This is a genomic window from Halioxenophilus sp. WMMB6 (genome assembly GCF_033283405.1).
Taxonomy (GTDB): Bacteria; Pseudomonadota; Gammaproteobacteria; order Pseudomonadales; family Cellvibrionaceae; genus Halioxenophilus.
In genome coordinates this window covers 115,343-173,013 of sequence record NZ_JAWMQR010000003.1, presented here as the reverse complement: position 1 = coordinate 173,013, position 57,671 = coordinate 115,343, and the positions used below count along the sequence as shown (strand labels likewise).

The window sequence follows — 57,671 nt, the reverse complement described above, 5'->3', positions numbered from 1 at the left end:
GCTTAGCGCTAGACTTGCTAGAAGAATTTCGGGCGCCTTGGGCCGACCGGTTTGTATTAACTTTAATCAATCGCCGGCAGGTACAATTGAAAGATTTTAAACAGGAAGCAAGCGGGGCTTATCGTTTGAAAGATGATGCGAGGAAAACGTTTCTAGTAGCCTATCAAGAACGCAAACAAACCGAAATTATGCACCCATATTTACAGGAGCAAATTCCTATAGGTTTGTTACCCCACAGCCAAGCAATGTTACTCGCTAGGCACATCCGTGGTGACACCGAGTTTTATACCCCTTATTTATTGAAGTGAATCTATGTTGGTATTAATAACCTATGATGTGAGTGTGGTTACAGCTGGCGGGAGAAGGCGGCTGCGTAATATAGCAAAAACCTGTTTGGACTATGGTGTGCGCGTGCAAAATTCAGTATTTGAATGTGAGGTGGAGCCCGCCCAATTTACCCTGCTAAAAAATAAGCTAATGGAAATTTACGATGACCAAGAAGATAGTTTACGATTTTATTTTCTGGGTAAGCGCGGCCGACAACGAGTCGAGCATGTAGGTGCTAAGCCCATAGATGATCCACTACGTGACCCTCTTATTTTGTAATCCGCTAATGTCCGGTTCACATTGAAATGCCGGGTAGTTAGCGGGGCTGTAAGTGATTGATATATAAAATATTTTTTCTATTCCCTTCGCTAGTTTATCTAGGGTAATAAGTCTTTCCCCATCGGTTAGCGGAAGAAAACGACTTTCTTCTTGTTTTTTAACAACTTAGAATACACCGGTCGCGCTCATCACGAGCGCGTGGATTGAAACCATTAATTCAACAGTGTTTGGTGACTCTATTGCGTCGCGCTCATCACGAGCGCGTGGATTGAAACAAATCGTTTTATTGGGGCAACACACAATATCTTAAGTCGCGCTCATCACGAGCGCGTGGATTGAAACTAGCTTGATTGGCGCCGCCGCTGCTGAATTTTCGTCGCGCTCATCACGAGCGCGTGGATTGAAACACACATCTTCGTTTACTGTTCCGGCTGCTGAATAGTCGCGCTCATCACGAGCGCGTGGATTGAAACAACTTGCCCCTTGTGCTGCTCGATCATACCTGCAGGTCGCGCTCATCACGAGCGCGTGGATTGAAACCTGGCTTCTGGTTTTAATCTGGTGCGTTTCATAGGTCGCGCTCATCACGAGCGCGTGGATTGAAACTAAATCATCCATGATATTCGCGGCGCCAGCGGCAGTCGCGCTCATCACGAGCGCGTGGATTGAAACCAGTAATGCTGAAACCAATGAAGTTGGTGGTCGGGGTCGCGCTCATCACGAGCGCGTGGATTGAAACATGCCATGTAAACACCTTGCCTGATTAACTCAAGGTCGCGCTCATCACGAGCGCGTGGATTGAAACATGATTCACAAAGGCTGGACCATAACCCTTGGCAGTCGCGCTCATCACGAGCGCGTGGATTGAAACTGGGAGACGATCGGGATTATATACCCGACCGCCCAGTCGCGCTCATCACGAGCGCGTGGATTGAAACTGAATAGGGTGACGCTATGAACTGGGGCGACGTAGGTCGCGCTCATCACGAGCGCGTGGATTGAAACGAGAATCTTACGATAGATTCGACGGGCACCTCCGTCGCGCTCATCACGAGCGCGTGGATTGAAACTTGATAACAACGTGCAAGGGTCCATTCCACCAGTGTCGCGCTCATCACGAGCGCGTGGATTGAAACACTGCGAAATTTTGTGAGCTCGATGTTCGCCATGCGTCGCGCTCATCACGAGCGCGTGGATTGAAACATAGTAGGCAAAAATCGAAGCTGCTGAGTAGTGCGTCGCGCTCATCACGAGCGCGTGGATTGAAACCTTTCCACGCCGGCCTGGGTATATCTGGGAGTTCGTCGCGCTCATCACGAGCGCGTGGATTGAAACTGATCCACCAGACCTGGTATAAACCCGCTGAAAGTCGCGCTCATCACGAGCGCGTGGATTGAAACTCTTTTTTTTGGCTGTTACCAAGTGCAAACTTGGGTCGCGCTCATCACGAGCGCGTGGATTGAAACATCTTATTTGCGCACAAATATTGCCGCCATTACCAGGGCGAGAAAGTCGCGCTCATCACGAGCGCGTGGATTGAAACAATAGATACCGTTTGCAGAGACATATTCTAAACAGTCGCGCTCATCACGAGCGCGTGGATTGAAACTCTTTTATGGCTCTGACCATGTTTGCCTGGCCGCGTCGCGCTCATCACGAGCGCGTGGATTGAAACACTAAACGCCAGGGTGTAATCGTAAAACCCACCCGTCGCGCTCATCACGAGCGCGTGGATTGAAACTTTGTCATTGTGCCTACAGGAACTGTGGTAAACAGTCGCGCTCATCACGAGCGCGTGGATTGAAACTAATTTAACACTAATTGAATCATCACTAGCAGAAAGTCGCGCTCATCACGAGCGCGTGGATTGAAACCACTGTCATGCCAGTTTGAACATCCACTTTTTCCGTCGCGCTCATCACGAGCGCGTGGATTGAAACCACCATTTGAGATTTAATGTGCTGGGGGGTTTGGTCGCGCTCATCACGAGCGCGTGGATTGAAACTCATTATTCAGTACTCCAAAAAAATTGTTTTGTGTCGCGCTCATCACGAGCGCGTGGATTGAAACCGATCGCGAGCAGGAGTTCGACTTCTACGAATTGGTCGCGCTCATCACGAGCGCGTGGATTGAAACATAAGCGATTGATGGCCTGGTCCAGTCATAAAATGTCGCGCTCATCACGAGCGCGTGGATTGAAACAATTTGTTTGTAAGTTACGTTATTCGCCATGGTCGTCGCGCTCATCACGAGCGCGTGGATTGAAACCTCCACTACGACTGCCAGCTTACCGACTAGCGAGGTCGCGCTCATCACGAGCGCGTGGATTGAAACTCGAATAGCAGCCGCGTTACGGGCCTTACGGTCGGTCGCGCTCATCACGAGCGCGTGGATTGAAACCCTTTGCTTTTAAGTCGCTCACCAGCTGCCTAACGTCGCGCTCATCACGAGCGCGTGGATTGAAACGAAATGGTAAGCAGCAAAGGTTACCGGGTATCCAGTCGCGCTCATCACGAGCGCGTGGATTGAAACTGGAATATTGCGGCGTTGTTGGTTTTTCGCATTTGTCGCGCTCATCACGAGCGCGTGGATTGAAACGTCTCGTTCTTCAGTGTCGATGTAACCTAGGAATTGTCGCGCTCATCACGAGCGCGTGGATTGAAACCTAATCCTCATAATTACGAGCATTCTAGACAAGTGTCGCGCTCATCACGAGCGCGTGGATTGAAACCATGTTGGTGTCGGCAATAGTTTTTCCACCCGTGTCGCGCTCATCACGAGCGCGTGGATTGAAACCCACTTGTACGAAAACGTCAACGATGATATAACGGTCGCGCTCATCACGAGCGCGTGGATTGAAACAATTCTCTGACAACACCTTCTAATGCGAAATCCGTCGCGCTCATCACGAGCGCGTGGATTGAAACTCTAGATGCTGCTTACCTGGGCGACGATCCGTTTGTCGCGCTCATCACGAGCGCGTGGATTGAAACCGTCGGCGGCAAAATAATTGAAGGAGAAAAGGAGGTCGCGCTCATCACGAGCGCGTGGATTGAAACAGGCTATGCAAATTTGGTTCGCGGCGCTGCAACCGTCGCGCTCATCACGAGCGCGTGGATTGAAACACTCATTGTATATCCCTCAAGTGCATAGTATCGAGTCGCGCTCATCACGAGCGCGTGGATTGAAACTGTTTAACGCCAATACAGATAGGATAGATGATGGTCGCGCTCATCACGAGCGCGTGGATTGAAACTCAATCCATGCAGAATTTTCAAACGGCTCAAAGTGTCGCGCTCATCACGAGCGCGTGGATTGAAACGATTACTTACACAACAGCGCCGACCAGCGGAACAGTCGCGCTCATCACGAGCGCGTGGATTGAAACCATGCGGCGGTGGGGCCTTAATCCCGATGACCCAGTCGCGCTCATCACGAGCGCGTGGATTGAAACTGGAGTGGCCGGAGTCGGTGTTTCGCGTATCACCGTCGCGCTCATCACGAGCGCGTGGATTGAAACCCGATCGATAACCGCTCAGATAGATCCGTTATCTGTCGCGCTCATCACGAGCGCGTGGATTGAAACGCATATCGGCAGCTGATCTCAACCAATGCGGTGCGTCGCGCTCATCACGAGCGCGTGGATTGAAACATATTGCCGGCGTTGTAAGCGCCCCGGTAGCAGTGTCGCGCTCATCACGAGCGCGTGGATTGAAACATCTTTAGTGATCTTAAAGACACTACGCGCCTCAGTCGCGCTCATCACGAGCGCGTGGATTGAAACTTGCCATGGCTCCAACAATGGCAGAGGTGCTTAAGTCGCGCTCATCACGAGCGCGTGGATTGAAACTGACAAGCTTTGCCTCGTCCAGTGTCGGCGCTTGGTCGCGCTCATCACGAGCGCGTGGATTGAAACTAACCAACCGCCTTAGTTCTAAAATCCCATCTAGGTCGCGCTCATCACGAGCGCGTGGATTGAAACATCTAATGAAAGATGAGCGCTCTATCAAGGCTTTGTCGCGCTCATCACGAGCGCGTGGATTGAAACTGTTTAGGTATAGATCATAAACCCAATTAGCCCCGTCGCGCTCATCACGAGCGCGTGGATTGAAACCAGGGTCTTTGATAGACCCAAGCGCTATTTTCTGTCGCGCTCATCACGAGCGCGTGGATTGAAACGACACCATGGATGGTGAGACTTTGCGTATCGCTGAGTCGCGCTCATCACGAGCGCGTGGATTGAAACATGCCATGTACACACCTTGCCTAACTAAATCAAGGTCGCGCTCATCACGAGCGCGTGGATTGAAACAGGCTAGGAACTGGGCAGAAAAAGTTGTCGAACTGTCGCGCTCATCACGAGCGCGTGGATTGAAACCACTGTCATGCCAGTTTGAACATCCACTTTTTCCGTCGCGCTCATCACGAGCGCGTGGATTGAAACCGGATCCGTAGCGCGGAAGCCGTAGAGATTCAGGGTCGCGCTCATCACGAGCGCGTGGATTGAAACTCGATACGTCGCTGGCGTAGTCCTGCCTGCCGAAGTCGCGCTCATCACGAGCGCGTGGATTGAAACCAGCGCTCAAATCAACGCTTAGCCAGTCATTTTCGTCGCGCTCATCACGAGCGCGTGGATTGAAACACACCACTTCACTGGACTTCACACCAAATAATTTGTCGCGCTCATCACGAGCGCGTGGATTGAAACATCGGCAGATGCGAGTAACGCATACCACGGGAGGCGTCGCGCTCATCACGAGCGCGTGGATTGAAACGGGTAATTTCCGGGCCGGCTTTACGCAAAGCCAAGGTCGCGCTCATCACGAGCGCGTGGATTGAAACCGATTACGCCCACTGTGCGCGACGCAGTGGCCAGGTCGCGCTCATCACGAGCGCGTGGATTGAAACGTTAGACTGTAGAGATTTACCCACCCCCCCGGCCGTCGCGCTCATCACGAGCGCGTGGATTGAAACAGGTAGTTATCGTGTGCAAGTGAGGGTAGGCGGCGTCGCGCTCATCACGAGCGCGTGGATTGAAACCTTGCATGCCTACCCAACTATTCGATGGATTATGTCGCGCTCATCACGAGCGCGTGGATTGAAACTCGCTTGGGGGTGAAAAACGGTTAATAATATCTGGTCGCGCTCATCACGAGCGCGTGGATTGAAACACTGTAAAAGAACCAAAATTTGCCCTTGGCAAATGTCGCGCTCATCACGAGCGCGTGGATTGAAACCAGTCCGGCCAGGCACATCCTGAAGATGCCAAAGTCGCGCTCATCACGAGCGCGTGGATTGAAACTCTAAATCTCGGTTGTCGTACAGATTGGTGAAGGGTCGCGCTCATCACGAGCGCGTGGATTGAAACAGTATAAGTACAAAGTTAGTCCGATGACCGAAGGTCGCGCTCATCACGAGCGCGTGGATTGAAACAAATCCAACAGAGGGCTTTAACCCTATCTCTTTAGTCGCGCTCATCACGAGCGCGTGGATTGAAACACACCAGGGTTGGCATAAGCACTGGCCTGCGTGTGTCGCGCTCATCACGAGCGCGTGGATTGAAACAGGTAGTACCTGTTGCCATCAATGATCAGCTGTGTCGCGCTCATCACGAGCGCGTGGATTGAAACATCGATCCGCACGCCCAGGTAGGCGTTATCTCCGGTCGCGCTCATCACGAGCGCGTGGATTGAAACATAAGTGGAATAGGTCAGAGGTAAATGATTTAATGTCGCGCTCATCACGAGCGCGTGGATTGAAACCACGTCACGCCGCACCCCCCTGGACGACCTGGAAGGTCGCGCTCATCACGAGCGCGTGGATTGAAACATTGCCTCCTGAAACTTGGCCTCGTCATATCCTAGTCGCGCTCATCACGAGCGCGTGGATTGAAACCGAACCCGACGTTATTTTGGATGAGTATACCGGTGTCGCGCTCATCACGAGCGCGTGGATTGAAACAGTAGATTTGATCGAGTTAGGGACCCGGTTTGGCCGTCGCGCTCATCACGAGCGCGTGGATTGAAACCAAGCAGCCATGGTATCCCGGTCTCGCCCATAATGTCGCGCTCATCACGAGCGCGTGGATTGAAACATTGCAAACGCTGCAGTTGACTCCATGCTCGCGGTCGTCGCGCTCATCACGAGCGCGTGGATTGAAACCCACGGAATCGCCCAGCGTTACGACGAAAATAAGTCGCGCTCATCACGAGCGCGTGGATTGAAACCGAATGGAACAACTATTCCGGCGTGGTCTCAAAGTCGCGCTCATCACGAGCGCGTGGATTGAAACGATTTATGAAACTCCACAACACTAATTAATGTACGTCGCGCTCATCACGAGCGCGTGGATTGAAACCTGCGGAAAACTAACCATTGGGTTTGCGATATCGGTCGCGCTCATCACGAGCGCGTGGATTGAAACGTAACTACTTCAACTACAGAAAGGGGCTCTATACTGTCGCGCTCATCACGAGCGCGTGGATTGAAACCAGCTCAACATCGTTGGTAGTAACCGTGCCGGCGCGTCGAAGTTAATAAGACACCCGAAGTTAATAAGACACCCATGTTAGGCCCTGAACCTGATTGCCATAGGAGCTCTTCCTTGCTAAATTCGGGCTCGAAGCCCTTTATGCCCTAGGGGTGCCTCGACTGATCGAGTTAAATTATCGGGTCGGAGCCCCGCCCATGCTTGCTAACGATCTCTAAGATCTGTGCATAATCGGGCAAGGATTCCGATAATTAGTTATCGCTAATTATTGGCCGCGCTTTAAAGGAATAGAAATTGATGGGTGAGCTTGGTCATACAATGCCGTCAACTTGGACGCATTATTCATTCGCTTCGCCCACTACAAACGCGTCGGTTTCGGCCGGTGTTAATCAGCCCAAAATTAGAATCCATCAAGAATGAAAAATAAGTTTCTCTGTATCGCGTTGTTACTGTTGTTTTCCGATTTATGTAACGCTTCCGGATTGAATGTCACCTATGCCCCTTATGCAAAAGTGAACGGGGATAAAGATGAGGGAGGGTTATTTCCAGACAATTATGATGAATACAACCTGGATAGAGGTGTCGCGGCATCGGTTGAGTTAAATCTTGGTGAAGGCAACCATTGGTATGTTGAATATACCGTAACAGATGTTGATGAGTCCGAAGTGAAATTCCCGGAAGATCAATACTCATCCTTGGTAGTAGGCCTTAGACAAGAAGATCAGCATCAAATAAATAATACGCTTTCATCCTACGTTGGTATGTCGCTAGGTGTAGGCGCTGCAAGATTTAACCTGCAAAGTGAAAAATATCGTGCATTGGGTGAGATGAAAGTAGACGCTGGTGTAATAATTAACCAGTCAGTTGTGGTAGGGCCTGGGATAAAGTTCCAAATAGTAGGTTACCCAACTGAAACGATGGCCAAGGCTACGTTTGTCTATTTTAGGGTGGGCTACAAATTCTAATGCATGACAAAGCCAAGCCAATCGCAATGGCGAAGCAAACTACAGCCTGGTCTTCTTTCGTTGTTCTCCAGTCTGCCTGTGTTGGCGGTGTTAGGTGGCGTATTTTGCTCAGACTAATGTGCATGTTTCTGGTGCCGGCTGTGGCGACTATGCTTTTATCGAGCTGCGCTCGTCAAATCGCTATAGAGTCAAGTAGATTTTTAACAACAGATGAGATTTATGAAGACGATGTTGTGGTGCGCCCATATCCTGGGCTGCCTTATAAAAAGGCGCTTGGTCCGTTTCTTTCTGTAAGGTTTAGTTCCAACTCTGATTTGGAAGGTATGGCAAAAAAGTACACTCATCACCTTTACTTTCAAGTAGTACCATGTTCCCAAAACAAGCTTGGCTACGAACTGCTCTCTGGAGCTGTTTATAAATCATCTAGAATCTATGTCGCGTATATACCGATAAATACGGAATTAATGCTCCAAAATGTAAATGGCTACGGTGCATTAGATGCACAAAGCTATCTTCGAAAAGCTAGAGAAGAAGGCATCTGTTTTCATGTAGGCGGCGGTCAAATGTGGTTCGGTTCTTTGCGCTCAAATAATTTAAACTTACCTCTTTATCTTACCGAAGAAAATGAGCTTAAAAGTGAGTTTCACTGAAGTAACAGGTTGAAGTTAATAAGGCATCCACATAAAAATACATTAAACGAACCAAGCACATCGCAGTCCCAAGCAGAAAATTGCTGAACATTTCTCTACACAAGAGAAATGTTGGATGTTCTTTATCAGCATAATTGCAAAATTCGAAGATGTAATTGCCTAATATTGGATCGAAGGCAATAAGAAGGGGGAGGATTTGTCCTATTTATACAAGTTGCTATGGGTGTTGTAGATATTAATGTGATTATAAAAATTGAATGTGAGTGTGAATGGTGACCACAATATTCGTTCTTATGGTTCTGGTTTCGGTGATTAACAATACTGCTATATTGATCCTCCTGGAGAGAAATCACATTAACGTTTATCGAGAGATCGGCTCTCCATCTGCGTTCACATCTGGATTTAATGAAAGCTTTTCGATGACTCAATTTGTATCATTGTTGGGGTTTCTTAAGTTTGAGCTTGGCGGATTCCTGAAAGCCTTATGCTGGGTTCAAGCCCTGTTGTCTTGGGTGCTGATGATAAGCGTGTTAATTTTTTTGATAAATCTTGAATATTAATTTCACGAGAAATAAGGCTTATTATTGGCATATTGCTAATTGCCTTTGCTAATTTCCTACTTGTCCACCCTAAAAAATACTTCAGCGGCCCACCGGCGTCGTATAAAAAAGGGCGAGGTAATCCCCGCCCACATATAAACTCCCCCATTAATTAAAAAGCGTAACTCACACCCACTGCGACCTGGCTGCGACTGCTATCACCACTGAATGCACCGCTGTAATTGAGCTGGATATTGAACCCGCTGTCGTTAATAAAGGCTGCGCCCACCCCTAAGGTTACTTGGTCGGTATCGCGCTGGTAGCCTTGCTGTTGGAAACTCTGGGCATCAAAGCGGGCAGTGAGCTCCTCTTCTATGGCGCTAAAGTCGTGGCGCCAGCCAAGTTCGGCCGTGGGTGTTACCTGCCAGTGGTTATTTAAACGGTAAGGTTTGACCATCGCCGTTACTCCGGCATTGGCGGTTACCAGGGTGGTATCTTCATACTCTACCGCCAGGTTCATGCCGCCTTGCTCGGTAAATTCATCCAGCTCGAGGCTTTGCAGTTGCACACCAACCGCCGGCACCAAGGTTACCCACTCGTTTAACGCCAATTGGTAACCGGCACTGGCCGCAAAGCCAAACAGCGGGAGACCAGGGTCAAGCCTTACATTTGACACCCGCTGTCAAATGTAAGGTTCGATCCATAAATTGTTGCTAATTATTGGCCACGCTTTAAAGGAATAGAAATTGATGGGTGAGCTTGGTCATACAATGCCGTCAACTTGGACGCATTATTCGTTCGCTTCGCCCACTACAAACGCGTCGGTTTCGGCCGGCGTTAATCAGCCCAAAATTAGAATCCATCAAGAATGAAAAATAAGTTTCTCTGTATCGCGTTGTTACTGCTGTTTTCCGATTTATGTAACGCTTCCGGATTGAATGTCACCTATGCCCCTTATGCAAAAGTAAACGGGGATAAAGATGAGGGAGGGTTATTTCCAGACAATTATGATGAATACAACCTGGATAGGGGCGTCGCGGCATCGGTTGAGTTAAATCTTGGTGAAGGCAACCATTGGTATGTTGAATATACCGTAACAGATGTTGATGAGTCCGAAATGAAATTACCGGAAGATCAATACTCATCCTTGGTAGTCGGCCTTAGACAAGAAGATCAGCATCAAATAAATAATACGCTTTCATCCTACGTTGGTATGTCGCTCGGTGTAGGCGCTGCAAGATTTAACCTGCAAAGTGAGAAATATCGAGCATTGGGTGAAATGAAAGTAGATGCTGGTGTAATCATTAACCAGTCAGTTGTGATAGGGCCTGGTATAAAGTTCCAAATAGTGGGTTACCCAACTGAAACGATGGCTAAGGCTACATTTGTCTATTTTAGGGTGGGCTACAAATTCTAATGCATGACAAAGCCAAGCACTATGCTGCGGTAAACTACAGCTGGGGCTGGCTTCGTTGTGCTCCATTTGCCCGTGTTGGCGGTGCCGTAGTTAATAGGCCCCTTCTCGTTAAACGAACCAAAGGCTTACTGTTGGTGTCTTGATAGACGGTGCGATAGTGTTTTGGATCTGTTTGAAATCTTAATAATTTCTGAGGAGCTGAAATGACCTGCAAGGGGTTTTATCTGGCCTGGTAAAGCTGCGGTGAGGTGTTGTTCGGCTAGTAGAAGGTTTCCACATAGGTGGATGGCTGTGGTTGCCCATCCTTCATGGCGGGAATAAATTGGCTTTGCTCAATAACGCTGCGCACTCTCCGGGCACAAAAGTTGTTCTCGAAAGAACGTGAGGATTGAATGTTGGTAACCTCACCCGAAGCGGAAACCTCCATGCTCATATTCACAGGCATTTTTGATTTTAGATTGCACTGCCAGGGGGAAAAGTCGTAGCGCTGTGCAGAAATATAGTTTTTACCAAGTGTTTTGTAGTTGTAAAGGTGATTGTTGAAAAGTTCTATATATTGCCTGCCGTCCTTTTGTTGCACTGTTAGCGCAAAATTAAAGTAAACCGAGATTGTTTTGCCATTCACGACTGCTGGTTCAATTTTTAAATACCGGGCAGCGTAGTCGATGGCTTTCACATAGTCGTGGGATATGTCTAGCTCATCGCGATTAGTAAAGCAGGTTAGTTCTCTCAATCCGCCCCGTCGAGAAAGCTTACTGCTACAACGGATCAGCAGGGTTTCACCTTCAGGTAGTTTGGGTAGTGACAGCTTCTTAAAAAATATCTCTTCAGCCTCTCCGAAATGAGCGGGTGAAAATTCCTCGGCAAATAGTAAGTTGCTGAAACTGATGAGAAGGAGTGTAGAAAAGAATAAACGGAGCATGTACTTCCTGTTGGGCGAATTACCATAATCTTTACTGGGTTTATACACGAAGTTCTAGTGGCGCGGCAATGTTAGTTTGGGGTTGTCCTAATGTTAAGGTTTGGGGGCTGTGCAATCTGACAGGTAAACGCTATAAGACACACACAGATACGAAGCAAATACCTAGCAGCGACAAGCAGAAAATAGCTGAACATTGCGTTAAATAAGGCTTACTATGAGTGTATTGCCAATTTTATAAAACGCAATGAAAGGGAGGTGGCGATGGCTATAGTTACCCCGACTGGAAGCGTTGTCGCATCAACCGGGCCACGCCTCGCGTACCGCGACGTTGGTGAGGGTGAGCCTCTGCTCCTGATTATGGGCGTTGCCGGGTCGCTCGGTTTATGGAGCCCTCTCGAGCCATCGCTTGTTGAAAGCCGCCGCATCATTTCATTCGACAACCGGGGCCTCGGAGGCTCGGAGCGCGGACGGGGAGAGATCAGTGTGGCCAGCATGGCCGATGATGCCGCCGCAGTGCTCGACGCCCTTGGCATCGAGCGGGCACACGTTTTCGGCTGGTCACTCGGCAGTGCTGCCTGCCAGGAGTTAGCGCTGCGCCACCCAGAGCGCGTCGGCAGCCTTGTGCTGAACGGGACATGGGCACGCCGCGATGGCTTCCAGACCGCGGTGCTTACCGGGCTGCGGTCCACGTGGAGCACTGGCGACATAACCGCCGCACTCACGGCGTCGGGGATCCTCTTCTCGCCTCAACTCCTCAACGCCCCGGAGTTTCAAGCCATATTCAAGCCCTTCATTCCCCTTTTCCCACAAACGCTGGAACAGGTGCGGGTGGTCGGTGAACAGTGGCAGGCTGCCTTTGCTCACGACACACTCAGTCGGCTGCCGGAGATTAAAGCGCCGACCATTGTGCTCTCTGGCGAGCAGGATCTGCTTACGTCGCGCAGGCAATGCGAGGAGGTGGCAAACGCGATCGCGGGTGCGGAGATAGCCTGCTTCGACGGTCCCGGTTCGAGCCACGCGCTCCATTTTGAACGCACCGAGGAAGTCACGCAGGTGGTCTCTGAATTTCTCGACCGCAATCCCCTACGATGAGCTTCGAATGGGACGGTCGCGCTCAACAAATCGCTACAGCGGACAGCCAAATGAAGACTAACAGGGCTGCAGCTGCCCGATAGTTTTTGTAATCGGCATCGACAAAAGCGGCAACGTGGATCTCTTGTATTCTGTGGCAAATGGCTGCTACAAATGTTCCTTTCTTCCAAATACAGCCGCTATCAAACCGCTTTTTAGCATCCAAGCGAATTAACACTTTGCGTTTCGAACCGATTTTAAATATCACGCCGCAGTCGTCATATTCATCATTGCAGTTAGGTCCGCACAGGCAAATAATTACGCCTTCCTACTTCGATAAACGGAGGGTGACCATGACTAGCAACGAACCGAAACAAGCGTGGACGTTAACTGGCACCGGCTACGAATTTTGTAATTGCGATTTTGGCTGTGGCTGTAATTTTGGTGGTTTTCCGAATTCGGAAGACGGCAGCTGCCGAGCCTTTGTCGGCCTGGATATTAAACGCGGCAAGGTTGGCAACGTGGATGTGAGTGGGCTCAAATGCGCCGCCATCGTCAACTGGCCTAAAGCCATTCACGAGGGCAACGGCAAAGCGGTATTCGTCGTCGAACCCGAGACCACCGATGATCAGATAAATGCACTGGCGCAAGTCTTCAGCGGTGACCTCGGTGGTATGCCATGGGAATTGCTCGGCCCCTCATTTGAAGTGGTGGGCTTGCGCAAAACGCCCATCACGATTACAGGCAAAGGCACCGACAGCAGTTTCTGCGCCGAAGGGGTTGCTGAAGCTCAGGGCACAACCTTTAAAAACCCGGTTACCGGCGAGCCGCATCACGCCTTTGTTGATCTTCCCACCGGTTTTATCTGGACGCGTGGCGAGTGCGGCAGCGGCACCTTTAAAGCCAGCGCCGAAGGTGTGGATGTGGGGGCGAGCAATTCGAACTGGATCTATTACAACTTCGACTGGTCCAACCGCGCCGCTTAGATGTTTGCCGAACAGCTCCAGCAAAGGACGAACCGCGAGAAGTGGCTGCTGATCATCGGGCTCGCCCTGATGGTAACGCTGGCGTGGTGGTATTTAATCGACATGGCATTGGCTATGAGTTCAATGGATATGCAGTCAATGGATATGCAGTCAATGGATATAGGTTCGATGGACTCAATGGAAATGAGCTCTATGGATATGAGCTCAACGTCCATGAGCTCTATGCCCGGGGAGGCCTTGTCTGCGAACTCATCCGCGATGAACTCAATGGTCACCGCGTGGGGCGCGCTCGATCTGTTGCTGCTGTTTCTTATGTGGGCTGTGATGATGGTGGCCATGATGCTGCCATCGGCCAGCCCCATGATTCTCACCTTTCTCTCCGTTAATCAGCGGCGCGCTCGCTCACAGCGCAACGTTGTGCCGACCTATATTTTTGTCAGTGGCTATATTGTCGTGTGGAGCGGCTATTCGCTGCTGGCCACACTGCTGCAATGGCAGTTGCATGAACACGCGTTAATCCGCAGCGATATGCAAGTCGGCGTCCCCTATTTGGTAAACACCATTCTGATCGGCGCCGGCGTTTTTCAGTTCACCAAACTCAAACAGACCTGTCTGCAACACTGCCGTTCGCCGCTCTCATTTCTGATGCGAGATTGGCGCGAGGGTTATACCGGCGCATTTTATATGGGGCTGCATCACGGCGCCTACTGTGTGGGTTGCTGTTGGATTCTAATGCTGGTGTTGTTTGTTACCGGCGTGATGAATCTGTTTGCCATCGCATTGCTGTCCGCGTTTGTATTGGCGGAAAAGCTCATCCCCGGTGGACGCTGGCTCAGTTATCTTTCGGGTATCATCTTTATCGGATTCGGTCTGAGCAGCTTGGCGTTGACCGTTTAGACTGTGCCTGAATTGCTTGCGCTGCGCCGTTAGCGGTACCAGCGGTCCTTCCCTCCGTTATTATTCCAATCCAAGCGTTCAGACTCACTCTGCGGATTACCTTCACCGCTGGCTTGAACGAGGTAGTTACCCTCGTAGGCGCTGCACCATGGCCCTTTAAGCGCTGAGTGGTGTCTATAGGCCCCAGTGCATGCCTGGTCGCACTTCGGGTATAAGGCGGTTGCGTTTTTGACAAACGCATCGGTGCCTTAGAAAGGCCGCTAGGTGCCAGCGTAAAACGCTTCGACTGTAGAGCAAAAAGCCCCGACATCGGTGTAACTCGCTTCGACATTGGAGCAAAAAGCCTCAGCAGCTGTGCATATCAACTCGGCACCCGTGCATATAATGTCGCTGTCTGTGTAAAAAGCATCGACTTTTGGCGCTCGAAGCGAGGGTGTTGGCGCTAAGAGCCCGGTTATCGGGTAGCTATGCACAGGCACCCGAGCAAAGAGCGCCAATGTCGCTGAAATTTTGAACACATTTTTGGGCCCAAAAGCCCATCGTCGGAGCGAAACGCTCCAACCGCAAAGCAAATTACTCCCTTCGCCTCCAAAAAAGGTCCGCTCTCCTGAAGCTATACACAGGCAGGCGGGTGCGTTGCAGTGGGTTACTGCCCCCGACAACACCACCGCGCAACGCTTGTATAAAGCCCTGCCCACCCGGAAGAGTCAGTGGCTTTTCTACACCTACAACGGTTAGCCTTCGGCTGAATTGGCGGCACTGTACGCCCGTTTTAGGGCGCGTTATAGTCGGGCGCTGGGTGGAAATCTTAGGGGTAGATAACAATGTCGGATTGCGGATGCGGGGCGGAGCAGGCCGAGCAGCTGGAGCGCACCACACTGATCACACTGCTGGCCATTAACGCCCTGATGTTTGTGGCGGAGCTGGTGTTGGGCTGGTTGGCGCAGTCCACCGGCTTGATTGCCGATTCCCTCGATATGCTGGCCGATGCCACGGTCTATGGTCTGTCGCTCTACGCCGTGGGTAAGGGGGTGGTACAACAATCCCGCTCGGCGGCGCTGAGTGGCTGGTTGCAGATTATCTTGGGGGTTGGTGTGCTGTTCGAGGTGGTGCGGCGGCTGATCTTTGGCAGTGAGCCAGAGAGTATGCTCATCATGAGTGTGGGGGCGGTTGCGCTGTTGGCCAATATTAGCTGCCTGTTATTAATCGCCAAGCACCGGGAGGGGGGTGTGCATATGCGCGCCTCCTGGATCTTCTCCACCAACGATGTTATCGCCAACCTGGGTGTGATTGTCTCCGGCCTGCTGGTGGCGCTGCTGGGCAGCCGGCTGCCCGATCTATTGATCGGCACACTGATCGCCATCGTGGTGATTCGCGGCGGCGTAACCATACTGAAAGATGCCCGGCAGGAGCGGCAGTCGTCGAGCTGCTCGGGTTAATATCACCCGTGTGATGGAACAAGCGGTCGCTGAGTAAATAGATAACGGCAATTAAAAAGCAAAAAGCACTCACAATCGTCGATTATGGAAGTTACTTTAAAAGCAATAGAAGAGCCCGCCCGCGCAATATTGGAGAACCTCTATACCTACTACGTTTATGAGTTCTCTCAATTTATGCCCTGGGAGCTGGATAGCAGCGGGCAGTACCCTTTTAATCGCTCGTCGTTGGATAGCTACTGGCAAAAGCCCGGTTATAGCCCCTATTTTATCTATGCCGATGGCAGCCTGGCGGGGTTTGTCTTGCTAAGGCCGTATCCGGGCGCTCCCCAGGTGAACGATATTGAACAGTTTTTTGTGCTGCGAAGGTTTAAGGGGAAGGGTGTAGGTAAACGTGCCTTTGCCACCCTGGTGGAACGGCACCCGGGGCCGTGGCAGATTCGTGTGTTAAAGGAGAATCATGGTGCCCTGAATTTTTGGCGTTCGGCTGTGGCGGCGGTTGCCGACGGCGATTTTGACGAGCGCCTGGATGTTGATGGGGATTTGGAGATGGTTTTTCTGCGGTTTGATAAACCGGCTTAAGGGTGCTGTGAAAGATCGATCCTGAAATTTTCTGCGCATTAGATTTGCTCGCTAGTGGCAAGCCTAAAATGGAATAAAAAATTGATTCGACAAATTTTTGCACTGATTAGCGTTATCTTCGTAGCAGGCTGTTCACAACCCTCCTACGACATTCAGGGCGCCCCATTAATGCCAGACCAGGCGGTGGTGTTTGATATTGACGGCACGTTAACACCAAAGCCGATTGCGATTTACTCTGCCCGGGAAGATGCCGCGCAGGCCGCGCAGCTTTATGCGCAGGCGGGTTATAAAATCGTTTACCTCAGTGCCCGCACGCCGCTGTTGCAATCGGGTATTCCCAAGTGGTTAAAAGCCAATGGCTTTCCTGAGGGGAGTATTCATTTAACCCAATCCCGCGCCGACCGTAGTGATCACGCCGCCTTCAAGCAGCGGGTGTTGCAGCAATACGCGGCCAAGGGTTGGCATTTTGTCGCCGCCTACGGTGACTCCAGTACCGATTTTGTTGCCTATGGTGGCGCCGGTATCGATAAGCGCCGGATCTTTGCCCTGAAGCGGGTGGGGCAGGCGGAGTGCCAGCCGGGTGGTTGGGTAGCCTGTTACAGCAGTTGGGCCGAGCAGCTGGAGAGCATTGTTGCGCTGTTGCGGCCGTAGTTGGTTGGCCAAATGACCGACGAAGTTGATTGCTGGCGCCTTATCTTTTGGGGTATTAGTAGCAGCGCAATGGCTAAGCCGCTAACAGGGCGGGCCTAAACGTTTAAAAGCAGGGGTAAACCTAAAACCAGGGATGGAGCATGTTGATTGAAATTTTAATTATCTTTGTCGGCTGCTTTGTGATCGAGCGCCTGTTTGCGGGGTGGCCGTTACCCAAGGTGAAAACCTGGCCGGTGCGGGTGTTGCTGGTGAATCTGGTGCAGTTGGGCGTGGTGCTGCTGGCGGGGCTTACCTGGGAGCGCTGGCTCTCCTCCTGGTCGCTGTTGCATCTCTCTGAATCGCTCTCCCCGATATTGGGTGGCGGTCTTGCCTATTTTATGGCCACCTTTGTCTTCTACTGGTGGCACCGCTGGCGCCATGAATCCGATTTTCTCTGGCTGGCCTTTCATCAAATTCACCACAGCCCCCGGCGTTTGGAGGTGATCACCTCCTTTTACAAGCACCCGGGGGAGATGGTGGTCAACTCTATTATTGGCAGCCTGTTGGTGTATACCTTGCTGGGGCTTTCGCTGGAGGCGGGGGCCATCTACACCTTCTGTACCGCCGTGGGAGAGTTCTTTTACCACACCAATATCAAAACGCCGCGCTGGGTCGGGTTTATCTTTCAGCGGCCGGAGATGCACCGAATACACCACCAGGCTAACCGCCACAAAAATAATTATGGCGATATTGTCTGGTGGGATTGGTTATTTGGTACCTATGAAAATCCCGCCGAATGGCGAGGGGAGTGCGGTTTTACCCCAGAGCGGGAGGAGCGGCTGCCAGCCATGCTCTTTTATAAAAATGTTAATAAATAAGCAACCTGTGCTGGGCATACTAACCGCCGGCAATTTATGACCAGCGCGTAGCGTGGTGCGGCCCGGGTTGTTGCTGAAATTTGATGGCCAGGCCTGGCGATTCGTCCGTTGTATTCGCTGGCCATCGTCATTAAGCGTGACTCTATCTTGCCGCTGGCGTGCGCTGGCAAGCCAATATTAAACAAAATAGAAGGACTATTTATGAATGCTCCAAGGGTGCAATTTTTGTTGGCCGCGTTGATCGGCCTCGTCTGCTCATTCCAGGTTGCCGCCACGCCAGAGGCGGACATAGAGCGGGTGCTGTTGCTCTCTGGCCTCACCAAACAGGTGAATGAGTTTCCAGGTTTAATTGAGGCCGGTGTGATGCAGGGGGCTCAGCAGGGGGCGGATATTCCCGAGCGTGAACTTTCGTTAATAACCGAGAGTGTCTCCAAAACTATATTACCCGCCGTTATTATGGCGGATGTGCGCCAGGCGGTGGCCAGTGCGGTGAGTGAGTCCGAACTACAGTCGCTGTTAACCTGGTACCAGTCGGAGACGGGCAGAGCCATCACCACCGCCGAGGAGAACGCCTCCACCGCTGAGGCCTACCAACAGATAATGGCCAATGGCCGGCAGCTGCTCTCTGACCGCAAGCGGGTGGATTTCGCGATGCGTTTGGACAAACTGCTGGGGGCAACCGATTTAACCATGCAGATGCAGGAGGTGAGTGGTGTGGCGGTTTATGCGGCCATGATGTCGGCCATGGCGCCGGGGCAAGCGTTGAATCTGGATGGCTACCGGGCACAAATTGCGGCGGCCCAGGCGCAGATGCGGCCCAACATCGAGCAGATGATGGCTGCCTCCTTCGTTTACACCTATCAGCCGATTGATGACACCAGCCTGGCGAAATACGAGGCCTTTCTTAATACCCCCGCCGCCAAAAAATTTAATGCGGCGGCCATGGCTGGTTTGCTTAAGGGTATTGAAAAAGCGGTTGGCAGCTGGGCCACTGAGCTCGGCACCATAGTGAAAAACAGTAACGCCAAGGAGATATAGATGAGCAAGATTTCCGGCAGCTGCCTGTGTGTCGCTGTTACCTTTGAGTGCGAGCGCGAGTTCAGCAGCTTTCATCTGTGCCACTGCGAACAGTGCCAAAAGACCACGGGTTCGGCGCATGCGGCCAACCTGTTTACCAACATCAATAATATCCACTGGTTATCGGGCGAAGCGTTGATTCGTCGCTACGATGTGCCGGGCCGGGCCATCAGCAGTGCTTTTTGTGGTGACTGTGGCTCGCCGGTGCCCTATGTTTCCAAGAGTGGCCAGTCGTTGGTAATTCCGGCGGGCAGCCTGAATGAGCCGGTGGCGATAGCGCCCCAGGACCAACTCTTTTGGCACGAGCGGGCCGATTGGTATGAAGAGGGTATTGCTGCCAATAAGATTGAGGGCTTTCCCGAGTAGTGTGGCTAACACTAGGTCGGTATTTGGGGTTATGGGGAGTCATTCAATAGTGATGTACAGGTTATCGGCGCTGTTCGGCTTGTTAATTTTGTTATCTGGCTGTGGCTTTCAGTCCGCTATTCAACCGGCCGTTAATCAGCCATCCGTTAATCAACCAATCGGCGAAACGCTGCCCGATATTGAATGCCTGGCGGCGTTGACCGAGCCAGAGCGGGCCCTGGTTGATATCCGCTGTGTGGCCTCCTCCATCGAGTTTGAGCAGAGCCTCAATGGCCGTGAGGGGTTGCCGCTACCGGCGGATACGCGTTGGTTTCAGGTGGTTGAGGGGCCGCTGCCGGTGGTGATCTCCGCCCCCCATGCCACCCGTCCATTGCGCGAGGGCAAACGCCGCTTTGCCGATGGTGCCGGCACCGCCGCCCTGGCCAAAGCGGTGGCCGCACTCACCGGGGCGACGGTGATCTACACCACCTACGAAGGGCCATCCGACCCAAACTACTACGATGCGAATGAATACAAACAGGCCCTGGCCGAGCTGATTGCCAAGCAACAACCCACACTGCTGTTGGATATTCACGGCAGCCACCCCTACCGCGCCTACGATATCGATATTGGCACGCTGCACGGACAGTCGTTGTTGGGCGATGCGGCCTTGCTGGAGCAACTGATTAGCGCGTTAAAGGGGGAGGGGATCAACGCCATTTCGCAAAACTATTTTGCGGCCGAAAAGCGCGAGACGGTCACCAAATTTGCCGCCGGCCTGGGTGTGCCGGCGCTGCAACTGGAGGTCAACGCCAACTGGGTAACGCCGGCCCGGGGCGATATGAACGCTCAGCGATACGCGCTGCTGGTACAGGCCTTGGCGCGCTATATTCTGGCGGTGCAGGCCAGCGACCAGTAGCTGAGGACTGACTACTCGGCCTGCCACTTTCAAAAAGCCAACATTCTTACGTTTTTCTGCGCAAGCCTAAGCACCCAGCTCAGTACCCCGGGCCGATTAATTTACATTGCCTGGCCGGTTGATTAGCATCTTCACCACTACCCAAAACGATAATAATAACGACTGAGGTATTTGGTGTGAGCGCATCTACCCGCGACTGGAAAAGCAAAACCCGCCGTTTTGGCGAGCTCGATTTCGACTCCCTCAATTTTGAACTCTCTACCGACCGCTACCACTGCCAGGCCTACGCCGAGCGTGAACGCAACGCCGTGTGGCTGCAAACCTGGCAGGTGGTGGGCCGGGTCGACGAGCTGCCCAAGGCGGGGGATTGGAAAGAGCACCGGCTGTTTAACCAAAGCTACATTATTGTGCGCGGCGCCGATGGCGAGCTGCGCGGCTTTGTTAATGCCTGCCGCCACCGGGGAAACAAACTCTGCCAAGGCAAGGGCAACTCGGCCCGCTTCACCTGCCCCTACCACCTCTGGTCCTATGGTTTGGATGGCCGCTTGGTGGGCGTTGCCCGGCCAGACCTGGTGGGGCCGATTGATAAATCCAAACTCGGCCTGCTGCCGGTGCCGGTGGATTGCTTTGCCGGTTTTATCTTTCTAAACCCCGACTCCAACGCCATGCCGCTGCTCGATTTTATCGGCGCCGATGTCGCCGAGTTGCTGGCCCCTTATCGCTTGGAGGAGATGGTGCCGGTGGGCATGGATGTCAAAGAGGCGCTTAACTGCAACTGGAAAGTGGTGATGGATGCCTTCTCGGAGGGCTACCACATTATTGGTGTGCACCCGGAGTTGCTGAGTGTGACCGGGGTGGAGGCCGGGGCCAGCCGCCACGGCTTTTACGGCGACCATCGCATGGTGGTGCGGCCGTTTGAGGTGAAAAACCTGGATGAGTGCAGCCTGGAGCAGCAGGTGGAGGGCATTCGTTCACTCACCGCCACCTTCCCCAGTGTGCGCGAGGTGTTGCCGCTGTTTGAGCAGAGTATTGCCAGCTATCGCAATGGCCAGGGAGAGTTGCTGTTGCCCGAGGGGGTAACGGTGCGCGGCATTTTGCAACAGGCCACCCGGGCAAGCCTCACCGCCCGGGGTATGGATGTGAGCGGCCTCACCGACGACCAGATGAGTGATAACCAGGCCTGGTACTTCTTCCCCAATTTTTTTGCCACCATCCGCGCCGGCGAGATGACCACCATTCTGCCTATGCCCCACCCCAGTGGCGATGCCGGCCGCTGCCTGTGGCATGTAACCGCCTACAAATGGCTGCCCGAAGCCGAGCGCGCCGGCCAGCGCGCCCAATTACTGGAGGTGCAGGAGCCGGGCAGCTATCCCTACTTTTTAGCGCTGCAACAGGATTACGATCAGATGCAGCGCCAGCAGGAGGGGTTGAGCAACCTGGCCTTAAAAAAAGTGCGCCTGGTGCGTGAAGAGGTCAACGTGGCCCGTTTCCATCAGGTGTTGGATGGCTATATGGCGAATGCCGCCGGCACTACCGATGTTAATTAATCAATAAAACAAGCGAGCTGTGTAATGAGTGAATCGAAAACCAAAGCCGAGCGCTTGGTGGCCATCGTGCGCCGGTGGGCGGATCTCTACCAGGGGGTGTGCGAACTGGCCCAGCAGCGGCCGATTACCACCAACGATTTCGATGCGATCAGCGAGCTGGTGGCGGTGGACAAATTCAAGCGCACCGGTATTTATAAAGATGAGGCCGACTGGCCCCTGTGCCTGGAAAAATACCTGCAGTTTTCCGGCAGCTCTACCTGGCGCGGTAAAGTGCGGTTTATGCACGTGGTGGAAAATGTGGTTTTTCAGGAGCTGGAAGAGACCATCACCCGCGCCCAGGGGGAGAATGTGATCTACACCATGTCGGTTTATGAGTTTGATGAGAACGAAAAGGTCACCGCGCTGCGGGTTTATATGCAGCAGGCCCAGGACAACGCCAATGTGTTAATTCTGGGGGAAAAGGGGCGCTAGCCGAGCGCCTTGGCGGGTGGCCCGATTAATTTACATTGCCTGGCCGGTTGATTAGGACCTTCACCACTTTCAAAAGCTATAACAATAACGACACGATGCGGCTTGTATAAAGCCGACGAAAAAGATACGCCGCCATCAATCCGGCCCATTTTTACGTAGGTGGGAAATGCCGGCAGGGCGCGAGCGGACGTCGCCGCCTCATTGCACACGACTCTGCCGGCAGCTACGACTCAGGGTTGAATTACGGCATAGGCGTCGCTGCCGGTACAACTGATCACCGCGCTGTCGGAATCGGGCAACCACAATATTCCGCTGGGAGCTTCACAACCTGAGGGTACCGGTGTTGTAGTGGAACTCAACACAGTCCCTGACGCATCGACTTCGGTAAGCGTGTAGTTGTTTGCCTGTTCTCCCGTAGTGAGTATCTGCACATTGCCGTTGATCTCACGCAATGACAGGCCGATTGGTCCGGCGCCTACTGTCACGGTGTCGACAATGGTGGCATTCTGCAAACCGTCCCATTGCACGATGCTCAGCGTGTTTGAGGCATAGTTGGTCACCCCGCAAATTGTGGCGACGCAACTTACCCGGCGCGCTTCATTACCTGTGCTACCGATCACCTGTGCACGGCCGAAGAACGTATAAGCGGGATCAGCCAGGAACAATTGGCTGGGGCTGCCACCGGTCACACCGATCACCATGCCGCCGAAATTCACTTGGCGCTGCTCTGCCGGTAGGTCGCAGAAATTGCCGTTACTTTCACTATAAGTGGTGACACAACTTGGCCCCCAATCGGTAGCACAGGCGGAATTGCCTGACAGCACCGCATCGATCTGGTCACTGCAACCGGTTGGCATATTGGTCCCGTTGAGGCAGGGATTAAAGCATTCAAGATTACCGAGACTGAACGCGAATGCGGAAACCGCAGGGTTATTCAGGTCCTGCAGGTTTTCCACTTCGATGATGTCGCGGAACTGCCAGCCGGAACCGGCATTGACGTTGGGCACTAACGCATCAATGCGATTGACGCTGTTCTCCACCCGCAGCAGGGTATCCGCCGCCGGATCTCCACCGAGATGGACCATCTGGGTGGTATTCGCAAAGTCAGCGATGATTCCCCCCATCACGCCACTATTCACGTCGAAGGTGCGGGTGAGTGAGCCATTGCCGCCGAAGGAGTAGAGCAGATCCTCTCCCGGCAGTTGCGGGTCCAGCCATACCACCGCACCATAGGTCTGGGTCGGGCTGTTATCGAAACTGAGGCGCTGACTTTGTGCATACGGAACCGTACCGGTGAGCGGATTGAAAATCACAGTGCGCGTCGCGCCGCCGCAGGCAATCAGCGGTTCAGTACTATTCAAGCCGAAGGCATTGCCATCCACCAACGAACACTCCTCCACCCCTATGGCACTATCAGGACCGGAGAACACACCACTTGGCGGTGGTTCCGAACTCAGGTTGAGAAAACTGCAGACGGTCTCACCGGCGCCGGTGGTCAAGGCAAGGTCTGTTGCCAAGCTCACCGGCTCGGAGGGCACGCACTGAACCGAGCTTAATTCAAAGGGAATTACCGGAGTCTCCCACACTATAAACTGGTCAGCGGCATCGGCCGTGACCAGCTGCAGCTCGCTGGTCCCAACGCCATTTTGGGTGGTAATCGGGAAGTCGCCCATGGCAACCCGTGGGAATTGGCTATCGTTATACGTCCAGTCGAATTGAAACTCGCTGTCGCCACCTTCGCTGAGCGCTCGGATGGTGAATTTGTTGCTGGCTGCCTCCACCGTTAAATCACTTACGATTTTCGACGCAAGCAGCGTGCAGGCTACGCCCGGTGTTGGGCAGCCCAGGGTTTCACCGTTGTTAAGGCTGATAGCGCAACCCTCGCCGTTAGCATCGGATTCACAGCTAAACAACGATGAATCGACACTGCACACGGCTCCATCAGCGCAACTGGCCTGCACGCCATCGGTTTCCAGGCTACAACCACCGCTGCATTCCCGCACACTGTCGTTGCGATAACTGCAAGTACTATCCGCATCACAGATGCTAGCCCAACCATCGCCACCGGTTACCGCACAGTCCGAACAAGAGCCATTGTCGACACCGGTATCACAGCGGGTTTCACTGGCACAGTATTGGGTGAGTTCGCCATTACTCTCAACAATGGGGCAACCGTTGTAGGCGCCCGCTTCGTTCAGGCAGTAATCCTCGCTGGCGCCAAAGCCGTCGCCATCGCTGTCATCCGGTACGGATGAGTGATCCTCACCACAACTGACGTTGACCAGCAGGGCTTCCCGAGCGACAAAGTCCTCAGTCGGTGTCGGGAGTTGGTCATATACCTCAAGTTCAAACGCCAACTGGGTGGCCCCTGTGGTTTCGCAGGTAAAGTCTATACGCTGGGCGTTAACGCTTCCCGAAAACTCGAAATTCATCAGCGGCTCCCGTCCGCCAAATGCAAAATTAACGTCAGTAGTACCGCTCAGCGTTGCTGGTTTACTGAGCGCAGGTGCTGACAATACACTGGGAACAGTATCGACAAAATCGATCACATAGGTGTCCGCATCGGTCACACCAAAAGGACCATTCTCCTGCAGGATAATAGTAAAAGTATCACCGACGTTGGCTTTGACCGTGTTTGCTACCGCACTGAATAGCCATTGCGCCGGAGGCTCTGACGGAAGCGCAGATTTAGCAACCAGCCGTACCTCACCCATAGTCACTTCTGCCGATTTACACAATATTCTTTGGAAAAATTCAATTGCATTCACCTGCGGTTTAAGCGCATTACCTTCCACGTTAAAGTAAGCCATTCTCGCATTGAATTGAAAAATTCCGTGAGACGTACAAAAGTAACTGACATCCTGCTCCTCATTCTTCTCTTCGCCTGCCAGTAACTCGAAAAAGGGAAGAGCCAGTTCGCCGGGTAAGCCCTGGAGTTCTGCGAATTGATCCAGACTGTCGTCAGTCAACCAAATGCCCGAGGCGTCGATTCTTTCGAGATAGAAAACATGTTCCGCCGACAGGGTGGAATCAACACCGTGTAACAGGCGCACCTTGACTGTGAAATCTTCTCTCACATTAACAACATGAGGCACCCCTTCAACCAAAGCGCCATCAAATAACGAGCGCGAGCCCAGTGCCACCGGTGAGAAATGCGACAAGCCGCCCGTCAGAGTGGCAGTATCGCCAATCTCATCCAATTCCAGGGTAACATCAGCAAGGATCTCCAGCTGCCCGTCACTGGAGGTATACAGGTTAAGGCCGATCACGCCCTGCAGATTGGCCGGATCGATATCATCATCAATAACGGGGAAGCGCACGGTGACCGGGGTATTAAACTGCAGCCCGGATGGGCCGAGTTCATAAGCTTGCGTGATACCCAGGCCAGCAAATTCGGCCGGCAGATCTTCAGGGCTGATGGGCTTAATGGTGATTGTAGTGTCTGTGTCCAATGCGCCCTCAGGCACGATTAGGGTCAGGCCGCCATCGCTGCTGCTGAGTTTACCGCCTGTGCTATCGAAATCCGCCGTCACGCTATCGATCGGATCGCCGCCATCGCCGCTGCCTCCCCCACCACTGCTACCACCGCCGCCACAGGCAGAAAGCAGGATGAACAGAAGGCTGACCGCCAGTGCAGACAGGCCTCTCGTATTGGAGGCGACTCGACAGATCTCGGCCATATCCCTCTCCGCTCGATATTTATGCTGGGTCGGAAAAAAGCTTAACCGCCAATCAGGTCACATCCAAGCCGCAAGGCTGTAACAGTTTTTCACAAGGCGCCTGAAAACTCATAATAAAGAAGCATATAGGCGGCGTTGCTATATATGTTTTTGAACAACTGTTGGGGAACTGGCGTTAGTCAATACCGTTCTTCTGTCAAAAGCGTGACTGTCCGACGCCACTGTTTTTTTGATGGGCATTCTATCTGCAGGCCTATGCCGCGGTGGAGATTGATCAGATAGAGCAGGCCGAAGCGCTACTGAATCAGGCGCTGGCCATGGCACCGGTGAACGCCATGTAGCTGTCGGAGCTGGGTAATCTTTACCAATCGCAAAAGCGCTGGTCCATGGCGTTGGATCTGTTTGAGCAGGCCGAAGAGGCGGCGGACACCTTCTCACCGGAGGCACTAAAAGCGGATGAGCTGGCTCGGGCCAAGCGTGGCCAGGGTTATGTACTGATTGAAATCGGCCAATTGGATAAGGCCGAAGCCAAGTACCGGGAGTGTTTGGCGATCAATCACAACGATAGCATCGCCCTGCAAGAGTTGGAGTATATAAAGCGGTTGCGTGGTGGGGCTGAGCAGTAGTGCTGCGGTTGGGGGCCGCCCTAGCTGGTGGCGGTTTGGGGTGTGGCTGAGGCGGGCTGGCCAAGACCCTGGTGTATTTGACCAATAGTGACAACCTTTCTGTATTTAGCCCGGGGCGTGGTACTATCGCCGGCCTATTCATTCCAAATAATAATAACAGGCTATCTGTGCCCCCAAGATGATCACCCGAATAATAATTTTGAGTCTCACGCTGTTGGCGGCCACCGGCTGCTCGGTCTCCTCCTATCAAGCCCACCAGGCACTCAACCGGCTGGAAAATATCGGCGACGGCAAGTTTGAATCCGATGCTGAATTAACCCGCTACTATGATGAGATCCAGCTTGTACGCCGGGCGGTGAATCAGAAGAAGTATGGCAAACCGGCCTGTGAGGCGGGGGAAGGGCTCTGCCTGGAGGCGATTGTGGTGACCGCCCGCCGCCGGGAAGCCAACCCGGAGATTACCAATAACCAGGAAGCGGGGGTGGATGAGGGCGATATTGTTAAGGTGATTGGCGACTACCTGGTGATCTTGCGCCAGGGTCAGCTCTTCTCGGTGCGCTACAGTGGCGACACGCTGCAGGCGGTGGATGCTATCTCTGTGTTGAAGCCAGGCTGGCAGCACCAGGCGTGGATCGATGAGCTGTTGGTCTACCAAAACCAGCTGGTGGTGATCGGTTACGCCTACGATGGGGTAATCGGCGAGGGCACGGTGGAGCTCAATATATTGAGCCTCTCGGACGATGGCCATTTCAGTCACGACAACAGCTATGTGATTGCCGCCGGTGACTACTTCTCGTCTGAAAACTACGCCACCCGCATCGTCGATGGCGAGCTGATCTTTAACTTTCCCATGGCCTTGGATGATCTCTTTTACCAGGGTAGCAGCGGGCCTCTGCAGTTTGCCCGCATGGGCCTGCTGCCCGACTCACCGGAGCAGCCGATTCGCTGGCAGAGCTTGCTTACGGCCCAGCAGATCTACAAACCGAGAGAGTCTTCACTGCACCCGGTGGTGCAGGTGTTTGTTAAATGCCCGTTGGCCAGCCAGCTGGAGTTGTGCTCGGCGGTGGGGGTGATCACCGGCCAATACGAAGTGACCAGTTATGTCACCACGCAGTCCATCTACCTGGCCAGCCAGTCGCTGCGCCAAGAGTTTTTAATCGATGCCGAGTTCGATTACTACATTGAGGATGACCCGAACACATTTGTCTACGACCTCTATCGGATTGATCTGGACTCCTTCAGCCTGACTAATCAGCCAATTAACGGCACACCCATTAATCAATTCTCCTTCCTGGAGGAGGGCGACCGTATCCACCTGCTTACCCGCCGGGATGGCAGCGATGATGAGTTGTCCGGTATTTTCCTCTACAACCTGGCGCGCGCGGATTTTGGTAATACTGACAGCCAGCCGCCACCGGTAAGGGTGGCCGGTTATCACGATGACGACTGGCTGAACAGCCGTTTTGTTGGCGATTGGTTGGCCCTGGGCCAGGCTAATTACAGCGGCGGCTTTCTCGACAGCAACAGCTTTGTGCTGACGCTGCACAATATTCATAAGCAACAGGCGCTGGAACTCTTTACCGGCCATACCAGCAGCCGTTTGGAATTTGTCGATGACTCCCTGCTGGTGCTGGGTTACGACGACCAGGAGAACCTGCTCGGCTCCATCGTCTCCCTCGATTCGAACCCCCGCATTTTGAGTGACTTCCAATTTACCGGTGTGATGGAGGACGAGTATCGCAGCCACGCCTTTAATGCCACCCGTTTGTTAGAGGGCGGGGCGCTTTTTGGTTTTACCACCCGGCCGAGCAGCAGCTGGCAAGAGGCCGATGACTATAGCGAAGATGCGGAGGCCGCCGACCTCTATTTTGTGGCTGTGGACCGCCACCACCGGTTGTCACCAGCCGGTGCTTTTCACTCGCAGCAGGCACCGGAACCTGTGGCTGAAGATTGTGTGGTCTCCTGTGTTGACTGGTATGGCAACAGCCGTCCGTTTTTTCTGCGGGGTAAGGTTTATGGCTTAAGCGGCTATGAACTGATTCAGGGCGACTTCTTTCAGGGGGAAGTGCGCGAGTTACAGCGCATCGATTACCGGCTCCATTAACCATAACATTGCTTAGGGATGAACAATGAAAAAACTCCTTTTACTGCTGGGGTGTGTGCTGCTGTCGGCCTGTTCCAGTGTCAGTTCCATAGAGCGGCCTGCCAGTTATTATCAGGAGCCGGCGGCGGGTGAGGGTGGATTGCTGGATGGGCCACTGCTGGCCAACGAAGACCAGAAAATTGCAGAGTTGCTCAGCTACCGCCTGACTCTGCCGCAACAGAATCGTATCGCCATACTGAAATTGAGCGGGGATAACTACTGGCGTTTCTACTCCAATGACTTCACACAGCTGAACGACTCCCTGGTCACCAACCTGATTACCCAGTTAAGAGCCTCTCCCCGGGTCTACGACGCCTCTTTTCTGCCGGCGATGTTGGTGCCGGAAAAGCGAAACCTACCGGCGTTACGGGAAGCGGCGGCGCGCTTTCAGGCTGATCTGCTGCTTGCCTACCGCAGTGAATGCCACTCTTATCAAAAGTATCGCTTTATCAGCCCCAGCGAGAGCAAATCCTACTGCAGCGTAGAGGCGGTGCTGCTGGATATTCGTTCCGGCGTGATAGTGAAATCGGTGGTTGCCTCGGAGGATTTTGTCGCCACCAAAACCCAGGCCGATACCAACTTTAATGAGACCATTAAGAAAGCGGAGTTGGAGGCTTTGGCCAAAGCGCTTGGCCAGGTGGCGGGCGAGGTGGTTAAGTTTATGGCTCTGGTGCCAACGCTGGCGGCGGCAGGCCAGTGATCGCCCGTCGTTTCTACTCGGCCGGCCCGCTTTCATGGCAATGGATTGACCTTAAAAAAATAGTTGACATCCAATCGGGTGGGCTATACTGTTCCAGCAGCTAGAACCTTAGCCTAATTTTTAAACACTTCAAGCGTAGTACCCTTCGTTCTTCGTCCTGTAGTTACAAAATTTCAGACTAATAATTCTTTTGCTATTCCCGCCCCGACAGGCAATCAATTTTTATCTACAGGATAGTTACTATGTCTAACAAAGTTACCGGTACCGTTAAGTGGTTCAATGAATCCAAAGGTTTTGGTTTTATCGCTCAAGAGTCCGGCCCAGACGTTTTCGCTCACTTCAGCGCGATTGTCAGCTCCGGCTTTAAAACTCTGGCCGAAGGCCAAAAAGTTGAGTTCATCGTAACTCAAGGTAAAAAAGGCCCACAGGCCGAAGAAATCGTGCCGCTGTAAGCGTTACCGATCTCTGCACAAAAAAGGCAAGCCATGGGCTTGCCTTTTTTTATGCCCGCTAATTATGCCCGCTAAAATTCGCCAGTTTGGATTGGCGCGGGCGAGCTATATCTGCACCACAATTTTCCCCCCTGCCTGATTACTCTCCATCAATTGCTGGGCGCTGGCGATCTGCTCAAAAGCAAATACGGCGGCCGGTTGGTTGTGGTAGTGCCCGTTGGCTGATCCCTCGATTATGGCCTGCATGGGGATTGCCGATAGCGGGTAGTCGGCGCTGCCCAGCATAAAGCTGCCAAAAAAGTTGAGATTCACTCCAGAAGGCATATCGCTGAGCGGGTTGAAGGGGATGGGGTCGCCACCGCCCAGAAACCCGGCGTTACAGACATAGCCCCCTTTTTTGGCCATGTGTAGGGAGTCGAGCAGGGTGCGGTTGCCGATGATATCCAACACGGCGTCGACGCCACTGGGGTAGAGATCCCGAACCTGGCTGTGCAGGGAGTCGCTTTCCAGCAGTACCTGGTCGCAGCCCAAGGCTTGCAGGCGGCTGACCTGGTGTGGCTGGCGGGTGGTGGCCAGCAGGGTCACCTCGGGCAGCTGGCGGGCAAGGTTGATGGCGGCCTGGCCCAGGGCAGAGGTGCCACCGCGAATCAGCAGCCTACCCCCGGCCTGCAGCTGCAGGTTTTGCCACAGGCAGCACCAGGCGGTGGCGTAGGATTCCGGAATGGCGGCCAGCTCCGGCCAGGGCAGGTTGCTGGTTAGCGCGAAGATATTGCTGGCCGGTGCCGTAACCAGTTCGGCGTAACTGCCATTGCGGCTGCGGCCCATACCGCCCATGACGGCCGCCACCACCTGGCCGGCGGGCAGGCGATGGGATGGGTCGCGCACCACTTCACCGATACACTCAATACCGCTGATGGCGGCGACCTCGCCCCACAACCCTCTGCGCATGTAGATCTCGGCGCGGTTGAGGCCAAAGGCTTTCACGCGGATTAGCACCTCGCCGCTGGCCGGTTTGGGATCTGCAACTTCGATAATGGCGAGCTGGTCTGTTCCGCCAAACGCTTTTCTCACTATTGCTCTCATGGCTGACTCCTCTGGTCGATGGAGGTTGCAGCCTATGCGCACCTAATGTAGCGTAAAAGTACATTATTCGAACAATCTATGTAGGAAATAGGAACATAAATGGCCATCTCCCTACAGCAGTTGTTAACCCTCGAGGCGGTAATCCGCCATGGCAGTATTCAGGCAGGGGCGGAGCATTTGCACAAAACCCACCCGAGTGTGATCACCAGCCTCAAAAAATTGGAGAGCGACCTGGGCTTCCCCTTGTTCGACCGCAGTGGTTATCGCAGCCGGCTGACGGAAGCGGGGCGTCTTTTCTATCAACGCGCACAAGCATTGCTAGAGGAGATGAAGTCGCTGGAGGCGTACAGCCAGGCGCTGGCGGCGGAGGAGGCGGCAGAGCTCAATATTGTGATTGGCGATGTGACGCCGCAGGCGCTGGTGCTTGAGCGGCTGCGCCGCTTCAGTGAGCGCTACCCTCACGCCCGCTTAAACCTGCTGTTTGAGAACATCGGCGGGCCCAACGAGCGGCTGTTGGCCGGTGACGCCGACCTGATTATTCACCATATCGATAAGGCCGACCCGCGCTATGAGTACCGTGATTTGTGTGAGGTGGCCATTGTGCCGGTGGTGGCGGCGGGATTTTTGCAATGCCCGCTCACGTCAACGCTGCGTTATACGGATCTGCAGGACTACACCCAATGTGTGATTCGCGATTCGGCCGGTGTTGAGGCTGGAGCCAGTTATTTTGTGCTGCCGGATGCCCACCGCATCACGGTGGGTGATCAGTACACCAAGCGGGAGATTATCCGGCAGGGGATCGCCTGGGGGCATATGCCACGCTTCCTCATCGAAGGGGAGTTGGCCAGTGGCCAGTTGCTGGAGCTGACCGGTGATTTTATCCGTGGCAGTCGCGTGCAGATTGTGGTGGCACGCTTGAGTGGCCGGGAAAAGAGCGCCTTGCTAGAAACCCTTTGGCAGCTATTGGCCGGGGAAGAGTGATGACGGTGGCCGTTTGCCGTTGGCCAAATTAATTTACTTCCGCCTGGCCACCTGCGGCTGGCTTTTCGGGTAGTATCCCTATCGTCTTAAATAGCCTGAAGCAGCGCGCTGCTAAAATAACCCGAACCAGCACGCTGCTAAAAGAGCGGCAGCATTAACCACCAATCAACTGTGAGACGTTTTACTCCGTGGATAACGACAACCCAAAACCCTGGCAGCATGACCACACCTTCGCACAGGACCAACGGCGGCCTGGCGAGTCGCGCACTCTGGTGGTGATTGTCATTACCGCCACCATGATGGTGGTGGAGGTCTGGGCGGGTATCCATTATGGCTCCATGGCACTGTTGGCCGACGGCCTGCATATGGCCTCCCACGCGGTGGCGCTGAGTATCTCCGCCTTTGCCTACATCTACGCCCGGCGCCAGGCCTACAACCGCGATTTCAGTTTTGGTACCGGCAAGGTGAACTCCTTGGCCGGCTTTGCCGGTGCCATACTGCTGGCCCTGTTTGCCCTCTACATGGCCTTTGAAAGTGGTATGCGGTTGATCAACCCGGTTGCTATCGCCTATGGTCAGGCGTTGGTGGTGGCGGTGATTGGACTGGTGGTGAACGGTGCCAGTGTTTTTATTTTGGGCTTTAACGGCCACAGTCATGACCACGACCACGACCACGACCACGACCACGACCACGACCAGGACGACCATCACCACGATCACAATTTACGCTCGGCCTATCTGCATGTGCTGGCCGATGCACTCACCTCACTGCTGGCGATTGCGGCACTGCTGTGTGCTAAATATTTTGGCTGGTTGTGGATGGACCCGGTAATGGGGTTGTTGGGTGCGCTGCTGGTGGCCCGTTGGTCGTTTGGCTTATTGGGCAGCACGGCGGCGGTCTTGCTGGACCGCCAGGCGCCTGTGGAACTGCAAGCTATGATCCGCCAGGCCATTGAGGCAGATGGCGATAGCCGCGTGACAGACCTGCATGTCTGGTCCATCGGCCCGGCGATCTACTCCGCGCAAATTGCCGTGGTCGCCGACCAACCCTCATCCCCGGCGGAGTATAAAACCCGATTGGATTGCTGCGACAATTTGGTCCATGTGGCGGTGGAGGTTCACCGCGGCGAGTAGCGTGGTTCTTCTGTTATTAATTATCGCCACGGCTTATTGCCATTATTGGTAGCTTGGGCCTGTTTTTGCTTTGACCCCGCCTGCGTGGCGCCGCTGTTGACCGGGATGTTTTTTTTCGGGCGGCAGGGTAAGTCGGTTTAGGGTGGGGGTTGCTTATTTTTTGCTCGCCTGTTGCGCTCTTTTGCGCTCATTTTTGAGTGCATTTCCCTTTCTGGTTTTCCCCACATCGATAACGCTAACCGCGAAAATATTCTTGCTGTTGTACAGACGATTTTGCTACTTTGAGTGGCTCAAATTTAATAATTCCAATAACAAACAAGCAGGTGAATCATGAACAATAATATAATAATTTTGGCTGCGCTGATTTTTGTGGGGGCTTTGTCGGGTTGTTCCATCAGCCACCCGGTGGCAGAGGGTTACCCTGAGTATCTGGCCAAGTATGGCAATGAGGGCAGCCTGCCACCGGCCGACCTGGATGCCAACTACATTATCGATGGCCAAACCCAAAACCACCGCTATGAATTCCGGGCCGCAACGGTGGGTTATGCGCACTTATGGATTGTTGAGTTTGGCAAAATTTTGGATGAGACCCTGAATGCCCCCTATGTGCAGTCGACCTTTGATCGTTTGGAGAAGGGCGAGCTGGCCGATGCCAATAAGGGTAACCTGATAGCGTTCACCTTGGATAGCTACGAGTTCGACAACTACCGAGCTAAGGTTTCGATGACCATCAAGTTAATGGAAGATGGCCAAGAGATGCTCAATAAAAGCTACAGTGCCGAGGGCTCTTCCAAGGGTGGCCAGATGTGGGGTGCCGGGCCTTTTGCTATGAAGAGCGCAACGCTGGATTCCACCCGTTCTGCCATCGATAAAATTTTGACTCAGTTTATTAACGAGCTGCCTTAACCTGGCTTTACCTGATTATTCTCTGGTACCTATTTTAATTAGCCTCGCAGGCGCTTTGACCGCCTGCGACCGGCTGATGGAATGGGACAGATCCAAGTTAGTTCTTCAGCTTGTCGATGCCGAGTAATTTAAAGATCTGCTGCTCATAAAGTGGGGCCGTATTGCCGGTTTTGATTTTATGCATAAAGTATTTTTCAAAGGCAATCTTCGCCATGTGCACCCATTTTCCTTTGCGCGCCCAGGTAACATTGCGCGGTGGAATTTGCGGAATGGCGACAAAGGCGATACCGGTATCGCCCATATCGGCCAGGCAGATAGCGTTCCAGGTGGCTTCGGCTTCGGGTAGTTTGCCTTCGATATCGGCGGCGATATTCTCCACCGTGGCGGCCACCATGGATTCAATCATATAGCCGGTTTTGGGTACGCCGGTAGCGACCGGAGTGGGCTTTTGCGGGGCGATGGCCACGCACACACCAACGGCAAAAATCTCCGGGTATTTGGGGTTGCGCTGGTATTTGTCGATCACAACAAAGCCGCGCGGGTTGACCAAGCCGTCGATATCGCGCAGCGGGTCTATGCCGGTGAACGGTGGCAGAATCATGGAGAAGTCGAATGCCAGGCTGTGCTGTTTAATGGCTTCGCCGCTGTCGTTGCACTCGGCCACCGCCATTTTACCTTCGCTGATGTCAGAAATTTTAGCGTTGACGATCCAATCAATGTGGCGCTCGCGAAATTCACTCTCCAGCAGGGTCTTTGAGTCGCCGACACCGTCCAAGCCCATATGGCCGACATAGGGCTCCGGGCTGACGTAGGTCATGGGGACTTTATCGCGAATTTTTAATTTGCGCAGGGCGGCATCGACGATAAAGGCAAACTCATAGGCCGGGCCAAAACAGGAGGCCCCCTGTGCCGCACCAATCACCACCGGGCCGGGGTTTTTAATAAAATTGTCCCAGGCTTCCCGGGCGCGCTCGGCGTGATCCACCAGGCAGATGGATTGGGTGTGTCCCTCAGGCCCCAGGCCTGGAATCTCTTCAAAGGCTAGGCGCGGGCCGGTGGCCAATATTAAATAGTCGTAAGAGAGCTCACTGCCGTCGCCCAATTCCAGGCGTTTGTTTTCGGGCTCCAGTTTTTTCAGGCCGGAGGCGTTGAACTCAATATTTTTCTTGCGCAGGGGTGCTTCGACTTCCACACAAATCTCTTTGCTATCGCGCCAGTTAACCGCCACCCAGGGGTTAGAGGGGACAAATTGAAAAATAGGGGAGTTGGAGACCACGGTGATGGCGGCGTTTTTACCGAGTTTTTCGCGTAACTCATAGGCAGCACTGAGTCCGCCAATACCTGCGCCAATGACAACGATCTTTTTCATAGTGCTTGCCTTTAGTCGTTTTTAGGATGTGGCACTCCGCCGGGAGTTGCCGGAGTTGAGCGGGTAAACCGCTACTGGGATTACCTGCTGTTGGTGTTCTGATTTTTTAATACTGTTATTGTTATTGTTCTTTTTTCGGCTTGGCTTGAGTTACTGCCTGGCCCGAGCCTGGTGAGTCATTAACTGGCTAATTCTGCACACGCTATTTGTGAAGCTGTTAATTCGCAAGGCTACTAATTCGCAAGGCTACTAATTTGCGAGGCTAGGAGTTCGCGAAGGTACAAGCGCACAGTCTGGCATTGGTGCAAGGGGCTCGATTTGATCAGGGCCAAAAAGCACGCAGCTGAATAGCCTATTTGCATTTGATTCTAATTTCGCCACAGCTTGTTACCCGCTGCACTTGGTGCGCCTCTGCCACTATGGGTGCTGCCGGTGGCTTTTCAATCGCCTCCCTACCCAACCAAGTAGATCGCTCTTACCCAGTTAATGCCCACTGCTTTTAGCTCTCCATTTTTAGCTAGCTACTTTCAGCTATCCACTTTCATCAATCTATTTTTATCAATCTATTTTTATCTATGGTTTACAAAGGGTTGCCGAAGAGGCAGATAACGGTTGCTCACGAGGCGCCGATTTTCAATTGCTGGCCAGTCTAACAGACTCTTGTAATTTGTTTTATACTAAATTAGCATAAAACGAAATATGGTCTAGCCTATCAAAGGCAAATCGGTTGGTCAAAGGGATTATTCTGAGGTGCCTGCCACAGAGATTGCGGTTGCCCCGGTTTAATATTCAGCGTGGCAATTAGTGACCAGAGCGATGTAGCCGTTTGCTATATTTCTTGTAGCAGGAATGCCAGATCACTTGAGTTGCTCTGTTGTAGCGATAACAAAATTGCTGCCTGTGCCCGGTTATCCGTGTGGGCGTGTGCAAGTTGTTAACAGGGACTGTTGAATTCCCGAGTATTCCGGTTTGGTAATCGGCAAAAAAATAGTTGAGGTTTTAAAACGTGGAAGCGACTTCCCCAATCGAAATTGATTTAACGACTCGGCCTGAAGTGACCCCATTTTTTGATCAGGCCACCAACACCTTCTCCTATGTGGTGAAAGATCCGGGTTCCAACGCCTGCGCCGTGATCGACTCGGTAATGGATTTCGACTACGCCTCCGGTACCACCGGCTTTACCGGGGCAGACGCCATTATCGAGTTTATTCGTGCCCACCAGTTACAGCTGGAGTGGATTATTGAAACCCACGTCCACGCCGACCACCTCTCGGCCGCGCCTTATATTCAAGAGCAGTTGGGCGGTAAGTTGGGCATAGGGGCAAAAATTACCCAGGTGCAGGAGCTATTCGGCAAGGCCTTTAACGCGGGTACGGAATTCGCACGTGATGGCTCCCAGTTTGATTGTCTGTTTGAAGATGGCGACAGCTACACCGTCGGCGGTATGGTCTGCCAAGCTTGGCATACGCCGGGCCATACCCCGGCCTGCATGGTGCATATTTTGGGGGATGCGGTGTTCGTCGGCGATACTCTGTTTATGCCCGATGGCGGTACCGCCCGTGCCGATTTTCCCGGCGGCAATGCGCGCACGCTCTATCAATCGATTATGCGTCTCTTCTCGCTGCCAGAGGCGACCCGCCTGTTTATGTGCCACGATTATCCCAAGGAGCGAGGGGTACTGTTTGAGACCACCGTGGCTGAAGAGCGGGCGCACAATATTCACGTTGGCGCTGGCCGCAGTGAAGCGGAGTTTGTGGCCATGCGCGAGGCTCGGGATATTACCTTGGGCATGCCGCGTCTGATTTTGCCGTCATTGCAGATCAATATGCGCGCTGGCCATCTGCCACCGGCGGATGACAATGGCACCAGCTACCTGAAAATTCCATTGAATCTATTCAGCGGTGGCTGTGGCCAATAATTGAATTAGCGAGGCTTATCGGTGGTTACAGAAATAGTGCTTGGGATCGGCGTTGGTATTGTGCTGGGTTTAACCGGCAGTGGCGGTGTGCTGGCAGTGCCGGCGCTGATGCTTGGCCTCGGCTTCAGTCTGCAGGCGGCAGCACCGGTGGCGCTGATTGCCGTGGGCCTCTCTTCGCTGATTGGGACCATTCACGGGCTGCGCATGGGTATTGTCCGCTACCGTGCGGCGGCCATTATGGCGCTGGCCGGTATTGCCTGTTCGCCGCTGGGCATCTATCTCTCTCACCGCTTACCCACCGAAGTTCTCACCCTGCTGTTCAGTGTCTTGTTGCTGTTTATTGCGGTGCGTATGGCTCGCCAGGCGTGGCAGAAAAACAGTGAGGGGCTGGGTGATGAACTGACGCCCAATTGCCTGGTGCGGGCCGATACCGGCCGCTTTCAGCTGAGTAAAAAGTGTGTGGCGACGTTTATCTCCATTGGTGGCCTGTCGGGCCTCTCCAGTGGTCTGCTGGGGGTGGGCGGTGGCTTTTTGATCGTGCCCGGCGTGCGCCAGTTCAGTAACCTGAAGATGCACAGCATTGTTGCCACCTCGCTGGCGGTAATTACACTTATCTCCACCGGGACGGTCATTAATGCACTACTGGCCGGTGCCCGGCTCTCCGGCCAGGCCTGGTGGTTTATTGGCAGTACCGTTATCGGCCTTTTGATTGGACGTGCGGTGGCGCCGCTGCTCTCCGGCCGGGTTCTGCAGTTGGGCTTTTCGGTAATGGCCACCATTACCGCTCTGATGCTGATTAACAAATACCTTTTGCCTATGCTGTTTTAACGGCCGGTTGTGCCGTTTAATCTCCCCCATTGGCGGGTGCCGTTGAACATTGCCCCGGCTTATTCGTCTATGCACTGGTCGTTCGTCCCTGAGCTCTGCTTCTCTGGTTTGCGCAGCCGGTATGCTCAGGTACCATGCGCTCACTCCCCGACGCCAGCCTCAACCTCAGCCTCAACCTCTAACGCACAATGCGTACCTAACAGAGTGGGATTCAGCTTATGACAGTGGAAAATCAACGGGATATTGATGGCATTCTGGCCGCCGGCCGCATTGTTGCTCTGGTGCGGGATGCCATGTTGAACGCTATTGAACCGGGGATGACCACCGGTGAGCTGGATAATCTCGGTGCTGAATTGCTGGCCCGCCATGGTGCCCAATCGGCACCCCGGGTGATGTATGACTTTCCCGGGGCCACCTGCATCAGCATCAACGAAGAAGCGGCGCATGGCATTCCTGGCAAGCGGGTGATACGCGCCGGTGACTTGGTGAATGTGGATGTCTCGGCGGAGCTGAATGGCTACTTTGCCGATACCGGTGGCTCGGTGGTGGTACCTCCGGTGGCACCCATCAAGGCGCGTCTCTGCCAGGCGACCCGGCAAGCCCTGACCAATGCCCTGAAGGTGGCGCGGGCGGGAGCCGCCATCAGCCAAATTGGCAGTGCGGTAGAGCGTACCGCCAAAGCGCACCACTTTCTGGTGATTAAAAACCTGGCCGGCCATGGCGTCGGCCGCAGCCTGCATGAAGAGCCGACCGATATCGTCAGCTTTTTTGATAAATACGACCGACGCCGATTGCAGTTAGGCCAGGTGGTGGCGATAGAACCTTTTCTCTCGACGCGCAGCAGCTTCGTGACCGAGGCCAGGGATGGTTGGACATTGGTGGGTGCGCCGGGAAATTTGTCGGCGCAATACGAGCACACCGTTATTATTACCCGGGGTGCACCCATAGTGGCGACCCTTTCACAGGCGTCGGCCTAAACCCTTCCCAGCCACCAATATTCAGAGTAACCAGCAAATATTCGCATGAACATTCGACCCGCAACCGCCCAGGATTGGGATGCTATCTGGCCAATTTTTCAAACCATCGTCAGCGCAGGTGAAACTTACGCCTATGAACCCACCACCAGCAAGGAGCAGGGCTATAGACTGTGGCTGGAGCTGCCGCGTCAAACCTTCGTGGTGGAGGAGGCGGGTGAAATTCTGGGTACCTACTATATAAAAACCAATCAAGCCGGCCCGGGTAGCCATGTCTGCAACTGTGGTTATATGGTGGCGCCCGCGGCCAGAGGCAGGGGCTTGGCTACGGCCATGTGTGAGCATTCGCAGCAGCTGGCCAAAACACTTGGCTACCTGGCTATGCAGTTTAATTTTGTCGCGGCCAGTAATGAGGGAGCGGTGCGTTTGTGGAATCAGCTCGGCTTTGCCACTGTTGGCCGTCTGCCAAAAGCGTTTAATCACCCCGCCCTGGGCTATGTTGATGCCTTAGTGATGTATAAAACGTTGTAAACACTTTTAAACATTTTTCAGGGGGCGGTTTCCTCTCTAAATGGGTAAATTGCGCCCCTCATTTTTGTCTGCAATTTGGAGGTTTGTTTGAACGGACCCGACCCTAATAATCGCGCGCCGATGGCAGGCTTTCCCCAGGTGGGTTACCTGAAAAATTTTATTACCTCAGAAAATATTATCGTCGGCGATTACACCTACTACGATGACCCCGAAGGGCCAGAACGTTTCCAAGGCAATGTGCTTTATCACTTCCCCTTTATTGGCGACAAGCTGGTGATTGGCAAATTTTGCGCGATTGCCAAGGATGTGAAATTCATAATGAACGGTGCCAACCATAAGCTTTCTGGTTTCTCTACCTATCCCTTTCAAATCTTCGGCAATGGTTGGCAGCGGGTTATGCCCGAGGCGGGTGAGCTGCCCTACAAGGGCGATACCGAAATTGGCCACGATGTCTGGATTGGTTACGAGGCCACCATTATGCCGGGGGTAAAGGTGGGCAGTGGTGCGATCATTGCCAGCAAGTCGGTAGTGGTGGATGATGTACCGCCCTACAGTATCGTCGGTGGTAACCCGGCACGGGTGATCAAACCACGCTTCGATGAGGCAACCGTTAACACGCTGTTGGCGCTCGCCTGGTGGGACTGGAGTGCCGAGAAAATCACCCGCAATCTGGCAGCGATCGTTGGTGCCGATCTGGTTGCCTTGAGTGCGGCGCAAGAGTTATAGGTGTTCCTTGGCAATAGGCACTAATAAAAAGAATAACTGTTTAACCAACCTATTCAACCAATTAAGGCAAGATCAGTGAACATTGAAAACGCAGTCAAGGGCGATGCCGCGGAACTCGCCTATTTAATCAATCTCGCCGGCGAAGGCATTCCAGAGTATCTCTGGTCGGACATGGCTGAGGCCGGTGAAAGTGCCATGGCCGTGGGTGCGCAGCGGGCCGCCCGGGAGGAGGGCGGTTTCAGCTATCGCAATGCGCGGGTTATTCGCGAGGCCGGTGAACTGCTCGGTATGATCATCGACTACCAGTTGGATGACCCTTACTCACTGGCGGAGCTCGATGACTACCCGGAGGTAGTCAAACCGCTGGTGCTGCTCGAAGCCAAGGTGCCCGGCAGCTGGTACATCAACGCCATTGCCACCCGCGAGAGCGCCCGGGGCAGGGGGGTGGCCTCCAAGCTGATGGCCGAAGCGGAAGCGCGAGCGCAAGCACAAGGCGTGGCCAAGGCGAGCCTGATTGTCGCCTCGGAAAACAGCAGCGCCAAGGCACTCTATTGTAAGCTCGGTTACCAGGTGATCGATTCGTTGCCGGTAGCGCTCTACCCGGGTGCCCTGCACGGTGGTGAGTGGCTGCTGATGGTGAAATCGCTCGGCGGTGGCGAGTAACTCTGCCGAATCGGTTGCGTTTTTAAGCCGTTATTGCTGTTACTATTCAGTGCTTACGCCGGTGGCTGCTATGGCGGCTACCGGTTTCTCTCATGGACGTGACAGGCAAGTCTCGATAATGAATTACTCGATCAAATTTTCCGGGCAGGTACTGGCGGGCTTTAGCAGCGATCAGGTTAAAGTGGCCATGGCAGAGCGAATGAAGCTCGCTCCGGAAAAAGTGGCGTTACTGTTCAGTGGTAAATCGGTCATTTTGAAAAAAGCGTTGGATGAGAGCAGCGCACAAAAGTACTACAGCTTTTTTCGGCAGCTGGGGGCTGATGTCAGCATTGATCCAGCGCTTGCCAGCACCGCAGCGGCGGCGGCGCCGGAGCCATCCGCGGAACTCTCCAATGAACCCTCCGAAGAGCCATCGACAGCAGCTATATCATTAACGCCCATGCAGGCCACCGAGGCGATGACCGCCCAGGGGCAACCCCTCAACCCCTACCGCACACCCCAGGCAAAAACCACCCGCGACGCTATCGTCTATTGCCGGGGCTGTGGTGTGCAACTGGTGGAAGGCGAGGCGCAGTGCCCGAGCTGTGGCACCTATCGCGAGCCGGGCAAGCCGCGCAGTAAATACGTGGCGGCACTGCTGGCTTTTTTCCTGGGCGGGCTGGGGGCGCACCGCCTCTACCTGGGCCAGTGGTGGGGAATTTTCTATTTCCTCTTTTACCTCATCATGATCCCCGTCGCCTGGATTGAGGCCCTGGTGTTTCTGTTTACCCCAAAGGCCCGTTGGCAGCGTAAGTATGGCAATGTCAAAGGCATCCATGTGGCGATTATTGTCGTCGTTGGTTTCTTTGGGGGTACCGCGTTGTTGGGCATAATTGCCGCGATTGCGCTGCCGGCTTACCAGGATTACACCACCCGCGCCGCCGTGGCGGCCGCCCTGTCTGAGGCCAAACCCTATCAAACGCAGATGGAGGCGTTTGTCGCGCGGACCAATTTTGTCCCCAGCGCCAACCTGGATATGAATCTGCCGCAGGCGGTGGCTACCCCACACATCGCCGCTCTGACGGTGCACGAGCAGGGGGCGATTCAACTGGAGCTGGCCGACCACCCCAGCCTGGAGGGTTACACCCTGGTGCTAACCCCCAATTTTGAATTTACCCCCGCCCGCTGGCACTGCGATGGCGGTACCCTGCCCAACCGTTTTCGGCCAGCCAACTGTCGCCTGCCGGAGGATAGCAGCGCGGCCCGAACACTGGGGAGCCGCCTGGTGGCTTCAGTGGCGGGAACCGAGTCGCTCTCCCTGCCCGAAGGCCACTGGCGGCAACAGAGTCTGCCGGAGGCGGCGCTCGCCTATGTCAATGAGCCGGACGATATTGGCGTGGTGGTGGTGAAAGAGGCGAAGGTTGATTTCGGTGGTGACACCAGCCTGGCCGAGTACACGCAAATGTTGAAAGACTACGCCTTTGCCGGTTTTCAAAATGCCGATTTTCAGGATGTTGGCGAACACGGGATTAATGGCAACGCCGGTTGGTTGTTTGAATTCACCGCCGCCGCCAATAATGTGCCGCTGCGGGGCTTGGTTGTGGCAGTAGAGGGTGATGAGCATTTTTATAAGGTGATGACGCTCACCGCCCGCGCCCGCTTTGAGCGCAATCGTGGGGCGATGCTGGCGATTGCCGACAGTTTTGAGACGAACCACTAGTTGCCATTGGGGCGGGACGTTGGCCTTGAGGAAAACCCTAAAGGGAGGAAAAAGGCGTGATCCATGGTTCCTGTCACTGCCAGCAGATTAAGTTCGAGATCACTGTCCAAGCGCTGACTGTGCGCTACTGCTATTGCCAAACCTGCCGAAAATTAAGCGCTGCCGACTATTCGGTGGTGGCCCATGTCGACTGTGATCAGTTCGCGCTTACCCGGGGTGCCGGCCATCTGCTCAGCTACGAGTCCCGTCCTGGAAAATGGCGCTACTATTGCGACCACTGTTTTGCACCCATTTATGTGGTAACCAACAACGAGCCCGACTTTTTGCGTGTGCGCATGGGGCTGTTGGATAGTCATTCGGACGGTTTGCCCAATGGCAAGCTGCCAGTGGCGGTGACTGGCCACATGTGGGTGAGCGAGAAACCGGCCTGGCGAAGCATTGATGATGGCCTGCCGGTCTACCTGTACGAATACACCGGCGATTGAGCAACAGCGGTTGTTGGTTGTCTTATCTGTTCCTATACCGGCCACTGTTTTAACAGCGGCCCCATTTTTAGGCCCGGCTATAGTTTTTAGGGGCTGAGTTAGCGTGTAGACTGGGTCTGTTTTGCAGTATTAACGATAACAATAACCACTGCGGAGGCCCTATGCCTGTCTCAATAAGTGCAAGCTCAATGAGTGCAACCGAAAAAGAGTTGCGTATCCAGCTCGCCGCCTGCTATCGCATCTTTGCCCACCTGGGCTGGGATGAGCTGATCTTCAATCACATCACCGTCAAAATTCCCGAAACCGACCACCACTTCCTTATCAACCCCTATGGCCTGCACTACAGCGAAGTGACCGCCAGCAATTTGATTAAGGTGGATATCAACGGCCAGCAATTGGACGACTCTCCCTATCGGCCCAACCCCGCCGGGATGGTTATCCACTCCGCAGTCCATGCCGCGCGTGAGGATGTGATCTGTATTGGCCATCTGCATACCGATGCCGGTTCGGTGGTGGCCTGTCAGCAGGAGGGGTTGCGCACCGATAATTTCTACTCGGTGCTGCTGCACAAGCAGGTGGCCTATCACGACTTCGAAGGGTTAACCGTAGTGGCGGGTGAGAAGGAGCGGTTGGTCAATAGCCTCGGCACCAAGAATTTTCTGATTTTACGCAACCACGGCATTCTGACCTGCGGCCGCAGCATCCCGGAGATGTTCTCCAATTTATGGATTTTACAGCGCGCCTGTGAGATTCAGGTGGCGGCCGACAGCAGCGGCCGGCCGTTAATTCCTATCGCCGACGATATTGCCGACAAGTCCTTTGAACTGCTCAGTATCCAAACGGCGGGTGCTCCGTCAGGGGCACTGGAGTTTTCCGCCATGCAACGCATTGTCGACCGCATAGACAGCTCCTATCGCGATCTTTAACCATGGCCTGACTCAAGGCGGCAATAAAACTCCGCTAGTCTCGGCGCTTAAACCAGAAACGATTATTGGAACAAAAATAGACGGCTCTCTAAGGATTGATTATGGCTTTGATCATTGCATCGGTGATTGTTGCGGCACTGCTGCCACTGCTGGCTAAAGCGCCCATGGGCTACGCACAAAGTAAAATGGCGGGTGGTTACGATAACCACAACCCCAGGGAACAGCAGAAGGCATTAACCGGTTTGGGGTTGCGGGCGTTGGCGGCGCATAACAATGCCTTTGAAGCCTTTCCACCGTTTGCCGCCGGTGTGCTGCTGGCGCTGTGGGGGGAGGCACCGCTGTTTACCATGCAGATTTTGTGTGGTGTGCATATTGTTGCCCGTGTTGGCCACGCACTCTTTTACTTCGCGGATGTACCTCCTCTGCGTTCTCTCTGTTGGGCAATCGGTATGGTGGCTTCCATCTGGCTTATGTGCCTGGCCTTTTAATCGGGTCATGGTTGCCGGCGTGCCGGAGCCGGGTTGTTGTTGGAAAGAGGCGTCATGGCCAAGCTGCTAATGATTTTGGGTGCAGTTATTTTTGTGGTTGGTGTGGTGTGCTACCTCTTTCCGCAAGCATTCACTTGGTTTGGCCGCCTGCCCGGTGATATCCGCATAGAAACCAAAACCGGTGGTCTCTATATTCCCGTTGTCTCTCTGTTATTGATCAGCCTGGTGTTGAGCCTGCTGCTCAACCTCTTTCGCCGCTGACGCCAAGGCCATGATTTGGCCGCCTTTTGTTTTAAATTGGCGGGTGAGTCGTTATGATCAAGCGCTGTGTTATGCCTGTTTGTTGTGTTAACAGTTCCTTAACAATTCACTGTGCCAGCGACCCACCATGCCGACCGCCAAAATTACCCGCCGTTTACTGATCTCTGCCGGAGTTGCCGCCGGTGTTGCCGCGCTCATTCCATTGAGTGGCCTGTTGGTCTCTCTTCCCGAAGAGGATTTGGCGCCTATTGCCGGTGATAAAAACGCTCCCGCCAACCAACCCTATCGGGCAGAACAGACCGGCTCCCTCGATGGCAGCGCCGTTAGCCAGCTGCAGGATTTTTGCCGTTGGGCGATTGCCGCCTGGGCGCTGCCCGGCCTGGACGATTACGCCGCTCAGTTGCCGGCGTTGCTCGAGTTAAAAACTCAGCAGGCGCCCAGCTACCTGGCCGAATATCAAAGTGCGGCCGCGTTGTTGATGGCGGCCCGCGCGCGTGAAAAGAGTGATGACCAAGCCTACACCTACGCCCTGTTTGCCGGGCGGGATTTAAAAAATAGTAACGCCACCCGGCTTGGGCGGGCGGAGCGCTGGGTGTTTAACGAGCTGGTGCGGCACATGATTAAAACCGGTGGCTTCCGGCGTTTTGGTTCGCAAAATTACGATGGATTTATCAATGTCGCGTTTACCGAGGCAGGTGCGTTTCGCAGGAGTTAACGGATTGTGAGTCAGGTGTTGGTGGTGGGTTCGGGCGTGGCGGCGGTGGCGGTAAGCCGGCGCCTGTTGGCCAGTGACCCCACGGTGCAGATTACCCTGCTGGAGGCGGGTGGTGATTTTATTGCGGCCGACTATCGGCAGTGGCTGGATATGATTATGTCGGGTGTCTCACCTACCCGGGCTTATAACGACCCGGTAAAAGATGCCGATATCAATACTGATGGTGGTATGCAGCTGCGCGGTGGCCGTATGTTGGCCAAGGGCGGCACCACCGGCCATTGGGGTGGCTGGTGCCCGCGCCTGAAACCGGAAGACTTCGCCTTGGGCGAGGTCAAAGGCGACCGGGCGCTCAATTGGGCCATTAACTACGCCGATTTTATCGACTACTACACCCAGGCTGAAATCTTCCTCAATGTTTGCGGTGATTCGACGCTTACCAATCCGCCGCGCAACCAGGGCCAATACCCCTTTGCCGCCACCGGCTACTCGGCGATTGACGGCGTGATCATGCCGGCACTGGAGCGCCTGGGCTATGGCTACGAAGCCATGCCGGTGTCGCGTCACCCAGAGAAGTGCCGCACCACTGGCACCTGCGTCTATTGTCCCTTCGATGCCAAGTACACGGCGGTGTCGGATCTAGACCGGTTGTTGCTGGAGTATGCCGGGCGCATTGAGTTGCGCCTGCAGAGCCCGGTGCTGGCCATTACCATGGCCTCACCTAAGCAGGCGGCCGGGGTGGAGGTGCTCAACCCGCAAACTGGCGCCAAACAATTTATCGCCGCCGATAAAATCATTGTCGCGGCGGGTACGATTGAGTCGACCAAACTGCTGCTGGCGTCGGTCTCCGAGCGTTGGCCCAACGGCCTGGGCAACCAGGGCGGCCACCTGGGCAAACACCTGGTGACCCACCCCTTTGCCATCGCCACCGGTGAAATCCCCAACAACCAGCAACGGCTGGCCGATGAGCTGGGCTTCCCCACTCTGGCCTGTCGCCACTTCGATTCGCCCGAGTATCAAGAGCTGGGCAAGATGTATTTCCTGCGCTACAACCAGGTCTCTGGCATCAATTACGATAAGCGTTTATTGGATGGCGTGTCGCCGGCGGCGATTGATGATGAGGTGTTGAACCACAGCCGGGTGGAGCTGCGCGGCATGATTGAGGCCTTCGATGAACCCGGCAATGAGGTTGGCTTGGCGCCGGGGACGACAGCGCTGGGGTTGCCACGAACCAAAATTCAGCACCGCGAGCCGGAGGCGACCCTGCGCGCACGCAAGCAGCATCACCAGCATCTGGTGGGGGTGTTAAAAGAGGCGGGGCTGAAAAATATTGAAGATCGCTCCTTCTGGGGCAATCGGGTCGACCACGCCACCAGTACCTGCCGGATGTCGGTCGATGCCGCCGACGGTGTGGTGGATGGCAACCTCAGGGTGCATGACACCGACAACCTCTACCTCTGTTCCAACGCCGTCTTCCCCAACTGTGGTGCCGTTAACCCAACACTGACCCTGGTGGGCTTGGCGTTACGGCTGGGGAATCATCTGGCGTCGGCCTGATGATTCGACCGGCCGGATTGCTCCGGCCAGCCACCTACAAAATGCGGGAATATTTAACCGCCTGCGGTACTTTCAGATAGGCATCGAAGGCCATGCAGATGCGGCGAATCAACAGCCGCCCATCGCTGGAGACCTGCAACCCCTGCTCAGTTCGAGTAATCAAACCATCGCCAATCATCGGCTCCAGCTCCGCCAGGGCATCGGCGAAGTAGCTTTGGAAGTCGATATTCCAGGCGTGTTCAAAGACGGCGAAGTCGAGCTGAAAATGGCAGATCAGCTGGCTGATTACCGCCTGCCGCAGTTGATCGTCCCAGGTGAGGGTGAGCCCCTTAAAGCTGGCCGGTTGTTGGTTGCTGAAGGCCTCCTGGTAGCTGGCGATATCCTTGTAGTTCTGCACAAAAATATTGTCGATGGCGCTGATGGCGGAGACGCCCATGGCGATCAGGTCGCAGTTGCCATGGGTGGCGTAGCCCTGGAAATTCCGCTGCAGCAGGCCCTGCTCCTGGGCGATGGCCAGGGGGTCGTCTGGTTTGGCAAAGTGATCCATACCGATATAAACGTAACCGGCGTTTTGCAGTGTTTCGATAGCGTCGGCCAGCATCTGCAGTTTTTCCTGGGGCTCGGGCAGTTGGCTGGCGTCCATCTGTTTTTGGCTTTTAAACAGGTGGGGCAGGTGAGCGTAGTTAAACAGCGACAGCCGCTCGGGGCTGAGCTCAATCACCTGCGCCAGGGTGGCGTTGACGCTGGCGCGGGTCTGCAAGGGCAGACCGTAGATCAGATCCATGCTCAGGGAGTGAAAACCCTCGGCCTTGGCCCGCTCAGAGAGGGCGCGCACCTCTTCCACCGAATTAAAACGGTTCACCGCCTGCTGCACGGCCGGGTTGAAATCCTGTACGCCCATGGAGAGACGGTTAAAACCGATCTCGCGCAGTACACCCAGCGTCTCTGGTGTTAAACCGCCTGGGTGAATTTCAATGGAGTACTCGCCACTGTCGTCATCCAACAGTTGAAAGTGGTTACGGGTGTGCGCCATCAACTCGCGCTTTTCTTCGTCGCTGATGTAGGTGGGGGTGCCACCGCCCCAGTGCAGCTGGTGCACCGGGCGGGAGTGATCCAGCTGGCTGGCGCGCAGTTCGATCTCCAATTTCAGGGCATCGAGGTAGGGGCGGGCCCGCTTTTTGTTGGCGGTGACCACCTTGTTGCAGCCGCAGTAGTAGCAGATGGTGTCGCAGAAAGGGATGTGCAGGTAGAGCGACAGCGGCCGGCCCGATTGGTTACTGCGGCCGATGGCGGCATCGACCTCACTTTGCGGGTAGCCCTCAACGAATTGGGGCGCGGTTGGGTAGGAGGTATAGCGTGGCCCGGCCAGATCGTAGCGTTTGATCAGTTCCGGATTCCAGTGCACCTTGGTAAATGTCATGCCGCCTACCTTTTGTTTGTTGCCCATAGTTTTGTGCGAGGGTGATTACCTCGGTGGGCGCCATTGTAGGCGGGGTGGCAGAGGCCAGGTTGATACTCATCAAGTCTGCCGGAGGCCAGCGGTGGCGGGGTGTGGAGTTGGAGGCCAGGTCGCAATTCGCTGGCCCCGAGCTAACGCGTTAGTGGGCGATATCGAACTCGGGGCCGGGTTGCTGCAGCTCTCCCTGGATAATGTGCAACGCCTTCTCCAGCGCCGGCAGGCTGGTGTCGCCCCCGACACAAAAACGGATCGCCTGGAGGGCGTTAAAGTGGCCGGCGGCAAAAGCGGCGGAGGGCTTGGCCATCACCTTTTGTCGCTCCAGACTTTGGCAGAACTCTTGACCCCGGCGCGGTTCTGGCAGCAGCAGCCAGACATTCAGGCCGTAGTCCACCGAGTGCAGGTCCAGCCCCGTTAACACCTGCCGCACCAGGGCATGGCGTTGGGTGAGTTGGCGCTGCTGTTCAATGATAAAACGGCTAGCGACGCCACTGGTGATCCAGCGGCTGGCGATCTCCACCATCAGTGGCGCGGTCATCCAGCAGCTGGAGCGAATGGCGCTGGCCGCCGCCCGCAGCAGGGGCTTGGGGGGCAGCAGGTAACCCACCCGCAGGCCGCCGGTGAGCGCTTTTGAGGTGCCGCTGACAAACAGGGTGATCTCCGGGTGGCGGTTGGCAAAGCTGGGTTGGCTGGCATCCAGCAGGCAGCCTTGGACATCGTCTTCCACTACCCACACCTGATGCCGCTGGAGGATCTCGGCCAATTGGTCGATGCGCTCGGCGCTGGTCTGTTCGCAGCTGGGATTGTTGACGCGGGTATTGAGGTAGATAAGCCTCGGTTTAAAGCGCAGGCAGGCGGTGTTGAGTGCCTCGGGTATAACGCCGTCGCTGTCGGACTCGATACCGATATGGCGCAGCCCCATCTGTTGCGCCACCAGCGAGAAGCCGGGGTAGGTGAGGCCGGCAGAGAGCACCGTATCGCCGGCTCGGCAGAGGGCGGCGGTGGCGGTGTGAAAGCCGTGCTGGCCGCCGTTGGTAATCAGTAACCGTTCCAGATCACCGCTGTCGATACCGGTCATCTGCAACCACTGCAGGCCCGCCTCCCGGTGGCGCAGCAGGCCGCCAGGGGTTTGATAGTTGAGCAGCTGTTTTAGCAGTGGCCGGTTGCCACTTAGGCTGGCCAGGTCCTCGGCCAACTGGCCGGCCTGGTCGACGTTGAGGGCAATGCTGTAGCTCAGGTCGACGATCTCTTCCGGCAGTGGTTCGCCAATGGCGAACTCGGTGCTGTTGTAGCTGCGCACATAGGTGCCGCTGCCCACCCGCGACTCAATCAGCTGCCGCTTTTCCGCTTCGGCGTAGGCGCGGGTGACGGTGCCGACCGTGACGCCCAGGCGGTCGGCCAGGTGGCGATGGGTGGGAAGCTTCTGCCCGGGTTGCAGCTCGCCGGCGGCGATGGCGGTAGCCATGGCGTCGGCCAGTGCTTTGTACTTGGGCTGTTCAGGGTTTAACTCGGGGGGATGCCAAATTGTCATGGTGACAAAAATTCAATTGACCTTGGTTTAATAAGCGCTAAACTCCGATTGTACCCATTCCTGGGTAGCAAAACTATCGCTGTTCTGCCTCTATCTCACCAAATTCAGTACAATTTAGCGGATCTAACGCAGTAGGTTAGCTTTTGCCTTCGATTTGTACGCTTTGCTTAAAATTGTATGCATACAATTTGGTGTTTTACTGGATAACTATCGCTATTTTACGAGGGTAAAAACCATGACTTTCCCCATCTACCAAGTAGACGCTTTCACCAACCAGCGCTTTGCCGGCAACCCTGCCGCCGTGGTGGTTATGGAAGAGGCGCAGCTGGGCATGATGGAGGTGAGCATGATGCAGGCGATAGCAGCCGAGAATAACCTCTCGGAAACCGCCTTCCTGGTACCGGAAGGGGCGGGATGGCAGCTGCGCTGGTTTACCCCAAGCGTGGAGGTCGACCTCTGTGGCCACGCCACCTTGGCCTGTGCCCATATCCTGTTTACCGAGGGCTACAGCTCGGCGAGCCGGCTGGAGTTCTATACCGCCAGTGGCACACTGGTGGTGAGCCGCGAAGGCGATGGCTACTGCCTGGACTTTCCCGCCAAGCTGGGCGAACCGGCAACATTGCCGGCAGCCCTGGCCGAGCGACTGGGCTTTGAGCCGGAGGCGTGCCTGAATACCGGCCGCCAGTGGTTGGTGGTTACCAGTGAGGCCAATGTGCGTGGCTTTGCTCACCACTTCAGCGACCAGCCCGGCGATGGTGGCATTATTCTCACCGCTCAGGGCTCTGGCGAGTTTGATGTGGTCTCCCGCTATTTTGGATTTGCCGGTTTGGGTATTGAGGAAGACCCGGTCACTGGCTCGGCTCACTGCCTGTTGATTCCCTATTGGGCCAAACGCCTGGCTAAAAACAGCCTTAAGGCTTATCAGGCCTCCAAGCGCGGTGGCGTGTTGCACTGCTGCGTGGAGGGCGCGCGGGTAACCATGGCCGGCGACGCTGTCACCTATATGAAGGGCTCGCTCTATCTTGCGTAAGGCAAAAGCCAAACCCAAAAATCAAAAGCTGGGCGCGGCCCAAGAGTCGATGGCCGCTTGGGTAATCGCTATTTAATTACAGGCCGGTGGTGTTAATTAATTTCAGCCACCGGCCTATGGAATTGTGTAAAGGTAAATCATGTTAGACACCAGTTTGGAGTTACAATACACCAGCTTGACGCTGGGTTATTTTTTATCACTGCTGTTATTTGTTTTTTCGGTGAGCATTACGCCGGGGCCAAACAACCTGATGGTGACCGCCTCGGGTATGAATTTCGGCTACCAGCGCACACTGCCACACATTTTAGGCATCTGTGCCGGTTGCCTGATTTTAATGAGCTTAACCGCGTTGGGTTTGGGTAGTCTGTTTGTCCGTTTTCCGGTGGTGCACACCGCGTTGAAGGTGATCGGCTCGCTCTACCTATTGTGGTTGGCCTACAAAATCTTCACCGCCAGTGCGCCCGGTGCAGGTAAAGAGCGCACGCGGCCGATGAGCTTTACTCAGGCGGTGCTGTTTCAGTTTGTTAACCCCAAAGCCTGGACCATGGGCGTTACCGGAATTTCGGCGTTTAGCTTAAATGGCGAGCTGCTGGTGCCGAGTATTATTACGGTTATTAGCGTGCAGACGCTGCTCTGCTTACCCTGCTGTTCGGCTTGGGCGATTATGGGCGCGAAGATTCGATCATGGTTGGCGAGCCCTCATAAGATTGTCTGGTTCAACCGCACTTTAGGGTTGGTGACCGCCTCGTCGGTATTGATGATTGTGAATTAACTCGCAACCACGGTTAATGACGAATAAACCAAACCGCACAGCTAAAAACTGTGCGGTTTTTTTATGGCTAACAAAAATGGCGCGGTGGTAAAAGGGACGAGCTATTTAAAGCGGTTGGGGCTGACGCCAGTCCAACTTTTAAAGGCACGGGAAAATGAAGCGGCGTCGGAATAGCCAACGGCGGCGGCCACCTGGTTGAGCGTCAGGCCACCTTTCGCCAGTAGGTGGAGGGCTAGATCGCGTTGCGCCGACTGTTTTAAGGCTTGAAACGTGGTGTGCTCTTCGGCCAGTTTTCGTCGCAGCGTGCGCGAAGTGATATTGAGTTGTTTGGCCAGCGGCTCAATTTGTGTGGTTTGCAACTGCTCAGGCGTTTGCAGTTGGTCTAAAACAATTCGCGAGTAGCGCGGCCAATAGCTCTGTCGGCGAAACCAATTGAGCGGGGTTTCGGCCAGGTGTTGCTGAATAGAGTCCGGCGTTTGTACCACGGGTTTAGCCAATAAGCGGGCGGGAAAAATAATACGACTAACGCTTTGTTTGAATTCGGCTGGACAGGGGAAGAGTAACCGGTACTCCTCAACGTGGCTGGGTTCAGGGTGAGCCAAACTGACGGAAATCAACGGTACCCAGGTACCAATTAACCAGGCGGGAAAGCGATGCCAGATCAATAGGTAGAGGTCGGTAAGCATGTGGTCTGCATCCTGTGCAGGACTCGTTAGTGTCATCGACAGACTGGCGGTCTCTTCCTGCTCTGCCAAGGTTAGGCTAAAGCCTGGGCAAACCAGGTTGTAGAAGCGGCAAATATAGCGGTAAACATCGCCCAGGGTTTTCTGAAAAACAGCCTGCTCCGCCATCAACGCAAAAATTCCATAGCGACACGGCTCACTCGCCATGCCCAGCAGTTCATCGTCGGCCATCTGCCAATAACACCGGACCAGAACATCCAGTTGGGCGGCGGTGATGCGCATCGTTTTGGAATCGATATTGTTGGGGAGTATCTTGGCCGAGGCCATTAATTGCTGAGTATCTAAGCCATTTTTTGCCGCAGAGCGAATCACTGCGCGCGCGTAGTGCATAGAGATGGTCTGTTCCTCAAACGACATGGCTAGTAGTGGTTTACCGTTGTTCGTCTCTAAAAATGGCTGAAGCTGGTGTCCGATAATATCAAGCTATTGTCAGCTTTGGCTATTGGATCAACGCCGCCTATTTGGAAGACTGTGCCCCCTGTATCCGCAACAGAGATTACCCGTTTCGCAGCTATTAATCGTCAACCAACGACATAAATACATTCTGCTCATACAGTGGTCGGATGGCGATATTTAGTCTGTCTGTTGTTTCCATCAAACGCAAAATCGAGAGGCATAATCAATGTCAGGCTATCGCTATCCTCTGCAGGATGTACTTTTTTTAATGGAAGAAATTGTAGAAAGCCGGAATGAAAACAGTGGCGTTCAGGCAGGCGAATTTGATATTGATACTGCCCGTTTGGTTTTGGAGGAGGCGGCACGATTTGGTGAACAGGAGCTGGCCGAGCTTAATCGTGTTGGTGATCAACAGGGCTGTTCGTTGCGGGGAGAGGTGGTTGTAGCGCCTGGCTTTAGCGAGGCTTATCGCCTGTTCGTTGAGGCGGGCTGGATGGGCTTGCCGTTTCCGGAAGCCGTTGGCGGCCAGGCGTTGCCGGCGCTTATCGCTTCGTCCGTGAATGAAATTTGGCACAGTGCCAACATGGCTTGGGCGCTCTGCCCAATGTTGACGCAAGGCGCTATCACAGCAATTAGTCACCACGGCAGTGAACAACTCAAGCAATACTGGCTGCCTAAATTGGTTAGCGGTGAGTGGAGTGGCACGATGAATCTAACCGAGCCCCAGGCGGGTTCGGATCTGGCGGCAATCAAAACCCGAGCCGAGCGCGATGGTGACCACTACCGAATTAAAGGCCAGAAGATTTTTATCACCTGGGGTGACCATACGATGAGCAGTAATATCATCCACCTGGTGTTAGCCCGTTTAAGTGATGCTCCACCGGGGGTTAAAGGCCTCTCGCTATTTTTAGTGCCTAAGTGGTTGCCGAATGACAACAACGAACCCGCTATTGCGAACGACCTGAGCTGTATAGCGATAGAACATAAAATGGGCATTCATGGCTCGCCAACCTGCACCATGAATTTTGGTGAACAGGAGGGGGCTGTGGGCTACCTGATTGGTGAGGAGCACCAGGGTTTGGCCTGTATGTTTACCATGATGAACCATGCTCGCTTAGAGGTAGCCACGCAGGGTGTCGCTATTTCGGAGCGAGCGTTACAAGCAGCCATGAGTTACGCCGAAGAGCGTAAGCAGGGCAGCGATCAAGCGGGTAACAGTATCGCAATCAATCAGCACGCAGATGTACAGCGCATGTTGTTGATCATGCGATCGGCCACCTCTGCCATGCGTGCGCTGTCGCTGTGGGTTGCCGCGCTCAAGGATGATTTGGCGGAGTCGGAGAGTGAGCAACCTTTGTTGCACAAACGCCTCGCGCTGCTTACGCCGATTACAAAAGGTTGGCTTACAGAGATGGCTCAGGAGCTCACTTACCTGGCTGTTCAAGTGCACGGCGGTATGGGGTTTGTTGAGGAGACGGGTGTCGCCCAATATTATCGGGATGCCCGTATTCTCACTATCTACGAGGGTACCACTGGCATACAGGCGATGGATTTGATTGGCCGGAAAGTCGCGCTGGAGGGTGGTGAAACCGCTCTGCTACTGTTGACGGATATCGAACAGAGTGCTGCGGCTCTAGCCAACAATCCGGCGCTGGCGGCCATGGGGCGAGCACTGGCCAATGCCACTGCAGTTGCAAGAGAGGCAACTGAACAAATTGTGGCTGCCCAGAGTGATCTACATAAACTGGGTGCCGTTGCTACGCCTTATTTAATGTTAATGGGCTACCTGATTGGCGGATGGCTACTCTGTCGCAGTGCGCTAAAGGCGCAGACAATGCTTGACAACAGTAATGATGCCCGCGCTGATTTAAAAGATCGGGTTCAGTTGGCGGGATTCTACTGCCATCACCTGCTCAGTCGAATTCACGCTCTTGCGTTCAGTGTTAGCGCGGGGGATGACTATTTTTCCAGTATGGAAAATAGCGGTGTACAAATTTGTAAATAAACAGCAGTGTTTATTGGCCAACAGCGCTGTTGATACCATTTTTGTTACTTTGCGATACCTTATTTGAATGATGCTAAGAAGGCTTTGACAATTTTGTAGAAGTCGATAGATTAGACGACATTATTAGCTAGATAAGTCGCCAGAATAACAAAAATGTTGACTAAAATGCGTCTCATCGACCATTTCAATCTACGCTCCAGCCTGCGCTTTGACATAGACAGAGGGCACATTTGGCTGGGGCAGAATCGCATGTTCCTCCTACATACCGCCGCATTCGGCGAGCTCAGGCGCTCAATAATCGATAACTTTGGGATAGAGTCTGCAAAGGCATTGTTTCTGCGTATGGGCTTTATCTCCGGACAGCAAGATTCCGCTCTGGCCTACAAGATGTATGAAGAGGGTGACAATTTTGACGTATTTAAATTGGGGCCCGAACTGCACGCCTTTGAAGGATTGACCAAAGCCGAAGTGACTGAGGCCGATATCGACTGGGAGCAGGGTATTTTCTACGGTCGAGCCAAGTGCCAACATTCGGCCGAAGCCGAACAGCATGTTCGTCATTATGGTATTGGTGACGAGGTGGCTTGTTGGGCCATGGCGGGTTATGCCTCTGGTTATACCACCGGTTTTTTTAAACGCTTTATTGTTTTTAAAGAGATTGAGTGCGCCTGTAAAGGCGATGAAGTTTGCATCATAGAAGGCAGGCCCGCGGAAGCTTGGGATGATCAGAATTACGTTGATCTATTCCGCTCTGAGCGCGTTACCCGGGACTTGGCCGATTTAGAAAATGAGCTAAAACATCTGCGCGGCAAGCGCGCCGAGGTGCCGACACAAGGCAACCTGGTGGGTGAATCCCATGGTTTTAAACAGTGTTTTGATATTCTCAGTCGGGCGGCCAAGGCGCCTATCTCCGTTTTAATTTTAGGTGAGACGGGTGTTGGCAAAGAGGTGTTCGCGCGCTGGCTGCACGATAACAGTGATCGTAACAATGAACCGTTTGTTGCGATTAACTGTGGTGCCATCCCCAGTGAATTGATTGAGGCAGAGCTGTTCGGTGTGAGCCGTGGTGCCTTTACCGGTGCCCAGGAATCACGGCCCGGAAAGTTTGAGCGGGCCGATGGTGGTACACTTTTTTTAGATGAGTTAGGTGAGTTATCACTGGCGGCTCAAGTAAAGCTGTTAAGAGTGTTGCAAACCGGCGAAATTGAACGGCTGGGCGACAATAAAATCCGTACCGTTAATGTTCGCCTGGTGGCGGCCACCAATGTTGATCTCAACAAATTAATTGATGAGGGCAAGTTTCGTTCGGACCTCTACTATCGCCTCTCTGCCTACCCTGTGGAGATACCACCATTAAGAGAACGTGCATCGGATATCAAACTGCTGATTAAAGCGATGATCGAAAAGTACGCGCCGGTATACGATAAAAAAGTTTGCGGTGTGACTGATGAAGCTATAGCGGAGCTAACCCAGTACGATTGGCCAGGTAATGTTCGTCAGCTGGAAAATGTAATTGAACGGGCCATATTACTGCTGCCGGAAAATGGGTGGATTGGTATTGAACAGTTAAAAATACAGTCCGCACGGAAGATGTTGGCTAATGTTAAAACGGATGGGGCCGTTAGCGAAGATCACTTTGAGAGTGTTGAGGTTCGCTACGATCAGCTACCTGATGATCAGCTGAATTTAAAACAGCATGAAGACAAGTTGTTAAAAATTGCCCTTAAGCGTGCTAACGGTAATGTTTCAGAAGCCGCCCGATTGCTAGGCCTAAGTCGCAGGCAGGTGGCCTATAAAATGAGTAAGTTGGATACCTAGCAGGTCATGGTTGAAAAAGTCGAGGCTATAGATTTACCCGTGTGCAAATGACTGCCTGATAACGATTGCAACCAGAGGTGGTTGCCGTGAATTAATTGGTGTGTGTTTCTTAGGTGTTGCTCGTTTTTCCGTTTCTTAATATTTTCCCTTTCCCTTTCCCTTTTTATTTCCGATGATTTTCTGTCTGTTCGACTTTGGTCGAAGTGATTCTAGATGTTCACGTAAATAAATTATCGGGTCGTAAATTATTAGTGACCAATGTTATTTACAACTTTGTACATTCACCATTTTTGACTTTACAAATATGTAAAATAAATAGTGGGGAAAAACAACAGAAAATAAAAAATATCAATAAATACAACGAATTATAAATGTTGGTCTCGCCTTTGCCTTGTTTAAGGTAAGCCCGGCTGCTCTGCCGGATAACAATGTACATAAAAAAAATAATCAAAGGAGATTCAATATGGCTATGACTGGTGTTTTACGTCCAGGCCACGCTCAAGTCCGGGTTCTTAACCTGGAGGAGTCCGTTAAATTTTACCGTGATGTTATGGGTCTGGTGGAGACCGGTCGCGATGATCAGGGCCGTGTCTACTTTAAGTGCTGGGACGAGCGGGATCACAATAGCTACATTATCCGCGAGAGTGATCA

General features: G+C 53.8%; 51 protein-coding genes and 1 CRISPR repeat array (2 of these 52 running past the window's edge). Of the genes, 42 read left to right on the top strand and 9 right to left on the bottom strand.

Annotated features, from left to right (window positions below):
- The 4 genes from cas1c to SBL51_RS09730 all read left to right on the top strand — a co-directional run.
- Nucleotides 1-308 carry the 3' portion of a type I-C CRISPR-associated endonuclease Cas1c gene (gene cas1c, locus SBL51_RS09745; protein WP_317931145.1) on the top strand. The gene continues 700 nt to the left of window position 1, outside the view, so only the last 308 of its 1,008 coding nucleotides appear in the window; its start codon lies off the left edge, out of view; it ends in the stop codon at nt 306-308.
- Nucleotides 309-312: 4 nt separating this feature from the next.
- On the top strand, nt 313-606 hold the full coding sequence (gene cas2 / locus SBL51_RS09740; protein ID WP_317930733.1) for a CRISPR-associated endonuclease Cas2: 294 nt from the start codon (nt 313-315) through the stop codon (nt 604-606).
- A 178-nt stretch (nt 607-784) separates the two neighbouring features.
- A CRISPR array of direct repeats spans nt 785-7,097; the repeat unit is 32 nt; unit sequence GTCGCGCTCATCACGAGCGCGTGGATTGAAAC.
- Nucleotides 7,098-7,512: 415 nt separating this feature from the next.
- The gene (locus SBL51_RS09735; protein WP_317930731.1) at nt 7,513-8,061 is read left to right on the top strand and encodes a hypothetical protein; all 549 of its coding nucleotides are present in this window, start codon (nt 7,513-7,515) and stop codon (nt 8,059-8,061) included.
- Nucleotides 8,061-8,711 (top strand): hypothetical protein, encoded by a 651-nt coding sequence (locus SBL51_RS09730; protein WP_317930730.1) that lies wholly within the window; start codon nt 8,061-8,063, stop codon nt 8,709-8,711. Before SBL51_RS09735 ends, SBL51_RS09730 begins: the two co-directional genes overlap by 1 nt.
- A gap of 711 nt (nt 8,712-9,422) precedes the next feature.
- On the opposite strand, the gene SBL51_RS09725 is transcribed toward SBL51_RS09730, so the two are convergent.
- On the bottom strand, nt 9,423-9,926 hold the full coding sequence (locus SBL51_RS09725; RefSeq protein ID WP_317930729.1) for an autotransporter outer membrane beta-barrel domain-containing protein: 504 nt from the start codon (nt 9,924-9,926) through the stop codon (nt 9,423-9,425).
- Nucleotides 9,927-10,118: 192 nt separating this feature from the next.
- Between SBL51_RS09725 and SBL51_RS09720 the strand changes: the two genes are divergently transcribed.
- Nucleotides 10,119-10,667 (top strand): hypothetical protein, encoded by a 549-nt coding sequence (locus SBL51_RS09720; protein WP_317930727.1) that lies wholly within the window; start codon nt 10,119-10,121, stop codon nt 10,665-10,667.
- Between the two features lie 259 nt (nt 10,668-10,926).
- Here the strand turns inward: SBL51_RS09720 and SBL51_RS09715 are convergent, their stop codons facing one another.
- Complete coding sequence (locus tag SBL51_RS09715; protein ID WP_317930726.1) at nt 10,927-11,589, bottom strand: hypothetical protein; 663 nt, start codon at nt 11,587-11,589, stop codon at nt 10,927-10,929.
- A 261-nt stretch (nt 11,590-11,850) separates the two neighbouring features.
- Between SBL51_RS09715 and SBL51_RS09710 the strand changes: the two genes are divergently transcribed.
- Nucleotides 11,851-12,681, top strand: a complete 831-nt coding sequence (locus SBL51_RS09710; RefSeq protein WP_317930725.1) for an alpha/beta hydrolase — start codon at nt 11,851-11,853, stop codon at nt 12,679-12,681.
- Between the two features lie 22 nt (nt 12,682-12,703).
- Here the strand turns inward: SBL51_RS09710 and SBL51_RS09705 are convergent, their stop codons facing one another.
- Nucleotides 12,704-12,928, bottom strand: coding sequence for a hypothetical protein (locus SBL51_RS09705; protein WP_317930724.1), 225 nt, complete (start codon nt 12,926-12,928; stop codon nt 12,704-12,706).
- An 85-nt stretch (nt 12,929-13,013) separates the two neighbouring features.
- On the opposite strand from SBL51_RS09705, the gene SBL51_RS09700 reads away from it, so the two are divergent.
- From SBL51_RS09700 to SBL51_RS09650, 11 genes are all read left to right on the top strand, one after another.
- Entirely contained in the window at nt 13,014-13,646 is a 633-nt protein-coding gene (locus SBL51_RS09700; RefSeq protein ID WP_317930723.1) for a DUF1326 domain-containing protein, read from the top strand.
- Nucleotides 13,647-14,543, top strand: coding sequence for a DUF2182 domain-containing protein (locus SBL51_RS09695; RefSeq protein ID WP_317930722.1), 897 nt, complete (start codon nt 13,647-13,649; stop codon nt 14,541-14,543).
- Nucleotides 14,544-15,367: 824 nt separating this feature from the next.
- Nucleotides 15,368-15,982 (top strand): cation transporter, encoded by a 615-nt coding sequence (locus SBL51_RS09690; protein ID WP_317930721.1) that lies wholly within the window; start codon nt 15,368-15,370, stop codon nt 15,980-15,982.
- Nucleotides 15,983-16,066: 84 nt separating this feature from the next.
- Complete coding sequence (locus SBL51_RS09685; protein WP_317930720.1) at nt 16,067-16,561, top strand: GNAT family N-acetyltransferase; 495 nt, start codon at nt 16,067-16,069, stop codon at nt 16,559-16,561.
- A gap of 81 nt (nt 16,562-16,642) precedes the next feature.
- Nucleotides 16,643-17,212 carry an HAD family acid phosphatase gene (locus SBL51_RS09680; RefSeq protein ID WP_317930719.1) on the top strand — a complete coding sequence of 190 codons (570 nt, stop codon included), beginning with the start codon at nt 16,643-16,645 and terminating at the stop codon, nt 17,210-17,212.
- Nucleotides 17,213-17,352: 140 nt separating this feature from the next.
- Entirely contained in the window at nt 17,353-18,069 is a 717-nt protein-coding gene (locus tag SBL51_RS09675; RefSeq protein ID WP_317930718.1) for a sterol desaturase family protein, read from the top strand.
- A 201-nt stretch (nt 18,070-18,270) separates the two neighbouring features.
- Nucleotides 18,271-19,107 (top strand): DUF2059 domain-containing protein, encoded by an 837-nt coding sequence (locus SBL51_RS09670; RefSeq protein WP_317930717.1) that lies wholly within the window; start codon nt 18,271-18,273, stop codon nt 19,105-19,107.
- The gene (locus tag SBL51_RS09665) at nt 19,108-19,512 is read left to right on the top strand and encodes a GFA family protein (RefSeq protein WP_317930716.1); all 405 of its coding nucleotides are present in this window, start codon (nt 19,108-19,110) and stop codon (nt 19,510-19,512) included.
- A 52-nt stretch (nt 19,513-19,564) separates the two neighbouring features.
- Nucleotides 19,565-20,410: a hypothetical protein gene (locus tag SBL51_RS09660; protein ID WP_317930715.1), complete on the top strand. Its 846-nt coding sequence runs from the start codon at nt 19,565-19,567 to the stop codon at nt 20,408-20,410.
- Between the two features lie 176 nt (nt 20,411-20,586).
- Nucleotides 20,587-21,957, top strand: a complete 1,371-nt coding sequence (locus SBL51_RS09655) for an aromatic ring-hydroxylating dioxygenase subunit alpha (RefSeq protein ID WP_317930714.1) — start codon at nt 20,587-20,589, stop codon at nt 21,955-21,957.
- Nucleotides 21,958-21,981: 24 nt separating this feature from the next.
- A complete protein-coding gene (locus tag SBL51_RS09650; RefSeq protein WP_317930713.1) occupies nt 21,982-22,428 on the top strand; it encodes a hypothetical protein in 447 nt (148 codons plus the stop codon).
- Between the two features lie 230 nt (nt 22,429-22,658).
- Here SBL51_RS09650 and SBL51_RS09645 read toward each other — a convergent pair whose 3' ends face one another.
- Nucleotides 22,659-26,108 (bottom strand): hypothetical protein, encoded by a 3,450-nt coding sequence (locus tag SBL51_RS09645; RefSeq protein WP_317930712.1) that lies wholly within the window; start codon nt 26,106-26,108, stop codon nt 22,659-22,661.
- 341 nt (nt 26,109-26,449) lie between these two features.
- Here SBL51_RS09645 and SBL51_RS09640 point away from each other — a divergent pair, with 341 nt between their 5' ends.
- The 4 genes from SBL51_RS09640 to SBL51_RS09625 all read left to right on the top strand — a co-directional run bounded on the left by SBL51_RS09640 (nt 26,450) and on the right by SBL51_RS09625 (nt 30,029).
- Nucleotides 26,450-26,734, top strand: a complete 285-nt coding sequence (locus SBL51_RS09640; RefSeq protein WP_317931144.1) for a tetratricopeptide repeat protein — start codon at nt 26,450-26,452, stop codon at nt 26,732-26,734.
- A 178-nt stretch (nt 26,735-26,912) separates the two neighbouring features.
- Nucleotides 26,913-28,838 (top strand): beta-propeller domain-containing protein, encoded by a 1,926-nt coding sequence (locus tag SBL51_RS09635; RefSeq protein WP_317930711.1) that lies wholly within the window; start codon nt 26,913-26,915, stop codon nt 28,836-28,838.
- 25 nt (nt 28,839-28,863) lie between these two features.
- A complete protein-coding gene (locus SBL51_RS09630; RefSeq protein WP_317930710.1) occupies nt 28,864-29,577 on the top strand; it encodes a hypothetical protein in 714 nt (237 codons plus the stop codon).
- Between the two features lie 242 nt (nt 29,578-29,819).
- Nucleotides 29,820-30,029 carry a cold-shock protein gene (locus SBL51_RS09625; RefSeq protein WP_317930709.1) on the top strand — a complete coding sequence of 70 codons (210 nt, stop codon included), beginning with the start codon at nt 29,820-29,822 and terminating at the stop codon, nt 30,027-30,029.
- A gap of 105 nt (nt 30,030-30,134) precedes the next feature.
- Here SBL51_RS09625 and SBL51_RS09620 read toward each other — a convergent pair whose 3' ends face one another.
- Entirely contained in the window at nt 30,135-31,112 is a 978-nt protein-coding gene (locus tag SBL51_RS09620; protein ID WP_317930708.1) for a zinc-binding dehydrogenase, read from the bottom strand.
- Nucleotides 31,113-31,211: 99 nt separating this feature from the next.
- Here SBL51_RS09620 and SBL51_RS09615 point away from each other — a divergent pair, with 99 nt between their 5' ends.
- The 3 genes from SBL51_RS09615 (at nt 31,212) to SBL51_RS09605 (ending at nt 34,132) form a co-directional block, all read left to right on the top strand.
- Nucleotides 31,212-32,093 carry a LysR family transcriptional regulator gene (locus tag SBL51_RS09615; protein ID WP_317930707.1) on the top strand — a complete coding sequence of 294 codons (882 nt, stop codon included), beginning with the start codon at nt 31,212-31,214 and terminating at the stop codon, nt 32,091-32,093.
- Between the two features lie 188 nt (nt 32,094-32,281).
- Entirely contained in the window at nt 32,282-33,226 is a 945-nt protein-coding gene (gene dmeF, locus SBL51_RS09610; protein ID WP_317930706.1) for a CDF family Co(II)/Ni(II) efflux transporter DmeF, read from the top strand.
- Between the two features lie 330 nt (nt 33,227-33,556).
- On the top strand, nt 33,557-34,132 hold the full coding sequence (locus tag SBL51_RS09605; protein WP_317930705.1) for a hypothetical protein: 576 nt from the start codon (nt 33,557-33,559) through the stop codon (nt 34,130-34,132).
- Nucleotides 34,133-34,229: 97 nt separating this feature from the next.
- On the opposite strand, the gene SBL51_RS09600 is transcribed toward SBL51_RS09605, so the two are convergent.
- The gene (locus SBL51_RS09600; protein WP_317930704.1) at nt 34,230-35,501 is read right to left on the bottom strand and encodes an NAD(P)/FAD-dependent oxidoreductase; all 1,272 of its coding nucleotides are present in this window, start codon (nt 35,499-35,501) and stop codon (nt 34,230-34,232) included.
- A gap of 1,006 nt (nt 35,502-36,507) precedes the next feature.
- Here SBL51_RS09600 and SBL51_RS09595 point away from each other — a divergent pair.
- The 13 genes from SBL51_RS09595 to SBL51_RS09535 all read left to right on the top strand — a co-directional run bounded on the left by SBL51_RS09595 (nt 36,508) and on the right by SBL51_RS09535 (nt 47,269).
- Nucleotides 36,508-37,419 carry an MBL fold metallo-hydrolase gene (locus tag SBL51_RS09595; RefSeq protein WP_317930703.1) on the top strand — a complete coding sequence of 304 codons (912 nt, stop codon included), beginning with the start codon at nt 36,508-36,510 and terminating at the stop codon, nt 37,417-37,419.
- A 21-nt stretch (nt 37,420-37,440) separates the two neighbouring features.
- The gene (locus SBL51_RS09590; RefSeq protein WP_317930702.1) at nt 37,441-38,247 is read left to right on the top strand and encodes a sulfite exporter TauE/SafE family protein; all 807 of its coding nucleotides are present in this window, start codon (nt 37,441-37,443) and stop codon (nt 38,245-38,247) included.
- A gap of 218 nt (nt 38,248-38,465) precedes the next feature.
- Complete coding sequence (gene map, locus SBL51_RS09585) at nt 38,466-39,224, top strand: type I methionyl aminopeptidase (RefSeq protein ID WP_317930701.1); 759 nt, start codon at nt 38,466-38,468, stop codon at nt 39,222-39,224.
- 45 nt (nt 39,225-39,269) lie between these two features.
- Nucleotides 39,270-39,752, top strand: a complete 483-nt coding sequence (locus tag SBL51_RS09580) for an N-acetyltransferase (protein ID WP_317930700.1) — start codon at nt 39,270-39,272, stop codon at nt 39,750-39,752.
- An 87-nt stretch (nt 39,753-39,839) separates the two neighbouring features.
- Nucleotides 39,840-40,478, top strand: a complete 639-nt coding sequence (locus SBL51_RS09575; protein WP_317930699.1) for a Vat family streptogramin A O-acetyltransferase — start codon at nt 39,840-39,842, stop codon at nt 40,476-40,478.
- A 75-nt stretch (nt 40,479-40,553) separates the two neighbouring features.
- On the top strand, nt 40,554-41,141 hold the full coding sequence (locus SBL51_RS09570; RefSeq protein WP_317930698.1) for a GNAT family N-acetyltransferase: 588 nt from the start codon (nt 40,554-40,556) through the stop codon (nt 41,139-41,141).
- Nucleotides 41,142-41,259: 118 nt separating this feature from the next.
- Nucleotides 41,260-42,840: an NINE protein gene (locus SBL51_RS09565; protein WP_317930697.1), complete on the top strand. Its 1,581-nt coding sequence runs from the start codon at nt 41,260-41,262 to the stop codon at nt 42,838-42,840.
- 56 nt (nt 42,841-42,896) lie between these two features.
- Nucleotides 42,897-43,325, top strand: a complete 429-nt coding sequence (locus tag SBL51_RS09560) for a GFA family protein (protein ID WP_317930696.1) — start codon at nt 42,897-42,899, stop codon at nt 43,323-43,325.
- 188 nt (nt 43,326-43,513) lie between these two features.
- Nucleotides 43,514-44,251, top strand: a complete 738-nt coding sequence (locus SBL51_RS09555) for a class II aldolase/adducin family protein (RefSeq protein WP_317930695.1) — start codon at nt 43,514-43,516, stop codon at nt 44,249-44,251.
- A gap of 101 nt (nt 44,252-44,352) precedes the next feature.
- A complete protein-coding gene (locus tag SBL51_RS09550) occupies nt 44,353-44,739 on the top strand; it encodes an MAPEG family protein (RefSeq protein ID WP_317930693.1) in 387 nt (128 codons plus the stop codon).
- A gap of 54 nt (nt 44,740-44,793) precedes the next feature.
- The gene (locus tag SBL51_RS09545) at nt 44,794-45,000 is read left to right on the top strand and encodes a DUF2905 family protein (RefSeq protein ID WP_317930692.1); all 207 of its coding nucleotides are present in this window, start codon (nt 44,794-44,796) and stop codon (nt 44,998-45,000) included.
- A gap of 127 nt (nt 45,001-45,127) precedes the next feature.
- A complete protein-coding gene (locus SBL51_RS09540) occupies nt 45,128-45,715 on the top strand; it encodes a hypothetical protein (RefSeq protein WP_317930691.1) in 588 nt (195 codons plus the stop codon).
- Between the two features lie 6 nt (nt 45,716-45,721).
- Complete coding sequence (locus SBL51_RS09535) at nt 45,722-47,269, top strand: GMC family oxidoreductase (protein WP_317930690.1); 1,548 nt, start codon at nt 45,722-45,724, stop codon at nt 47,267-47,269.
- Between the two features lie 34 nt (nt 47,270-47,303).
- Here SBL51_RS09535 and hemN read toward each other — a convergent pair whose 3' ends face one another.
- Both hemN and SBL51_RS09525 read right to left on the bottom strand, forming a co-directional pair.
- Nucleotides 47,304-48,689: an oxygen-independent coproporphyrinogen III oxidase gene (hemN, locus tag SBL51_RS09530; RefSeq protein ID WP_317930689.1), complete on the bottom strand. Its 1,386-nt coding sequence runs from the start codon at nt 48,687-48,689 to the stop codon at nt 47,304-47,306.
- A 178-nt stretch (nt 48,690-48,867) separates the two neighbouring features.
- A complete protein-coding gene (locus SBL51_RS09525) occupies nt 48,868-50,256 on the bottom strand; it encodes a PLP-dependent aminotransferase family protein (protein WP_317930688.1) in 1,389 nt (462 codons plus the stop codon).
- 235 nt (nt 50,257-50,491) lie between these two features.
- On the opposite strand from SBL51_RS09525, the gene SBL51_RS09520 reads away from it, so the two are divergent.
- On the top strand, nt 50,492-51,286 hold the full coding sequence (locus SBL51_RS09520; protein WP_317930686.1) for a PhzF family phenazine biosynthesis protein: 795 nt from the start codon (nt 50,492-50,494) through the stop codon (nt 51,284-51,286).
- Between the two features lie 139 nt (nt 51,287-51,425).
- Entirely contained in the window at nt 51,426-52,058 is a 633-nt protein-coding gene (locus SBL51_RS09515; protein ID WP_317930684.1) for a LysE family translocator, read from the top strand.
- A gap of 101 nt (nt 52,059-52,159) precedes the next feature.
- Here SBL51_RS09515 and SBL51_RS09510 read toward each other — a convergent pair whose 3' ends face one another.
- Nucleotides 52,160-53,158 (bottom strand): AraC family transcriptional regulator, encoded by a 999-nt coding sequence (locus SBL51_RS09510; protein WP_317930683.1) that lies wholly within the window; start codon nt 53,156-53,158, stop codon nt 52,160-52,162.
- A 307-nt stretch (nt 53,159-53,465) separates the two neighbouring features.
- On the opposite strand from SBL51_RS09510, the gene SBL51_RS09505 reads away from it, so the two are divergent.
- The 3 genes from SBL51_RS09505 to SBL51_RS09495 form a co-directional block, all read left to right on the top strand.
- The gene (locus SBL51_RS09505; protein ID WP_317930682.1) at nt 53,466-55,202 is read left to right on the top strand and encodes an acyl-CoA dehydrogenase; all 1,737 of its coding nucleotides are present in this window, start codon (nt 53,466-53,468) and stop codon (nt 55,200-55,202) included.
- A gap of 153 nt (nt 55,203-55,355) precedes the next feature.
- A complete protein-coding gene (locus tag SBL51_RS09500) occupies nt 55,356-57,020 on the top strand; it encodes a sigma-54-dependent Fis family transcriptional regulator (protein WP_317930681.1) in 1,665 nt (554 codons plus the stop codon).
- Nucleotides 57,021-57,489: 469 nt separating this feature from the next.
- A protein-coding gene (locus SBL51_RS09495) for a catechol 2,3-dioxygenase (protein ID WP_317931143.1) crosses the window boundary here: on the top strand, nt 57,490-57,671 show its beginning. It continues 742 nt past the right edge of the window; only the first 182 of its 924 coding nucleotides appear in the window; it begins with the start codon at nt 57,490-57,492; the stop codon falls past the right edge of the window.

Coding starts and splice junctions, on each gene's coding strand:
- cas2 (WP_317930733.1), top strand. CDS start 313: ATGTTGGTATTAATAACCTATGATGTGAGTGTGGTTACAGCTGGCGGG.
- SBL51_RS09735 (WP_317930731.1), top strand. CDS start 7,513: ATGAAAAATAAGTTTCTCTGTATCGCGTTGTTACTGTTGTTTTCCGAT.
- SBL51_RS09730 (WP_317930730.1), top strand. CDS start 8,061: ATGCATGACAAAGCCAAGCCAATCGCAATGGCGAAGCAAACTACAGCC.
- SBL51_RS09720 (WP_317930727.1), top strand. CDS start 10,119: ATGAAAAATAAGTTTCTCTGTATCGCGTTGTTACTGCTGTTTTCCGAT.
- SBL51_RS09715 (WP_317930726.1), bottom strand. CDS start 11,589: ATGCTCCGTTTATTCTTTTCTACACTCCTTCTCATCAGTTTCAGCAAC.
- SBL51_RS09710 (WP_317930725.1), top strand. CDS start 11,851: ATGGCTATAGTTACCCCGACTGGAAGCGTTGTCGCATCAACCGGGCCA.
- SBL51_RS09700 (WP_317930723.1), top strand. CDS start 13,014: ATGACTAGCAACGAACCGAAACAAGCGTGGACGTTAACTGGCACCGGC.
- SBL51_RS09695 (WP_317930722.1), top strand. CDS start 13,647: ATGTTTGCCGAACAGCTCCAGCAAAGGACGAACCGCGAGAAGTGGCTG.
- SBL51_RS09690 (WP_317930721.1), top strand. CDS start 15,368: ATGTCGGATTGCGGATGCGGGGCGGAGCAGGCCGAGCAGCTGGAGCGC.
- SBL51_RS09685 (WP_317930720.1), top strand. CDS start 16,067: ATGGAAGTTACTTTAAAAGCAATAGAAGAGCCCGCCCGCGCAATATTG.
- SBL51_RS09675 (WP_317930718.1), top strand. CDS start 17,353: ATGTTGATTGAAATTTTAATTATCTTTGTCGGCTGCTTTGTGATCGAG.
- SBL51_RS09670 (WP_317930717.1), top strand. CDS start 18,271: ATGAATGCTCCAAGGGTGCAATTTTTGTTGGCCGCGTTGATCGGCCTC.
- SBL51_RS09665 (WP_317930716.1), top strand. CDS start 19,108: ATGAGCAAGATTTCCGGCAGCTGCCTGTGTGTCGCTGTTACCTTTGAG.
- SBL51_RS09660 (WP_317930715.1), top strand. CDS start 19,565: ATGTACAGGTTATCGGCGCTGTTCGGCTTGTTAATTTTGTTATCTGGC.
- SBL51_RS09650 (WP_317930713.1), top strand. CDS start 21,982: ATGAGTGAATCGAAAACCAAAGCCGAGCGCTTGGTGGCCATCGTGCGC.
- SBL51_RS09645 (WP_317930712.1), bottom strand. CDS start 26,108: ATGGCCGAGATCTGTCGAGTCGCCTCCAATACGAGAGGCCTGTCTGCA.
- SBL51_RS09635 (WP_317930711.1), top strand. CDS start 26,913: ATGATCACCCGAATAATAATTTTGAGTCTCACGCTGTTGGCGGCCACC.
- SBL51_RS09630 (WP_317930710.1), top strand. CDS start 28,864: ATGAAAAAACTCCTTTTACTGCTGGGGTGTGTGCTGCTGTCGGCCTGT.
- SBL51_RS09625 (WP_317930709.1), top strand. CDS start 29,820: ATGTCTAACAAAGTTACCGGTACCGTTAAGTGGTTCAATGAATCCAAA.
- SBL51_RS09620 (WP_317930708.1), bottom strand. CDS start 31,112: ATGAGAGCAATAGTGAGAAAAGCGTTTGGCGGAACAGACCAGCTCGCC.
- SBL51_RS09615 (WP_317930707.1), top strand. CDS start 31,212: ATGGCCATCTCCCTACAGCAGTTGTTAACCCTCGAGGCGGTAATCCGC.
- SBL51_RS09605 (WP_317930705.1), top strand. CDS start 33,557: ATGAACAATAATATAATAATTTTGGCTGCGCTGATTTTTGTGGGGGCT.
- SBL51_RS09600 (WP_317930704.1), bottom strand. CDS start 35,501: ATGAAAAAGATCGTTGTCATTGGCGCAGGTATTGGCGGACTCAGTGCT.
- map (WP_317930701.1), top strand. CDS start 38,466: ATGACAGTGGAAAATCAACGGGATATTGATGGCATTCTGGCCGCCGGC.
- SBL51_RS09580 (WP_317930700.1), top strand. CDS start 39,270: ATGAACATTCGACCCGCAACCGCCCAGGATTGGGATGCTATCTGGCCA.
- SBL51_RS09565 (WP_317930697.1), top strand. CDS start 41,260: ATGAATTACTCGATCAAATTTTCCGGGCAGGTACTGGCGGGCTTTAGC.
- SBL51_RS09555 (WP_317930695.1), top strand. CDS start 43,514: ATGAGTGCAACCGAAAAAGAGTTGCGTATCCAGCTCGCCGCCTGCTAT.
- SBL51_RS09550 (WP_317930693.1), top strand. CDS start 44,353: ATGGCTTTGATCATTGCATCGGTGATTGTTGCGGCACTGCTGCCACTG.
- SBL51_RS09545 (WP_317930692.1), top strand. CDS start 44,794: ATGGCCAAGCTGCTAATGATTTTGGGTGCAGTTATTTTTGTGGTTGGT.
- SBL51_RS09540 (WP_317930691.1), top strand. CDS start 45,128: ATGCCGACCGCCAAAATTACCCGCCGTTTACTGATCTCTGCCGGAGTT.
- hemN (WP_317930689.1), bottom strand. CDS start 48,689: ATGACATTTACCAAGGTGCACTGGAATCCGGAACTGATCAAACGCTAC.
- SBL51_RS09525 (WP_317930688.1), bottom strand. CDS start 50,256: ATGACAATTTGGCATCCCCCCGAGTTAAACCCTGAACAGCCCAAGTAC.
- SBL51_RS09520 (WP_317930686.1), top strand. CDS start 50,492: ATGACTTTCCCCATCTACCAAGTAGACGCTTTCACCAACCAGCGCTTT.
- SBL51_RS09515 (WP_317930684.1), top strand. CDS start 51,426: ATGTTAGACACCAGTTTGGAGTTACAATACACCAGCTTGACGCTGGGT.
- SBL51_RS09510 (WP_317930683.1), bottom strand. CDS start 53,158: ATGTCGTTTGAGGAACAGACCATCTCTATGCACTACGCGCGCGCAGTG.
- SBL51_RS09505 (WP_317930682.1), top strand. CDS start 53,466: ATGGAAGAAATTGTAGAAAGCCGGAATGAAAACAGTGGCGTTCAGGCA.
- SBL51_RS09500 (WP_317930681.1), top strand. CDS start 55,356: ATGTTGACTAAAATGCGTCTCATCGACCATTTCAATCTACGCTCCAGC.